The sequence below is a fragment of the Pseudoduganella dura genome (genome assembly GCF_009727155.1).
GTDB classification, from domain to species: Bacteria; Pseudomonadota; Gammaproteobacteria; order Burkholderiales; family Burkholderiaceae_D; genus Rugamonas; species Rugamonas dura.
Map to the genome: position 1 here is coordinate 6086229 of NZ_WNWM01000002.1, position 57671 is coordinate 6143899.

Genomic DNA, 57671 nt, shown 5'->3' on the forward strand with positions numbered 1-57671 from the left:
AGCTGGGCGCCACGCTGGCCCGTCACCTGAACCGCATCGGCCACATCCAGGTGGCGGACAACCCGGGGCGCAACGAACCGGGCACCGGCGAGATCAACTACGCCTGGCTGTTCCGCCACATCGACAAGCTGGGCTACGACGGCTGGATCGGCTGCGAATACAAGCCCGCCGGCGACACCCGCGACGGCCTGCGCTGGCTGGAAGAAGTCAAATAAGCGAACTGCAAGCCGACAACTGAAGAGAACACAGAGGAGAACATCATGGCAAATATCGGATTCATCGGCCTGGGCATCATGGGTGCCCCAATGGCGAAACACCTGGCGGACAACGGCCACAAACTGTTCACGTACTCGCAGACCCCGACCCCGTCGACTCTGATCGAAGCCGGCGCCAGCGTGTGCGCCTGCGGTACCGACGTGGCCAAGGCCGCGGACATCATCATCGTGATGGTGCCGGACACGCCGCACGTGGAAGACGTGCTGTTCGGCGAGCACGGCCTGTCGAAAGGCCTGACCGCCGGCAAGATCGTCGTCGACATGAGCTCGATCTCGCCCGTCGCCACGAAGGACTTCGCCAAGCGCATCAACGCGCTGGGCTGCGAATACCTGGATGCGCCGGTGTCCGGCGGCGAAGTGGGCGCCAAGGCCGCCTCGCTGACCATCATGGTCGGCGGCAGCGAGGAAGCGTTCGAGAAGGTCAAGCCGCTGTTCCAGCTGATGGGCAAGAACATCACGCTGGTGGGCGGCAACGGCGACGGCCAGATCACCAAGGTGGCCAACCAGATCATCGTGGCGCTGACGATCGAAGCGGTCGGCGAGGCGCTGCTGCTGGCCTCCAAGGCCGGCGCCGATCCGGCCCGCGTGCGCGAAGCGCTGATGGGCGGCTTCGCCGCATCGCGCATCCTCGAAGTGCACGGCGAGCGCATGATCAAGCGCACGTTCGATCCGGGCTTCCGCATCGACCTGCACCGCAAGGACCTGAACCTGGCCCTGGCGACCGCGCGCCAGCTGAACATGTCGCTGCCGAACACCGCTACCGCGCAGGAACTGTTCAACGCCTGCGCCGCGCGCGACGGCGGCGGCTGGGATCACTCGGCCATGGTGCGCGCCCTCGAAGTGATGGCGAACTTCGAGATCGGCCAGCAGGCAGGGAACACGAAATGATCGCCGCGCCGCGTGAACTGCTTGGGGCAATGTTTACCGCCGCCGTGAACGCGGCGCAGCCATCGCTGACCATCGCAAAATACCTGCCGGCGGCACCGAAGGGCCGCACGATCGTCATCGGCGCCGGCAAGGCGTCGGCGGCGATGGCCCAGGCGCTGGAACAGCACTGGCCCGGGAAGATCGAAGGCGTGGTCGTCACGCGCTACGGCTATGCCGTGCCGTGCGAACGCATCGAGATCCTCGAGGCTGCCCACCCGGTGCCGGACGCGGCCGGCCGCGTCGCGGCGGAGCGCATCCTGGCGGCGGTGCAGGGGCTCACGGGCGACGACCTGGTGATCTGCCTGATCTCCGGCGGCGGTTCATCGCTGCTGCCGCTGCCGGGCGAGGGCGTCACGCTGGAAGACAAGCAGGCGATCAATCGCGCGCTGCTCTCTTCCGGCGCGACGATCACCGAGATGAATTGCGTGCGCCGCCACCTGTCCGCCATCAAGGGCGGGCGGCTGGCAGCGGCCTGCTATCCGGCGCGCGTGGTCAACCTGCTGATTTCCGACGTGCCGGGCGACCACCCGGCCGACATCGCCTCCGGTCCGACCGTGGGCGATGCCACCACCTGCGCCGATGCGCTGGCCATCGCCCGCCGCTACGGCATCGAACTGCCGGCCGGCGCGCGCCGCCTGCTGGAAAGCGGCGACGGCGAAACCATCAAGCCGGGCGACCGCCGCCTGGAAAACGTGACCACGCACATCATCGCCTCGCCGCAGATGGCGCTGGAAGCGGCCGCCGCCGTTGCCAACGAAGCCGGCGTGATGCCGGTGATCCTGGGCGACAGCATCGAGGGCGAAGCCCGCGAAGTGGCGCGCGTGATGGCCGGCATCGCGCTGCAGGTGCAGCGCCATAGCCAGCCGGTGGCGCCGCCGTGCGTACTGCTGTCCGGCGGCGAAACCACGGTGACAGTGCGCGGCAACGGCCGCGGCGGGCGCAACGTGGAATTCCTGCTGGCCCTCGCCGTGGCGCTCGACGGCGCGCCGAACCTGTACGCGGTGGCGGCCGATACCGACGGCGTCGACGGCGCCGAGGAAGTGGCCGGCGCCTTCATCGGGCCGGACACGCTGGCGCGCGCCTGGGCCAACGGCATCCGCCCACGCGACAGCCTGGACAACAACGACGGGCACGGGTTCTTCGGCGCGCTGGGCGATGCGCTCATTACCGGTCCCACCCTTACCAACGTCAACGACTTCCGGGCGATTTTACTGCTTTGATTTCCGCGGCATGGATCGATGCACATCGATCCATGCCGCGATTTGCCTTGTCTTGACCCCTGCATTTTTGGAGAACGCATGCTGCGCAAGCGCCGCTCACGGATCCTGGCCACCCTTGGCCCATCCAGTTCCACGTACCAATCGATTCACGCGCTGGCCAAGGCCGGCGCCGATGTCTTCCGTCTCAACTTCAGCCACGGCAGCCATGCCGATCACGCCGAGCGCTATCGCACGATCCGCGACGTGGAAAAGGAAATCGGCCGCCCGATCGGCATCCTGATGGACCTGCAAGGTCCGAAACTGCGTATCGGCCGCCTCAACGGCGGCAAGGTGCAGCTCACTGAAGGCAATAAATTCCGGCTCGACCTGAACCCGGCCGAGGGCGATGCGGTACGCGCCTGCCTGCCGCATCCGGAAATCTTCGCCGCGCTCGAACCGGGCACCGACCTGCTGCTCGACGATGGCAAGCTGCGCCTGCGCGTGGATGCCTGCAGCCTCGAACACGCCGAGACCACGGTACTGACCGGCGGCGTGCTGTCGGACCGCAAGGGCGTCAACGTGCCCGGCGTGGTACTGCCTATTTCTCCGCTGACGGAGAAGGACCGCGCCGACCTGGCGTTCGGCCTGGAACTGGGCGTCGACTGGGTGGCCCTGTCGTTCGTGCAGCGCCCTGAAGACATCACCGAGGCCCGCGCGCTGATCGGCGACCGCGCCTGGATCATGGCCAAGCTAGAAAAACCCGCCGCGATCGACGCGCTGGAAGGCATCGTCGCGCTGGCCGACGGCATCATGGTGGCGCGCGGCGACCTCGGCGTCGAATTGCCGGCGCACCAGGTGCCGGTGCTGCAGCGGCGAATCGTGCATGCGTCCCGTGCCGCCGGCAAGCCGGTCGTCGTCGCCACGCAGATGCTCGAATCGATGATCGCATCGCCGGTGCCGACCCGCGCCGAAGTCTCCGACGTGGCCACCGCGATCTACCAGGGCGCCGATGCGGTGATGCTGTCGGCGGAATCGGCTTCCGGCCAGTTCCCGATCGAATCGGTGACGGTGATGGACAACGTGATCACCGAGGTGGAGCAGGACCCGCTGTGGCGCGAAGGTCTCGATGCCAGCCATTCGCCGGCCACCGCGACGACGGCCGATGCGATCTGCTGTGCGCTGCGCCGTGTCGACCGGCTGCTCAAACCCGCCGCCACGGTCACGTACACGCTCAGTGGTGCGAGCTGCCTGCGCGCCAGCCGCGAGCGGCCCAATTCGCCGATTCTTGCGCTGACGCCGCAGCCGGCGATCGCCCGCCGGCTGGCGCTGGCCTGGGGCGTTCACCCACGGTCGTTCGACGAAGCGACCACGCTGAACGGCATGATCGCCGATGCCTCGCACGCCGCCTTGCAGAGCGGTCTGGCCAGGCTGGGGGATGATGTGGTGGTGATCGCCGGGTATCCGTCGGGATCGGCGGGCAAGACCAATCTGCTGCACGTGGTGCGGGTGGAGTAGGGTAGTTTTAGCTGGGAAATGGGGAAAAGGACAGGCGTGGGGCCTGTCCTTTTTTTTTGCGTCGGCAATGATGACAAGCGTCGTTGGAGCTTCTTGTCAGGATCGCATATGTCGTTGCGCCGGCTGACCGCAAAATGGTGAAGTCCGGCGGTTCGTGCAGTCGGGCATCTACCCGGACTCATTCCCACGGTAAGCGATTTGGTTGCTCATTCGCAATCAATCATTCATGTTGCCGCAAAGACCTATCGGCCAGGATTCGTATCCTCGAACCTCCACCAGATAGGGAGCAATCCATGGGAAATTCAGTATCTGTGCGCTTGCAGCCGAGGATTCAGGACAAGGAGCTTAGCGGGCCATCCTGGGCCGGCAAGTTTAAAGGAAGCGACAGTACAAGGGATTTATCGGGCAATTTCCGCCTGGCTGTCGACAAATTTATCCTGGCAATGAAGGAGGCCGGCATGCGGGTGGCAATCAATGCAACGTATCGCCCTGTAAAACGGTCTTACCTGATGCATTGGGCATGGCGTATCGGGAAAGGCAAAGCCCGGCCGGAGGATGCGCCAGCGCTCGGCGGTGTCGATATCGAATGGGTGCATGAAACGGTTGCCCAGTCAGTCAATGCTGCGAAGGAGCTCATGGCCGCGTTTGGCATTGCCACTTTGGGGACCAGCCCGGCATTGCGATCGCAGCATAATCTGGGCTTGGCAATCGACATGTCGATATCATGGAACGGCGCCGTGTCGATCAGGGACGCCGCAGGTGACATGGTAAAGATCGACACGATGCCCCACTCAGGCATGAATCGCCAGCTCATCAAGGTCGGCGAGAGTTATGGGGTCAAGAAATATGGTGGCAGCGGACATGATGCGCCGCATTGGTCCAATAACGGTCGTTAGGAGCCTGAACCATGCGCTTTTACATTCATGTCCTGTCGGTGGCCCTGTGTGCAATTCCCCTGCAGGGCCTGTGCAGTCCGAAGCAACTGCCGCGCGATATCAGGGTTTTCGCCGCGAACGCGCAGGCGTGCGAACACCTCGGCGGGGAGTACGACGGCGAGTTGCCTGTCGAGCGGAAGCGTGAGATCGAGCGGAATGTTCGCAAGTATTGCGGGGCCGCCAGCCGGCAATTGCCGATTCTCCGCACGAAGTACAAACGCGATCCTGCGATGCTCGAAATTATCAGGCAGCACGCCAATGAGGCGGTAACGGATTACCTCTAGTTCGTGGGTGCGGGGGGACTGTTCGAGGAAGCCTTGCGCGCGGCCTCGCTTTGGCCTCAACGAAGTGGGGTGATTGCCGGGTATCCCTACGGCTCGGGCGCAAGACCAACGTAGCGCATCCGGTGTGGCAGTTTCAGCCGCGTTCCATCCAGTCCACCATCCCCGGGCAACGTCCATCCGCTTTCAGCCCGTCGATCACGCCCTGGCGGTCCGCCGGCGCCCGGTTCTGGCTGGCCTTCCATTTTCCCTCGATGGAAAGGACAGGTATCTCGATGCCCGCGATGCCGGCGATGAGTGCCGTGATGAAGTCGTCCGGAGCGTCGGCAACCTGCCACGGATGTTCGCGTCCACTTTCGTGGTTGTCCGTCATTTGCCGGACCTGCGCACGAATCCAGTCGGGGTCGTCGATGACCCGCGGTTCGCCACGCACCTGGACCACCGTGAAATTCCAGGTGGGGACCACCTTTCCATGTTCGGCTTTCGACGGATACCACGACGGCGAAACATAGCTTTCCGGGCCCTGGAAAACCACCAGCGTTTCGGCACCTTCGCGCAACGCGTCGAGCTGCCTGTTTCCCCGGCCGAGGTGAGCGCGCAATATTCCGCGCTCGCCCCCATCGTGCAGCGAAAACGGAACCAGGTTGGCCACCAGGCCGTCGCTGCCGGCGGTGATGAGGGTCGCCAGTGGGTAGGCGCGCATGAGGCCGTGCAGCGCTTCCAGGCGCTCTTCCCTGAACGTGGTCGGGCAGTGCATCGTCGTTCCTTCTGAAAGTTCATGATGACCACATTTTTGCGCACAACTGGCCTATCATGCAGGGCCGGATAGGCAAAATATCACTGGGCCAGTATTGCGCCGGAGGCGAGAGGAGAACAAGTGGCACGCCGTCGGTTGATAGTTGAAATTCCTGCCCTGGGGGCAATCGACGGCACGCGGGGCGGCATTGGGCGCCAGCTGGCCGATGCGCTGCGCAATGCCATCGCCAACGGAGAATTGAAAGCCGGCGAGCGCCTGCCGTCCACGAGGGCCCTGGCCGTGTCCCTGGGATTTTCAAGGGGAACGGTGGCTGAAGCGTACGAGCAATTGATTGCCGAGGGATGCCTGGCGGCGCGGGCCGGCGCCAGCACGCGGGTTGCATCCGGCCCGCATGAACCGCACGTCGCCGGGTTGAAGCTTTCCGGCAAGGCTCCCGGGCGGGTACCGGCGCTTCCTGCATCGGTTTCCCGCTACGCCGCGATGGCGGAAGGACTGGCGCCGTTGCCGATGGTGCCGTTCTCCGTCGCGGTGCCCGAAGGCGATGTGGCGATGGACGATCATTGGCGCCGGCTCGGCAATCGGGTGCGCGCGTCGCAGGCTGCCGTGCCTTCCGGCTATGCGGACCCTCAGGGCCTGCTTGCCCTGAGGGTAGCCATTGCCGACTACCTGCGGCGGGCACGTGCCGTGAGGGCCAGTCCGGAGAATATCGTGATCACCGAGGGAACCCAGCAGGGCCTTTACCTGGCCGCGAAGGTCTTGCTGGCACCGGGCAGTGTGGCGCTGGCCGAAGATCCTGCGTATCCCGGACTGATATCGGTGCTGGAGGATGGCGGCATCCTGGTGCACCGGATACCGGTCGATAGCCAGGGGCTGGACGTGGCGGCCGCGACGGACGACTTTCCCGATGCGGGCGTGGCCTTCGTCACGCCGTCGCACCAATACCCGATGGGAATGCCACTGAGCATGCCCAGGCGGTTGGCACTCGTCGAGTGGGCCCGCCGGCATGGCGGCTGGATCGTCGAGGACGATTACGACAGCGAACTGCGCTATGCGGGCCAGCCGTTTCCAGCGCTGCAAGGATTGGCCGGCGACCGGGTGGTCTACCTGGGAACGTTCAGCAAGGTGATGGCGCCCTCCCTGCGGCTTGGCTACATCGTGGCGCCCGAATGCCTGGCCAAGGCGTTCGCGGGCGCACGCGCGCTGATCGGGCGTGGCTCGCCGTCCGCGGAACAGCACGTCATCGCCGCCTACATGCGCGAAGGCTATTTCGAGGCGCATATCCGGCGGATTCGCGGTATCTACGCGGAGCGCCGCCAGGTATTGATAGACGCCCTGCGAACGGAACTGCCCCGATTGCGCATCGAGCCCGCCGATCAGGGCATGCATGTCGTGGTCCGGCTTCCCGACGGAGTCGACGATGTAGCGGTGGCATCGGCAGCCAGGAACGCTGGCATTGCATTGCGGGCCCTGTCGCCCATGTGCTCCGGCGACCTGCGGCTGTCCGGCCTGATGCTGGGTTTCGGCGGCTTCACTGCCGGGCAATTGAAGGAGGCCGTGCAACGGCTGCGCCGGGTGTTGTCGGCCCTTGCGCCGGGTTGACGCGGGACGCCTCGCCGACCGGCTGTATCCGGAAACTCTGCAGCGCCCGGGCGAGGGTGCGCAGTCAGCCGTTACAATGCCACCGGTTTGATCCGAAACCCCATCGGGCTATTCAACGTATGTCGAACACCATCTCCACGTCTCTGCGACCCGCCGCATGCCGTACGCTCCAGCCGAACGACCTGCCGGCCCTGCTGCACGTGCAACGGGCCTGCTATGGCGACGGTTTTATCGAAAGCGCGGAAGTCTATGCGCGCCGCCTGGCCAGTCCCGTGAACTGCTCGCTCGTGTGCGAGCGCGAGGGCCTGGTGGTGGCCTACCTGGCCGCCTACCGCTCCCTGGATGGAAAAATCACGCCGCTGCATGGCGACTTCGAAACTCCGCAACGCCCGCCGGACACGCTGTATCTGCATGACATGGCAGTGCTGCCGGCGCATGCCGGGCAGGGAATGGCGCAGGCGCTGCTCGACCTGCTGTGGGCACAGGGGAGGGCGGCGGGACTGCGCCGCACCGCCCTGGTGTCGGTGCAGGGTTCCCAAGGTTACTGGGCACGTCACGGTTATAGCCCGCAGCCATTGCACGACATGGAGGAACGCGCGCGGCTGACCGGTTACGGCGCCGGCGCCATCTACATGGTGCGCTCCCTCGATCCCGTGTTATCGGCGGATGGCGCGCAGTCAATGTGATTCACGCGCCGTGCATTGGCGTCGACCGTCGCCTCGTCGCGCCGGTCAGCTGTTCGGTGACCGCAACCTGGCGGAGATGCCGCGCCACACCGCGCCAAGCGCCTGGCCCGCCGGCAGCGCCGGATGCAACTGCGCCAGCGCCGCTTTCAGCGCGCGGTCGCCTGCCGTGCCAAACGTCTTGCTGTCTTCGGCCACGGGCCGCTGCGAAGCGTCGGCCTCCGGTGCACCCGAGCTGGCGGGCAGGTGGTTCGCCATGTCGGCTTCGCGGAACAGCAGGGTGTCGTCGTCGCCCTTCGCAGCGGCCGGCGCCACCGGCACGTCCGGCACGATGCCTTGTGCCTGCACCTCGCGCCCGTTCGGCGTGTAGTAGCGCGCGATCGTCAGCTTGATGGCCGATTCGTCGGTCAATGGAAACACGGTCTGGATCGAACCCTTGCCATACGTGCGCGAGCCGACGATCTTGCCGCGCCCGTGGTCCTGGATGGCGCCGGCCACCACTTCGGCCGCCGATGCCGACGAGCCGTTGACGAGTACGGCCAGCGGGACAGTCTGGGCATAGGCCGGCAACTGGTCGTAGGCGTCGCCGGTGCCCGGCTTGCCGAACACGCCTGGCGACACGGCGACCTTGGTGTTGATCGCCGGGATCTTGCCGGCGGAGGAGAACACGACGGCGCCTTGCGGCAGGAACGCGCCGGCCACCGCCACCGCCGCCGGCAGCAGGCCGCCCGGATTGTTGCGCAGGTCCAGCACGATCGCTTCCACGGGGCGGGGCCCGTCCAGTTGCCGCAATGCCTTGATCAGTTCGGCCGCGGTACCGCCGCCGAACTCGGAAATGCGGATGCGCACGATATTGCCTTCCAGGCGCTGCACGCTGACGGTGTCTTCCCGCATGGTGGCGCGCGCGACGCTGATGGTGCGCAGCGGCGTGTCGCCGCGTTTGGCCATGGTCAGCTCCACCATCGAGCCCGGTTCGCCATGCATGCGGCTGGCGATCTGGCTGTCGCGCAGTCCGAACAGCGGCGCGCCGTCGATCGCCACGATCGAGTCGCCGGCACGGATGCCCGCCTTGTCGGCCGGGCCGTTTTCGAACACGTCCCGGACCAGGATCTGGCCGTTCTGCATGTCCACGCCGACGCCGATGCCCACGTACTGCCCGGAGTGGATGCGCTCCAGGTCTTCCAGGTCGCTCTTGTCCAGGTAGCGCGAGTGCGGGTCCAGCGACGACATCATGCCGCGGATCGCTTCGGTAAGCAGTTTCTTGCTGTCGGCGGGGCCGACGTAATCCTTCAGCACGAGCTGGTAGCTGTCGAGCATCTGCTCGAACTCTTCCTTCGGCAAGGTCAGCGGTTCTTCCGCATGGCACGGCAGGCTTGCCGCGCAATATCCCATCATGACACTCAATATCCAGCGCTTCATCGTATTCCTCTTCATCTGCTCCTCTATGAAGCGCCGATTGTGCAATGGGGTGGTGTCAGCTGCCGTCAAGGCACGTAAGTTCGCGTAAATGACGGATTGGCGCGGGATGCGCCGTCGTTCACACGCTTGCGCGTTCGCACTCCCGCCCGTTTTCATCCCATCGGCTGCCGCGCACCGGGCAGCAGCCGGTTGCTATTTGCAGGCCCGTTTGCCGTCTCCTGGAGCAGCACTGTCTTCATCGATGGGTAGCGTCAGTGGCATTTCATGTATCGGAAGACCGTCGTGCCCGATCCGTACCGGCTGCGGAGGCACTTCGCCGGGGCAGGCCGGCACCGAAGCCGGGAGCGACGCAGCCAGCGCGAACAATTGCGCTCGCGCCGGCGTGTTCGCCACGCTGGTATCGATCCACAGCTGGTAATCGCGCCGCCCCTCGACCCACGACAGCAGCGAAAGCGCCTTGCCGGCAGGCGTGTGGAAGACGTCGAGCCGCGCCGGCAAGCCGTTGATGCGCTCGGGCTCATCCTTCGGATCGCGCCACCTGCTGATGCCGTCGACCGACATGTCCTGTTCGAAGAGAGTCACCTTGTGGCCATCGGTCGTCCGGAAGCCGCGGTACACGCCGGTATGACGACCATTGCTGCGCTCGGGCAGCGCCCCAAGGCTCCTGAACCGGGCGAAGGGCGTTCGCGACAGATCCACCGGCTGAAACGCCAGGTTTTCCAGGGTGGCGGCCAGTGGCTGGAACCGGATGCGGTAGCGCTCCAGGTTGGCATCGCACACCTGCTGGTAGCCTTTCTGTTTCGACTCGAGCGCAATTCTTGCCTCGGCTTCGGCGAATCCGGGAGCGTCCGGCGGCAGGCCGAGTCCACAGGATGGCGTGCCGCCTGGCGATTCACGAGCGTAATTGATACCTGCCAGCAGTGCGAGGGCGAATGCGGCAACGCCAAGGCGCAACGATAGCTTCAGGGCCATTTTATTCATGATGCAGCAGGCACTTTCCAGATCGCGGCAATACGTTGCCGCATCGGTTGATACTTGAACAATCCGGTTCGTCTATTTAACGGTACGGAAACGAAGTGCGGTGGGGTAGATCGAGCCCACAGCGCCCTGACACGCGTCATAAAGGGGAACAATTGTTGCGCCTCGTATCGGTGCCGCCAGAATGGCGAGAGATCGGGCACGTCGGGAATCGATGGTCATAATGGGAAAATGGAAGAAACGATATCCTTGCCGACCGGCGCGTGAAACAGGCCTGGCCACCCCTTGAGCGGCCGGTCGACCTGCTCGAACTTCGCGTCCGGCCGGGCGAAACACCGCCTGCTCAGGTTGGAGAAGTCGCCCATGCCCCGCGGGTAATTGGTGAAAAATGCCACCTTGTCGGCATCGCCGGCGTTATCGACGAACGCCAGCAGCACGATGCCGTCGTTCGTTGCCACATCGGAGACCTTGTCACTGTCCCACTTGAACCCGAGCGTCGCATGGGTCGCCGCCTTGTCGGAATAGGGGCCGAGGATGCACACCCGGTTCCACGATTGTGGAACCGCGGTGTGCAGATCGACCGAGTGCCTGCCGGTCTGCTTGAACTGGCGGGATATCGATTCGGTGATCGTGTCGTGTTCCGAACACGACACGGTGGTTGCTGCCAGCAGGGCAAGAAGAGAGAGTTTTGTCACTGGTCGTAAATCAATGGTCGTAACACGGCGCGGTGCATGAGTCCGCCCATCCTGGCGGGAAGCGTCGTGCGTGGCGGGTGAACCCGCCCCCGCCATCGGCGTATTCAGTTGTGGATGTACTTCGCGAACACATCGCTGAAATCGCGCTTGGTATGCGTATCGAACATGGCCGTGTTCAATGCGGTCAGCAACTGGCCATACTGGCTGACGAGGCCGCCCGCATCTGGGGCGATATTGAGCTTGTGTACGGAAGCCGTGGCATCGAGTGCGCGCAGCGCATTGGCGCGGCACGCTTCGTCGCGCACCTGCTGCTTGCCGATGGTGATCAGCGCCTTGTAGATGTCCTTGAGCTGCTCGATGAACGTCTTCTTGACGTCGATCGAGAACTTCGTGGCGTCCACGTTGAACTTGAGTTCGATATCCATGTCCAGCGTGCCGGCGGTCTCGATGGTCACGTCGGTAATCTGGTGCGACGCGTAGTCATAGCGCTTGATGGACCGCTTCGACGACACAGCCGAGTCGCCGTCCACGTGAATCAGCGCGAGGTTGGTGAAGCAATACTCGTCCTTCTTGCTCTTGATGAGAAAGAAGATCTGCTCGCCGTCTTCGCTGAACAGGTAATCGTCCGCATCGACCTTGCTGTAGTCGGCAGGCCCGACGATAACACCGATATCGCTGATGCCCAGCGCTTCCGCCGCGAATTTCTTGAACATGGTTGCCTCGCAATAAAAAGGCGACATTAGCATTTTTTGATTGCGATAAATATCTCGAATAGTCACATTCCGGCTTTGCAATGAAAAAAGCCTGCCCTCGGGAGAGGGCAGGCTTTGCGGTGAGCTCGAAGTAAATCAGTCCAGCAGATCGAACAGCGAGCGTGCCACCACTTTCGTGGCACGGCGCAGGTCTTCCAGCGAGATGTGCTCGTCGCCGCGCTTGGCGTTGCTTTCCGAGACCGTGCGCGGGCCGGTGCCGTACAGCACGGCCGGAATGCCGGCTTCGCCGAACAGGCGGGCATCGGTGTACAGCGGCGTGCCGGCGGCGCCGATCGGTTCGTCGAACACGGCCGTGGCGTGGCGCGACAGCGCGTCCACCAGCGGCTTGTTGCCCGGCAGCGGCTGCAGTGCCTTGGACAGCAGCATCTGGCGGATCTCGACCGTCACGCCCTGCAGGTCGGCCACGGCGTCCTTGATCACGCGGTGCAGCGCGGCTTCCACTTCGGCCGGATTCTCTTCCGGGATCATGCGGCGGTCGACCTTCATGACGACCTTGCCCGGCACCACGTTGGTGTTGGTGCCGCCTTCGATCAGGCCGATGTTCACGTACGGGTGGTTAATGCCCGGCACCTTGCTGCGCACTTCCTTGTACTGGCGGTTCTGGTCGTACAGCGCCGTGAGGATCTTCGTGGCGGCCTGCAGCGCGTCGACGCCGGTTTCCGGCACGGCCGCGTGGCCCGACTTGCCGTGCACCGTCACTTCCATCTGCAGGCAGCCGTTGTGCGCGGTCACGACCTGGTAGCTGAAGCCGGCGGCGATCAGCAGGTCCGGTTTCACCAGATTGTTTTCCAGCAGGAAGCCGGGGCCCAGTTCGCCGCCGAATTCCTCGTCGTACGTGAAGTACAGTTCCACGCCCCCTTTCAGCGGCTGGCCCAGCGCTTCCAGCGCACGGGTGGCGAACGTGAACGTCGCGAAGTCGCACTTCGACACGGCCGCGGCGCGGCCATACAGCTTGCCGTCGACCACGTTGCCGCCGTACGGTTCCTGCGTCCAGCCTTCGCCCGGCGGCACCACGTCGCCGTGCGCGTTCAGGCCGACGGTGCGGCCTTCGCCATACTTGCGGCGCACGACCAGGTTGGTGATCGTCTCCAGGCCGGCCGCGCGGGTGCGCTCAGCGGGCACGGCGTGCTGCTCGGCTTCGAAGCCGAATTCCTTCAGCAGTTCGGCGGTGCGCTCGGCGTGCGGCGCGTTGTTGCCCGGCGGCGTGTCGGTCGGCACGCGCACCAGTTCCTGCAGGAAGCGTACTTCCTCGTCGAAATGCGCGTCGATCCAGGCGTCGAGGGAAGCGTAAGGGGAAGAAGTCGTCATGTCAGGTCCGTGGCAAGTTGGTTGAGAAGGTTCTGGAATGCGCGCACGCACAGTTCCGTATCGTCGTTGGTAATGGATTCCAGCGGGTTGTGGCTGATGCCGGCGTTCAGGCCGCGCAGGAACAGCATCGCCTGCGGCATCACGCGGTGCAGCATCATCGCGTCGTGCCCGGCGCCGCTCGGCAGCCGGAACACCGGCAGGCCCAGCGAGTCGACCGCGCGTTCCCAGCGCATGCGCCATTCCGGCGCGCACGGCGCGGCATCGGCCTGCATCGTTTCTTCCAGCGTGAACTGCAGACCGCGGCGTTCGCAGATCGCCTGCAGTTCGTTGCGGATGTCCTCGGCGGCGGCGTCGCGCACTTCGTTCGTCGTGGCGCGCACGTCGAGGCTGAAGCGGCAGCGGCCGGGCACCACGTTGATCGAGCCGTTCGGCACTTCCAGCATGCCGACGGTGGCCACCAGGTCTTCCACGGCGCCGCCGCGTTTTTCGGCATACAGCACCAGTTCGGCCGCGGCGGCCGCGGCATCGCGGCGCATCGTCATCGGCGTGGTGCCGGCGTGGCTGGCCATGCCGGTGATCTGGCCCACGTAGCGCACGCTGCCGTTGATCGACGTGACGATGCCCAGCGGCAGATCGAGGTCGTTCAGCACCGGGCCCTGCTCGATGTGGGTCTCGACGAAGCCGAGGTAGCGCGACGGGTCGCGTTTCAGGTCGGGGATCGTGGCGATGTGCAGGTCGGCATTGGCCATCGCATCGCGCATCGCCACGCCGTTGGCATCGAGCTGGTCGAGCCAGGTGTTGTCGAACTGGCCGGTCAGCGCGCCGGAGCCGAGGAAGGTGGCCTTGTAGCGCTGGCCTTCCTCCTCGGCGAAACCGACCACCTCGAAGCCGTACGGCAGGCGGCGGCCCTGGCGGTGCAGTTCGCGCACGCACGCCATCGGCACCAGGATGCCCAGGCGGCCGTCGTACTTGCCGCCGTTGCGCACGGTATCGTAATGGGAGCCGGTCAGCAGGCGCTTCGCCTGCGGATCGGTGCCATGCTCGTTGCCGCCGTAATAGACACCGACCACGTTGCCGACGGCGTCGATACCCACTTCATCGAAGCCGCATTCGTTGCGCATGCGATCGGCCAGTTCGCGGGCCGCGGCGCGGTGCGCATCGGTGAGATACGTCACGCACAGTTCGCCCCGCTCCGCGTAGCCGGGTTCCGTGTGCTTCGCCAGTTCCTCGTGCCAGTCCCATACCAGGTTGCCCAGCGTGGGCTCGACGGCGAACTTGTCGTTCAGGCGGATCTCGGCGATGCGGTGGATGTTGCGCAGCGCTTCGCCGAACTCGAAGTCCGGCGAGTTGTTCAGGCGGCGGGCGAACGTGGCGATGATCTCGTGCCGGTCCAGGCCCAGGCCGCGCGGGCCGCGCACGGCCAGGATGAACGGGAAGCCGAAGCGGGCGTTGTAATCCGCGTTCAGTTTCTGGATGCGCGCGAATTCCTCCGGCGTGCAATCGGTCAGCCCGGCCTTGCTTTGCTCGTTGGTGGATTCGGCGGTCAGCGATTTCGTGACCATCGCCTTGCCGGCCAGCTCCGGGTGGACACGGATCAGGCCCAGCTGGGCTTCGCGCGGCGCGTTGCGCAGCGTTTCGATCAGCGCGCGCTTCAGGTGCGCCAGGCTGGCGAACGGGCGGGCGAGCCACGCCTGTTCCGCGATCCACGGCGAATGTTCGTAGACGCCATCGAGCAGGGCGGTGAATTCGGCCTGCGTGGCGGCGTTCAGTTGTTCCAAAGTGAGCATGTTACTCCCAGGCGAAAGCGGTGTCGGGGTTGAACGGATGCGCCTCTTTCCAGTGGCGCGCGATATCGATGCGGCGGGCGACCCATACGCGGTCGTGCTGGCCGATGTAGTCGAGGAAGCGCTGCAGCGCCTTCAGGCGGCCGGGGCGGCCCAGCAGGCGGCAGTGCAGGCCGATGCTCATCATCGTCGGCTGGTCCGCACCTTCCTCGTAGTGCACGTCGAACGCATCCTTCAGGTACTGGAAGAACGGGTCGCCGTGCGAAAAGCCTTGCGGCAGGGCGAAGCGCATGTCGTTGCAGTCCAGCGTGTACGGCACCACCAGGTGCGGCGCCTGCGTGCCGTCGGTCTTGCGCACCTTCAGCCAGAACGGCAGGTCGTCGCCGTAATAGTCGCTGTCGTATTCGAAGCCGCCGTAGTCGGCCACCAGGCGGCGCGTGTTCGGGCTGTCGCGGCCCGTGTACCAGCCCAGCGGCAGGCTGCCCGTCAGGCGCGCGATCGCTTCCATGCCGCGCGCCATGTGTTCGCGCTCGACCGCTTCATCCACGTTCTGGTAGTTGATCCAGCGCCAGCCGTGGCAGGCGATCTCGTGGCCCAGTTCCACGAAGGCGGCCGTCACGTCGGGGCAGCGCTCGAGCGCCATGCCCACGCCGAACACCGTCAGCGGCAGGCCGCGCTTCTCGAACTCCTTCAGGATGCGCCATACGCCGACCCGCGAGCCGTATTCGTAGATACCGTCCATCGTCAGGTGGCGGGCCGGGAACGAGGCGGGATTGAACATCTCGGACAGGAACTGTTCGCTGCCCGGATCGCCGTGCAGCACGTTGTTCTCGCCGCCTTCTTCGAAATTGAGGACGAACTGCACGGCGACGCGCGCGCCGCCCGGCCAGTGCGGGTGCGGCCGGTCGCGGCCGTATCCGCGCAGGTCGCGTGGGTAAGCTGGTGTATTCATTCTTCTTCTACCGGTTGAGGATTTCAGCCAGGTCCACCTGCTGTGGATCCAGGTTCAGGTTGTGCTGCACGTTGACCAGATGCTTGCCGACCAGCCGCACCGCCGCCTTCACGTCGCGCCGCTCGAACGCATCCACGATCGCCACGTGCTCGCTGTGCGATTCGCCGGCCGAGTGGGACGACTGGTGCATCAGCGCGATCAGCGACGAGCGCGTGAGCAGTTCGCTCAGCATCTGCGTCAGCACCTCGTTGCCCAGCATGCGCGCCAGCACGAGGTGGAAGTCCGCCAGGAGGCGCGTGCGCCCCGGCACCACGGCATCGTTGACCGCCGCGCCTTCGAGCGCCAGGTGCGCGCGCAGCTGGCGGATCTGCTCGTCCGTGATCGTGGCGCACAGCCGCTTGGTGACGGCGGTCTCCAGGATGCTGCGCATCTCGAACACGTCGCGCGCCTCCTCGGCGGTGGGGGTGGCGACGAACGCGCCGCGCGCCGGCTCCAGCAGCACGAGCCGGTCACGGCTCAGCTGGTTGAAGGCTTGCCGCACGACGGTGCGCGACACTTCGAAGATGTCGCCGATCTTTTGCTCGGACAGTTTCGTGCCCGGCATCAGCCGGCGTTCGGCGATCGCGGCGGTGATCGAATCGACGATGCGCTGCGTGGCACCGGCCGCCGGCGCATGGGCATCCGGCATCAGCGTGGCGGGAACGATCTTCAGTTGGGTAAGCGTTTTCGACATGACTTTGCTTTGGTTCGGCAATAAAACAAGTTGACATCGGAACCAGAGTGTATACACTTTTCAAAAAAAGAAAAGCAGAAAGTGTATGCAATCCAGTTGGTTCATGCCTGCACCGGCTTGTACAATAATCATCGCCGGCAATCCTGCCGGCCAATTCTGTAGAAAAGGAGCCCCATGGGACATTTGAGCACCCACGTACTGGACACGATGCACGGCAGCCCCGCCGCCGGCATGCGCGTGCAGCTGCAACGCATCGACGGCGACACCGTCACCACCATCAAGAGCCTGACGCTGAACGCCGACGGCCGCAACGACGGCGGCCCGCTGCTGGACGCGACCACGATGGCGGTCGGCCGCTACCGCCTGGTATTCTCGGTGGCCGAATACTTCCGCAGTCGCGACGTGCGCCTGCCGGAACCGGCCTTCCTCGACGAGGTGCCGCTCGACTTCGGCATCGCCGACGCGGCCGGCCACTACCACGTGCCGCTGCTGGTCAGCCCGTGGTCGTATTCGACTTACCGTGGTTCCTGAACCACAAGCATCAATGCGTTAAACGACGTATATCCAGATTCAACTGGATCGTATACAGTTACAAGTGTCGCCGCGGAGCACACCGGTATCTCCACCTTGGGGTTGCCGATGGTTGCGATGATTTGCCCCACACAGAGCCCGCTGTGGTGAGGGGACAGTACGGTTTCGATACCGTGCTTCTCTGATTGTTTGAGGCTCTATGGATATGTACTTGATGGACTGGGTCAACCTGCTGCTGCGCTGGACCCACGTCATTACCGCGATCGCCTGGATCGGCGCATCGTTCTACTTTGTGTTCCTCGATAACAGCCTCGAGAAGCCCACCGCGCCGGACCTGGTGGGCAAGGGCGTCGACGGCGAGTTGTGGGCCGTCCACGGCGGCGGCTTCTACCACCCGCAGAAATACCTGGTGGCGCCGAAATCCATGCCGGATCACCTGCATTGGTTCTATTGGGAAAGTTACGCCACCTGGCTGTCCGGCTTCGGGCTGTTCACGGTGCTGTACCTGTTCAACGCCGGCACCTTCATGGTCGACAAGACCGTGCACGACTGGCCCGCGCAGGCGGCCGTCATCGGCGCGCTGGCGTTCCTGGTCGTGTTCTGGCTGATCTACGACACGATCTGCCGTTCGCTCGGCCGCAAGAAGAATGGCGACCTGATGGTGGGCGTGATCGTGTTCGGCTTCGTGGTGTTCGCCTCGTGGCTGGCCTGCCAGCTGTTCGCCGGCCGCGCAGCGTTCCTGCTGGTGGGCGCGATGATGGCTACCGCGATGAGCGCCAACGTGTTCTTCTGGATCATTCCCGGCCAGCGCAAGGTGGTCAAGCAGCTCAAGGCGGGCGAACCGGTCGACCCGATCTACGGCTGGCGTGCCAAGCAGCGCAGCGTGCACAACACGTACTTCACGCTGCCGGTGCTGTTCGCGATGCTGTCGAATCACTATGGTTTCCTGTACGCCGGTGAACACAACTGGATCGTGCTGGTGCTGATGATGCTGACCGGCGCGCTGATCCGTCACAGCTTCGTGGCCCGCCACAAGGCGCTGGTCCACGGCAAGCGCGTTCCATGGGAACACGCATTCGGCGGCACAGCGGTGATGCTGGCGCTGATCGTCTGGCTGGTGCCGGCACCGCAGGCCGATGTGCCGGCGGTGGTGGAAGCGGCACCGGCCGCTGCCGGTACCGATGGCGTGTCTGCCGCGGCACCCGCCGCGACGGGCGCGTTCGCCAAGGTGAAAGCCGTGGTCGACCAGCGCTGCGTGATGTGCCACTCGGCGGCGATGCAGAGCAAGGGCATCAGGCTCGACTCGACTGAGGAGATCAAGCGCCACGCGCAGGCCCTGTACCAGCAGGCCGTGGTGATGAAGCTGATGCCGTTGAATAACGCCACGCAGATCACCCAGGGCGAGCGCGACCTGCTCAAGCGCTGGTATGAGGACGGTGCCAAGGTCGACTGAAGATCGGGGCAGCAAACGCAGTAAATGCAGCAAACGCAGTACATGCAGCCAATGCAGTAAAGCCTTTCAGGCAAGCCAACCCCAGGTGCGAACGGCCGGGATCAGACCCGTCTGATCGCGGCCGTTCGCCGTTGGGGGTAGGTGAATGGCATCAAAAGCACCAGCAATCGAAGGGGGCGGCGCGGTCGGCCGGCCAGCAACATGCATTCTGTAGTGTTCATATAACAATCAGGAGACAAGCATGACGCAACAAACGTTGGACCCGGTCGACGAACGCCTGCCGCTCGGGCGCCTGACCGCCCTGGGGCTGCAGCACGTGCTCGTGATGTATGCGGGCGCGATCGCCGTGCCGTTGATCGTCGGCCGTGCGCTGCACCTGTCGCCCGAACAGGTGACGATGCTGATCTCGGCCGACCTGTTCTGCTGCGGGCTCGTGACGCTGATCCAGTCCCTCGGGCTGGGCAGGCATTTCGGCATCAGGCTGCCCGTGATGATGGGGGTGACGTTCGCCGCCGTCGGCCCGATGGTGGCGATCGCCAACAGCGTGCCGGGCGTCGACGGCGCCCGCGCCATCTTCGGTGCCGGCATCGGCGCCGGCGCCATCGCGCTGCTGCTGGCGCCGGCGATGAGCCGCATGCTGCGGTTCTTCCCGCCGGTGGTCACCGGCACCATCATCCTCGTCATCGGCATCACGCTGATGCGCGTGGGGGTGGGCTGGGCCATGGGCGGCCCCGATTCGGCCGCGCGTGCCGTGGACGTGCCGACGCTGGTCTCGATGGTCGACCAGATGAAGGCGGAAGCGGCAACGGCGGCGGCGCCGCTGGCGTCGAAGCTGCCGGGGCCGATCCCCACGCTCGCCAACCCGAACTACGGCGCGCTGGACAACCTGGGCATCGCCGCATTCGTGCTGGTGTTCATCGTCTGCCTGGTGCGCTACGGGAAGGGCTTCATCTGCAACATCTCCGTGCTGATCGGCATCGTGGCCGGCTGTGGCGTGGCCTTCGGGCTCGGCAAGATGAACTTCAGTAAAGTGAACAGCGCTGAGTGGTTCGAACTCGTCACGCCGTTCGCATTCGGCATGCCCACGTTCGATATCGTGATGATCCTCACGCTCACCGTGGTGATGATCGTCGTGATGATCGAATCGGCCGGCATGTTCCTCGCGCTGTCGGACATGACGGGCAAGAAGATCGGCCAGCAGCAGATGGCGGCCGGCCTGCGCACCGACGGCCTGGGCACGCTGATCGGCGGCATCTTCAACACGTTCCCGCACACCAGTTTTTCCCAGAACGTGGGGCTGGTGGCGGTGACCGGAGTGAAGAGCCGCTGGGTGTGCGTGGCCGGCGGCATCATCATGATCGTGCTGGGCATGCTGCCGAAGCTGGCCGCGCTGGTCGAGGCGATTCCCCAGTTCGTGCTGGGCGGTGCCGGCCTGGTGATGTTCGGCATGGTGGCCGCGGCGGGCATCCGCATCCTGAATCGCGTCGACTTCCGCGCCAACCGCTTCAATCTGTACATCGTGGCGCTGTCGATCGGCTTCGGCCTGATTCCGCTCGTGGCGCCGCACTGGGCGCAGCAGATGGCGCACAGCCTGCACCCGCTGCTGGAATCGGGCATCCTGCTCACCGCCGTGGCGGCCGTGGTGCTGAACCTGTTCTTCAACGGTTCGCGGGGACAGGAGGAGTCGCACGAAGGGCAGGGGCTGTCGCACGCCTGACAGGCTTCAGAACCTGTGCTGTATCCCCGCCAGCACGCTTTTCTGGCGGTTGCCGTACCCGGCCTCGTCCCGCGCGAGACCGGCCAGTGCACCGTGCTTCGCCTTCGCGTACGCGGCGGTGACGTACAGGTCGGTGCGGCGGGACAGCGCATAGCGCACCCGCCCGACGACCATCACCGGATCGGCCTCCTGCGCGCCGTGCCGGACATCCTGGTAGTACACGACGCCGGCCAGCGTGACGGCCGGCGTCACCTTGTAGTTCGATCCCGCCCAGTACAGCGTTCCCCGCAGGTCGGGCGACCCGGGCACCTCCTGCCGGAAGTCGCGCATCGCCGCCTGCAGCTTCAGCTTTCCTTCGCTATACATCGCACCGAGATGCCATGCCGTGGTGGCGCCGCGCGCGCCGGTCGCCGCGTCGGGCAAGCCGTTGATGCGCTCGTACGTCGCCACCGCCGACCAGGGACCGGCCGCGTAGTTGACCGCCACCGCGCCTTTCGCGCCATCGCCGCCCGACGATCCTTCGCCGGCGCCATAGCTGGCCCCATAACTGAGGTTGCCGGTCTTGCCGGCGTACTTGACCAGGTTGTCGAACGCGAACGTCATGCCGTATTTGCTGGCGCCGGTCGCGCTGCCGGCCGGCGCCCACGAGTACTGCGGCGCATAGCCCATCGGGTCGTACGGCAGCACGAAGTCGTACACGGTGGTGAATGCCCGGCCCAGCAGCAAGGTGCCGTAGCGGCCTTCCAGCCCGACGGTGGCCTGGCGCTTGAACAACGGCGTGTCGGCCACGCCGGTATCGGCGGCGATGCCCATCTCGAGCTGGAACAGCGCCTTCAGGCCGCCGCCCAGGTCTTCGCTGCCCGTGAAGCCGAGGCGCGAGGTATTCATGCCGCCGGAATTGACGCGCACCGTGTTGCCGCCGGCGGCGCCGGCATTGTCGCTCAGTTTATCGATTATGCCGAGGTTCATGTCGACCAGTCCATACACATTGACATTCGATTGCGCGGCCGCGCTGCCGCAGGCGAGGGCCGCCAGGCCCCACGCGAGATTGCGTTTCATGTTGTCTCCGTATTTTTATGGACGCACCGATCCCTTGCCGGCCGGGCGTCATGGGTGATGCATGGGGAAGCGCCGGTTCCGGCCGTGCCGGAACCGGCAGGCGCTCAGCGGTCGACGACCTGCTTCGGCAGGAGGGTCACCAGGCAGGCGCCGATCAGCAGCATCGCGGAGGTGAGCATCACGCCCGCGCCCTGCTTGCCGGTGAAGTCGTTCAGCCAGCCGACCAGCGCCGGGGAGAAGAAGCCGGCCAGGTTGGCGATGCAGTTGATGGTGGCGATGCCGGCCGCTGCCGCCATGCCGCCCAGGAAGGCCGTGGGCAGCGCCCAGAACTGCGAGGTGCCGCAGATCGCGCCGGCCGCCGCCACGCTCAGCAAAGCCAGCGCGGTACCCACGCCGTCGGTGAAGGGCAGGGCGAACAGCGCTGCTGCCGCCGCCAGCATCGGCACGCCGCAATGCAGCCGGCGGGCGCGGGTGCGGTCCGAGTTGCGGCCGACCAGCGGCAGGCATACCAGGGCCACCGTGTACGGGATCGCCGCCAGCAGGCCGACCATTTCCACGCCATTGACGCCGGCATTGCGCACGATGGTGGGCAGCCAGAACGTGAGGCCGTACTGGCCCATCACGATGCAGAAGTAGATCGCCGTCAGCAGCCACAGGCGCCGGTCGGCCAAAAAGTCGCGGATCGTCTGGTGCGCCACCTTGCCGTCGTTCTCGCTGGCGATGTTACGCTCCAGGACGGCTTTCTCTTCCGGCGACAGCCACTTCGCGGCGGCGATGCTGTCGTCGAGGTAGAACAGGATCGTGACGCCCAGGATCAGCGACGGAACCGCTTCGAGCGCGAACAGCCACTGCCAGCCGCGCAGGCCCTGCACGCCGGCGAACGCCTCCATGATCCAGCCCGACAGCGGCGCGCCGACGATGCTGGCCAGTGGAATGGCCATGAAGAACAGTCCCATCACCTTGGCGCGGCGCGCCGACGGGAACCAGTAGGTGATGTACAGGATCACGCCCGGCGCGAAGCCCGCCTCGGCGATGCCCAGCAGGAAGCGCAGCACGTAGAACATCGTCGGCGAACTGACGAAGGCGAAGCTGGCCGAGATCATCGCCCAGGTGATCATGATCCGCGCCAGCCAGCGGCGCGCGCCGAAGCGGTGCAGGATCATGTTGCTCGGCACTTCGAAGATGAAATAGCCGATGAAGAAGATGCCGGCGCCGAGGCCGTAGACGGTGTCGCTCCACTGCAGGTCGCTGAGCATCTGCAGCTTGGCGAAGCCCACGTTGACGCGGTCCAGGTAGGCGCCGAGGTAGCACAGCATCAGGAAGGGCACGAGCCGGCGCGTGACTTTCGCGTAGGCCCGCGTTTCGAGGTCGGTGGCGCCGGAATGGTATGCGGCGCCCGCCGCTGGTGTAACGGTAGGGGTTTTCATGCGTGTCTCCAAATTGTTCTGTCTTCGCGCCGAAGGTCTTGCCGCCTTCGTATACATCCCGCGCATCCGGATCGTGCCGCGCTCCGCGCGGCCGGTTCAATGCAGCCCGCTCACCTCAGCCAGGACCTGATGCTGGCGGCCATCGCCTCCGTCGAGATGCCGTAGCGGTCGTGCAGCGTGGGCAGCGCGCCGGCATCGAGGAATGCGTCGGGCAGCGCGACCTGGCGGAACGCCGGCGCCACGCCCGCGCGCAGCAGCGTACCGGCCACCGCTTCGCCCAGGCCGCCGACCACGGAATGGTTCTCCGCCACCACCACCAGCCGGCCGCCGCGCGACGCTTCGCGCACGATCGTTTCCGTGTCGAGCGGCTTGATCGTGGGCGCATGCAGCACGGCCACGTCGATATTGTCGCCCTTGAGCGCCTGCGCCACTTCCAGCGCGCGCATCGTCATGATGCCGCTGGAGATCACCAGCACGTCGCGCCCGTCGCGCAGCAGCTTGGCCTTGCCCAGCTCGAACCTGTAATCGTACTCGTCGAGCACCAGCGGCACTTTCCCGCGCAGCAGGCGCATGTACACCGGACCCTTGTGCTCGGCGATGGCCAGCGTCGCCTGTTCGGTATCGAGCGCATCGCACGGATCGACGATCGTCAGGCCCGGCACGCCGCGGAAGATGGCGATATCCTCGGTGGCCTGGTGGCTGGGGCCGTAGCCGGTGGTCAGGCCCGGCAGTGCGCAGACGATCTTCACGTTCAGGTTTTCCTCGGCGATCACCTGGTGGATGAAATCGTAGGCGCGGCGCGCGGCGAACACGGCATACGTGGTGACGAAGGGCGTAAATCCCTCCTTGGCCATGCCGCCGGCGGCGCCCATCAGCAGCTGCTCGGCCATGCCCATCTGGAAGAAGCGCTCGGGGAACTCCTTCGCGAACAGGTGCAGGTCGGTGTATTTTGCCAGGTCGGCGCTCATGCCCACGATGTCGGGCCGGCGGCCGGCCAGTTCCACCAGCGCGTTGCCGAACGGCGCGGCGACCGTGCGCTGGCCTTCGGTGGCGATCGAGGCGATCATCGCCGAGGTGGTGAGGCGGGGTTTGTTGATGACGGCGCTCATTGCTTGTCTCCGGCGTGTTGTGCATCGAGGATCGCGATGGCCTGTTGCCATTCGTCGGCCTCGACGCGAATGAAATGGTTCTTGTCGCGCTGTTCGAGGAACGGCACGCCGGAACCCATCAGCGTGTCGAACAGGATCACGCGCGGTTGCGCTGCCGCGTGATTGCGGGCGGCTTCGAACGCGGCGAAGACCCCGGCGATATCGTTGCCCTGCGCGCGCTGTACGTGCCAGCCGAACGCTTCCCATTTTTGCGCCAGCGGTTCGAAGCCGAGGATTTTCGTCGACGGGCCGTCGGCCTGCTGGTTGTTGACGTCGACCAGCGCGATCAGGTTGCCGAGCCCGAAGTGGGCGGCCGACAGCGCCGCTTCCCACGTCGAGCCTTCGTCCAGTTCGCCGTCCGACATCGAGTTGTAGACGAACGCCGGATTACTCTTCTGCCGCAGGCCGAGCGCCATGCCGACGGCGATCGTCAGGCCCTGGCCGAGCGAGCCGCCGGACATTTCCATGCCGGGTGTGTACGTGGCCATGCCGGACATCGGCAGGCGGCTGTCGTCGCTGCCGTACGTTTCCAGCTCTTCTTCCGGCAGGATGCCCGCCTCGAGCAGCGCGGCGTACAGCGCGATCGCATAATGGCCGTGCGACAGCAGGAAGCGGTCACGGCCTTCCCATTCGGGCTCGTCCGCACGATAATGCAGCGCGTGGCGGTAGGCCACGGCGAGGATGTCGGCCATGCCGAGCGCCTGGCCCACGTAGCCCTGGCCCTGCACTTCGCCCATCCGCAGCGCGTAGCGGCGGATGCGGTAGGCCGCGCTCTTCAACGCGGGCAGTTTGTCATGCGGTTCGTTCATTGTTGTCTCCTGTGGCGATTCGTGGAACGGAATTGAAGCGAATCATTGGTGTTGTCAGTGAAACCAGTGTAAGAATCGGGACATGAACCGTATAGCGAGTAATTCTTGGCGATAGATGAAACCAGTTCAGCGATACCGCGCGTTGCGCAAGGCATCCCTCAAGGGCTTGCAGGCTTTCGAGGCCGCCTACATGCACCGTTCCTTCGCCGCCGCGGCGCAGGAGCTGTCGATCACGGCCTCGGCCGTCAGTCATTCGATCCAGACGCTGGAGGAAGCGCTCGGCACGCTGCTGTTCGAGCGCGCGCGGCGCGGCGTGGTGCCGACCGAGGAGGGCGCCCGGCTGTATGAGGTGATCCGCCGCTCGTTCGGCGACATCGACGACGAGCTGCGCACGATCCTCGACCGGGGTAGCAAGCAGCAGGTGGTGACGATCCAGTGCGCGCCCAGCTTCGCGGCGATCTGGGTGATGCCGCAGCTGCCGGCCTTTCTGCGCGCCCATCCGGATATCGACGTGCGGCTGTGGGCCGTGCACCAGGCGCCGGATTTTTCCAGCGGCGGCGTCGACGTGGCCGTGCTGTACGGCCGCCCGCCGGCCTCGGCCGGCGTGCACGTGGAGCCGATCTCGCAGCGCGAACGCTATCTGCCGGTGTGCAGCCCGAAGCTGGTCGACGGCTGGACGTTGCCGCTGCCGCCGGAAGATATCGAGAATTTCTACCTGATCCAGAACGACGTGTCGCTGACGTCGTGGGACGAATGGATCGCCCGCTTCGCGCCCGAGTGCCGGCACCCGGTGCGGGGGTTGCGGCTCGACCGCGCGTTCATGACGCTGGGCGCGGCCGAAAACGGCCTGGGGATGTGCATCGAGAGCTCGGTGCTGGTGCAGGAGTACCTGCGCGACGGGCGCCTGGTGTGCCCCTTCGGCGAACTGGCCATCGAGGCGACCGGGCATTACCTGGCAGTGCCGAAGAGCCGCGAGGGCCTGCAGGCGGTGCGTACGGTGGCGGACTGGATCAGGGGCTTCGTTGCCGACGGCGGAGAAACCGCCGCGGCATGATGGCGCAGTGGAGGGGGAACGTCAGTGGATCAGCATGCCGCCGTTGACGTCCAGCGTGACGCCGGTGCAGTAGGCGGACAGGTCGCTGGCCAGGAACACCACGGCGCCGGCGATGTCGTCGGCCTTGCCCAGCCGCGCCAGCGGGATGTCCCGGGCGATTTCGGCCTTGCGCTCGTCGGTCAGCTTGCCCTTGATGATGTCGGTGGCGATCAGGCCCGGCGTGATCGCATTGACGCGGATGCCGCTCGGTCCGAATTCGCGCGCCATCGCGCGCATCAGCCCCAGCACGCCGGCCTTGGCGGCCGAGTAGTGCGGTCCGCCGAGGATGCCGCCGCCGCGCTGCGCCGAGACGGACGAGGTGCAGACGATGCTGCCGCCTTGCTGGCGCTCCATGGCCGGCAGCACCGCCTGCGCCATCAGCAGCGTGCCGCGCAGGCTCACGTCGAGCACGGCGTCGTAGTCGGCCGCCGAGATGTCGAGCGTCTTGCGCGGCTGCGTGATGCCGGCGTTGGCGAACAGCACGTCGATACGGCCGTAGCGCTCCACCGCAGCCTTCGCCGCCGCTTCGCACTGTTCCTTGTTCGTGACGTCGGCCACCACGCCGAGGTGCTGCGGCCCCAGCTCGGCCGCCGCGCCGGCCGGATTCGCGCCGGCCAGGTCGAGGATCACCACGTTCGCGCCGTGCGCCGCCAGCATGCGCGCCGTTGCAAAGCCCAGTCCGTTGATGCCGGCGCCGCCGGTCACGATTGCCACCTTGTCTTTCAATAACATTGGAGTCTCCGGTTGTTCATGTCGTGCCGTCATGGTGGCCGACGGCGGCGATGCGGACAAACGAGGAAAACTCAGCGCAGGGCGAATTGGATTCAGGTCTGGCGGCGACTACTTCGGCGCGAGCGGTACCTGCCGGATGCCGCCCTGTTCGTCGTACTCCAGTGGCGCCACCGCGATCGAGCGCCGGTGGCTGCCACCGCCAGGCAACAGGCTGTCGTGATAGAACAGCCAGCTCTTGCCGCCATGTTCGAGGATCGCCTGGTGATTCGTCGAGATCTCCAGGTAATCCAGTACGACGCCGCGATACGCGAACGGCCCCGCCGGCGAACCGCCCGTGGCGTACACGATCTGGCCCGGCCAGCCGGTGGAGAACGTGAAGTAATACGTGCCGTTGCGCTCGTGCAGGAACGGCGCCTCGCCGTACACTTTTTTCGGGTCGCCGGCGGGCAGGCCGGTGATCGCCACGTCCAGGATCGGGCCGTCCAGCGTGGTCATGTCGGCCTTCAGCTTTACGACCTTCGGCACGCGGGTGCCGAAGTACAGCCAGGCCTGGCCATTCCTGTCGATGAACACGGCGGGGTCGATCGGCTCGTCGCCGGCATTGGCGTCGCGTGCCTTGTCCACCAGCGGCGTGGTGCGGGCGTCCGCGAAGCCGCCGTCCGGCCGGTTCGATACGGCCACGCCGATCCTGTCGCCGCCCACCGGCGCATAGAAGTAGAACCTGCCGTTGCGCTGTACCGCGTCCGGCGCCCAGGCCTTGGCATCAGGGCGCGCCCATTTGAACACTTTGACATCGAGCGGGATGCCGGCATCCTGCCACGTTTTCATGTCCGACGACGTGTAAAGGCGCCAGGTCGTGGAATCCCAGTACTTGCCGGAGTTGCTGGCGTCGTCGGTGGCGTACAGGTAGAACTTGCCACCGGCTTGCGTCGTGAAGTAATGGGGCGATGGATCGGCGTTGAAGCGCTGCGCGATCGGCTGGCCGATGCCGGCAGCGGCGGGAATGGCAAGCGCGAGCAGCGCGGCAGCAAGGTAGTGCATCGGGTCTCCGGTAAGGGGGGTGCTGGCTGCACTGGGCAGACTTGACGCTCAGGCGTGGCCAAACATATGATTGCGGCGGTTTTGCACTTGTGTCAACATGCCAATAATCAGTTTTCCGAGAGATTGGCCAACATGCGTAGCTTGCCGATTGCCCTGTTCGCTATTGCAGCCTTGCCGCACGTGCCGGCCCATGCGCAGGCCACGCCGGCATTCGGGCCCGCGCCCACCTACGATGCGGCGCTGGCCAAATCGCTGGGCGCCAGCGACCAGGGCATGCGCGCCTACGTGCTGGTGTTGCTGAAGACCGGCCCGAAGCCCGTGCCGAAGGGGGCGGAACGCGACAAAATGTTCGCTGGCCACTTCGCCAACATGGAACGCCTGGCCAGGGATAAAAAGCTGGTGGTGGCGGGGCCGCTCGATGGCGTCGATGGCCTGCGCGGCATGTTCGTGTTCGCCGCCGCCGACATCGACGAAGCGAAATCGCTGGTCGCCACCGATCCCGTCATCGTCAACGGCGAAATGGTGGCCGAGTACCACAAGTTCTTTTCCACGGCCGCGCTGATGGCCGTGAACGATATCCATAATCGCATCATCAGGAAATAACGGAGACGTTTTGGTGAGCAAGACCATACTTTTCATCGCCCTCGCATTCGGCCTGGCCGGCTGCAAATACCTGCCGCGGGACGCGGATCAATCCTGCGACAAGCTGGTGGACTGGAACGACCGCAAGGCGTGCAAGGAAAAGCAGTCGACCGAGCAGAGGGAGTGGGAGAAACGCAGTGCGAAATAGTCCGGTCGGAGAATGGCGCCAATTTCAAGCCTCTTCAGAGGCGCCAGCGTGAGAAACGACGAAATATCAGACCGTTCGGAAGATAAGGGCTTTTGAATCAGCATAGGGAACAGTTTTATGACCAGTAAAGCAGGGAACGACATTCGGTTTCGACTCGGCACCGAAAACAATCGCAGTGCGCGTCAAGCAGCTTATTTGTTTCTGATGTGCAGCCTCGGCGCAGTCTCGATGAATGCCGCGCAAGGAGCGCCTTCTGCTCCAATCACGGAAGCACAAGTGGGCCGCATCGACACTGCGCTGCAACTGCAAGGGCCGGAAACGTCGCTTACCAAAGCCGTAGGGGAAGCCAGAAACACGATTGCCCAATTTCTCAAGGTTCACTCCTGTATCACTTATAACGCCAGCAGCCTGAATAACTTTGCGGCGCCTGGCAAGCTCTATCCCAACAATAATTACACGCAGAGCCCGAAACCGCAGATGCGCCGGCATGACAAGGGCTCGTGTGTCACTGTTCAGCGCGTGCAAGGCTGGGCAATGCCTGCGGACAATGCGCTTCGGTTTGAAGTCGTCTATACCTCCGATACCAGCGGAGAGAGTGCAAAAAGCATGCATGAAATGCAGAAGCAGCCGAACGGTGAATGGCTGTTCTCTCGATAACGCCACATTGAAGAATCCAGGGCGGCCATGGCCGCCTTTTTGAATTCCAGGGCTGCATCCTTTCAGCGGCGGGTTTTGACTGCCTGCCACCCGGCTCGCAGAGAAGTATCGGAGCCTGCCGATTCAGCCGATGTTCGCAACCATTCAGAACCGCCCGCGCAGCGTCACCGTCGCCTTGCGCGGCTCGCCCCGGAACACGCCGTCATAAAAGCCCACGTTGCGGTAGTAATGGCGGTCCAGCAGGTTCGATACGTTTCCGGTGTCTGCCACCGGGTTACGCATCTTGATTCACGGATCTTCCGGATAAATGGGAATCATTCGCGTTGATTGTATGCGTCAAATGTCTGATTGGCAACGCGTCATGCACTGCGATGGTGCTTCCATGCCTTACAATCACGGGCCGGCACGGATCGGCCCCATCAACCACACTCCGAGACGAATGACTCCCGAATGACGCTAATTCGCACCCTGATCACCGCCCCGCGCCACCTGGCGCGAACCACCCTGGCCATCGCGCTGGTATCGACGCTGGCGCTGGCCGGCGCCGCGCAGGCCGCAACGACAAGCCTGAACGATGCCTGGCAATTCCATCGCGCCGACAACGCCGCGCTGGCCAGCGCCGACAAGGCGCCGGCCGGCGCCTGGTCCACTGTCAGCCTGCCGCACGCGGCGCACATCGAGCCGCGCGTGCCGACAGCGCCCTGGCAGGGCACGGTGTTCTACAAGAAAACGTTCGACGCGCCGCTCAAGCCGGGCGAACGGGCGATCCTGCGTTTCGAGGCGGTGATGAACGTGGCCGACGTGTGGCTGAACGGCAAGCACCTGGGCCGGCACCTGGGCGGCTACCTGCCGTTCGCGTTCGACGTGACGAACCTGCTGAAGGCGGGCGGCAAGAACGAAGTCATCGTTCGCGCGAACAACGAAGATAACGCTATCACCGGCCCCAAGCCACTGAAGGAACTCGATTACATCCAGCACGGCGGCATGTACCGCGGCGTGAGCCTGGTCACCAAGCCGGCCGTTCACATTACCGATGAAATCCTGGCCGCCACGCCGGCCGGCGGCGGCGTGTTCGTCACGTTCCCGCAGGCCGACCGGGTCGCGGCGACCGTGCAGGTCAAGACCGAAGTGAGCAACACGTCGAAAACGGCGCGCACCGTCACCTTGCGCAACACGCTGGCCTGGCAGGGCAGGGAAGTCGCCCGCGCCGAGCAGCAGGTGACGCTGAAGGCCGGCGAGCGCCGCCACGTGACGATGCCGCTGCGGGTCGGCCAGCCGAACCTGTGGTCGCCGCAGCAGCCGAACCTGCACGTGCTCGACACCACGGTGTCCGGCGAGGGAGCCGAAGACAGCGTGCAAACCCGCATCGGCATCCGCCGGCTGGCGTTCGACAAGAACCGGCTGCTGCTGAACGGCGAGCCGCTGCAGCTGCGCGGCGTGAACCGCCACCAGGAATATCCGCACGTGGGCTATGCGCTGTCGCCGCAGGCCGAGTACCGCGATGCGCTGCTGGTGAAGAAATACGGTTTCGACTACATCCGCCTGTCGCACTATCCGCAGTCGCCGGCCTTCATGGCGGCGGCGGACGAGCTGGGCCTGCTGGTGATCCCGGGCGTGCCGGGCTGGCAGTACTTCAACAAGGACCCGGCGTTCAGCAAGCAGGTGCTGCGCACCTGCGAGGACATGATCCGCCGCGACCGCAACCACGCCAGCGTGCTGGCCTGGGAATGCTCGCTGAACGAGACCGACATGCCGGACGCGTTCGTGGACATGCTGCACAAGACCGTGCACACCGAATACCCGGGCGACCAGGCCTTCTCGGTGGGCTGGGTGCCGCGCGCCTACGACATCTACATGCAGGCGCGCCAGCATCGCCTCGATTCGAAACACGCGCTGCCGGACAAGCCGCTGATCGTTTCCGAATACGGCGACTGGGAGTACTACGCGATGAACGCGGGTTTCAACCAGACCGCGTGGGGCGACCTGAAGCCGGCCGACCGCTCCAGCCGCCAGCTGCTGGGCCAGGGTGAAAAACACCTGCTGCAGCAGGCCGCCAACGTGGCCGAGGCGCACGACGACAATTTCGGCACGCCCGCCTTCGCCGACGGATACTGGGTCATGTTCGACTATGCGCGCGGCTATGCGCCCGACCTGGAAGCTTCCGGCGTGATGAGCATCGACCGGCTGCCGAAGTTCGCCGCCGAATTCTTCCGTTCGCAGCGCGATCCCGAGCAGGTGCCGCAGCCTGGCGCACAGCCGGCCGCGCAAAACTGGGGCGGCGGCCCGATGGTGTTCATCGCCAGCTACTGGACGCCGGCATCGTCGCCGCGCGTGCGCGTGTTCACGAACGCCGAGGAAGTGGAGCTGCGCCTCAACGGCAAGACCGTGGCGCGGCAGAAGGCGGCGCCGTCCGCCACGCATCCGAAGCTGAAGCATCCGCCGGTGGAATTCGACACCGGCGCCTTCCAGGCCGGCGAACTGGTGGCCGTCGCCTACACCGCCGGCAAGGCCGTGGCCGAGCACAAGGTGCGCACGCCGGGCGCCGCGGTGAAGCTCGACGTGGCGCTGGACGACATGGGCGTGCCGGTGGGGGCGGGCGACCTGGTCTTCGCCCGCGCGCGCCTGGTGGATGCCGACGGCACCACGGTGCCAGACAATGGCCAGGCCGTCACGTTCACCGCCGGTCCGGGCTATGAACTGGTCGCGGGCCCGCAGGCGACGACCGAAGCGGGCATCGCCAGCGTGCTGGTGCGCGTGATGCAGCCGAACGGCACGCTGGGCGCGGCCGCCGGCAAGCTGCAGGGCGCGCTCGCGCCGAAGTAAGCATCGACGGCGCCGGTGAACTGGCGCCAGGCTCCCTGCGGCGTGCCTGGCGGAGGGCGCATGTGGCAACTTACGCTGCAAAGCCCCCGTCGATCAGCAGGTCGGCCCCGGTCACGAACGCGCTTTCCGGGCCGGCCAGGTAGGCGATCATCGCGGCCACCTCGTCGGGGCGGCCGTGGCGCGGCAAGGCCATCAGGCCGTGCATCAGGTCGGCGAATTCCCCTTCGGCCGGGTTCATCTCGGTATCGACGGGGCCCGGCTGCACATTGTTGACGGTGATGCCGCGCGGCCCCAGGTCGCGCGCCAGGCCCTTGGCCAGGCCGGTCAGCGCCGATTTGCTCATCGCGTACACCGCGCCGCCCGCGAACGGCATGCGCAGCGCGTTGGTGCTGCTCACGTTGATGATCCGGCCCCCTTCCTTCATGTGGGCGGCTGCCGCCTTGGCGGCCACGAACACCGAGCGGACATTCACCGCCACCGTCGCATCGAAATCCTCCAGTGTGAATTCGGCCACGTTGGCCAGCCGCAGCACGCCGGCGTTGTTGACGAGGATGTCGAGGCGCCCGAAACGGTCGGCCACCGTATCGATCGCCCGTGTCAGCGCGGCGGCGTCCGCCGCGTCCGCGCGGATCGCCAGCGCGGTACCGCCGGCGGCTTCGATTTCCGCCGCCAGCGCCTCGGCCGCGGCGGCGGAGGCGCCATAGCCGATGGCGACGGTCGCGCCATCGCGCGCCAGCCGCCGCGCCGTGGCCGCGCCGATGCCGCGCGAGCCGCCGTTAATAAATGCAACCTTGCCGTTCAGAGTCGTGTTCATGGTGTTTCCTTTCAGGGTGGGATGTCGATGAACACAGTATGGCTACCCTGATTCGATCGCGGTAGTACGTGAATCGGTGGTTCAGTTTCAACCGGCGGTATAAGATGTGTCGATGGACACTGAACTGAGCAGCTACCTCGATGCCTTCATCGCCGCCGCCGATGAACACAGCTTTTCCGCCGCCGCGCGGCGCCTCGGCGTGACGCCGGCCGCTGTCAGCAAGAGCGTGGCCCGCCTGGAGGCGAGGCTCGGCGTGCGGCTGTTCCGGCGCAGTACGCGCAGCCTCGCGCTGACGACCGACGGCGCGCGCCTGTATGGCCAGGTGCGCCTGCCGTGGAGCGAGATCGGCGACGCGCTGACCGAGCTGCGCGAGGGCGCCGGCAAGCCGGCCGGCACGCTGAAGGTGTCGCTGGCCTACGCGGTGGGCCACCGGTACGTGGTGCCCCTGGTGGAGCGGTTCGTGCGGCGCTATCCGGCCGTGGTGCCCGACCTGTATTTCGACAACCGGGGTGTCGACGTGGTCGCCGAAGGATTCGACGCGGCGATCGGCGGCGGCATCGAGCTGACCGAAGGGCTGGTCGCGCGCGAGCTGGCGCAGGTGGGCATGGTGCTGGCCGCGGCGCCGGCCTACCTGCGCGATCATCCGGCACCCGCGACGCCGGACGACCTGGCCCGGCACGGCGGGGTGCTGCGCCGCTCGCTGGCATCGGGCCGGTTGCTGCCCTGGCGGCTGCGCAACGGCGCCGGCGAAGAGGTCGTGGTCACCGTGCGGGCCGTCGCGGTGCTCGACGATCCGGACGCGATGGCCCGCGCCGCCGCCTGCGGCATGGGCATCGCGCTGCTGCCGCTGCCGCACGCGTTGCCGTTGCTCGATAGCGGCGAGCTGGTGCGCGTGCTGTCCGGCTGGCACGGCGAAACCCGCCCGCTGTCGATCTATTATTCGAGCCGCAAGCTGGTACCGGCCAGGGTGCGCGTCTTCGTCGATTTCATCGTCGACGAATTTCGCACCGGCGGAGTGCGGCAGCGGTTCGCGACGGTTTGACAGCGCGGCAAGCTTGGCAGGCCGCACATACCTGTCCAGGACGTTTTGTGACTATTGGAGAGAATCTTTGCACATGACCGGTCAGTTACAGCCCGAATGTAACTTGCACGCTACACATTGTTAAAAGCCCTAGCTCAAGAAACTTTACGCGGGGCAATTGCGGCGGGATAATCCCCTTGCCGACCCTTTCAGTGTCGCGTTCGTCCGCCGCCTGGTGGATCTCACCAACCGACACGAGGACCAGCAATGACCATCCGAGCCGCTTCCGCCACCACCGCCGCCGAGGAGGATTTCCAGGCCGTGAGCAGTGCCCTGAACCGGGTGCAGGCCATCATCGAATTCAACCTGGATGGCACGATCATCCACGCGAACGATAATTTCCTCGATACGCTGGGCTATACGCTGGCCGAGGTGGCGGGCCGCCATCATTCGATGTTCTGCGATCCCGGCTACGTCCGCTCCGCCGACTACGAAATGTTCTGGGCCAAGCTGCGCCGCGGCGAATTCGAGCGCGCACAGTACCGCCGCATCGGCAAAGGCGGGCGCGACGTATGGATCGAGGCGTCGTACAACCCGATCCTCGATGACGAAGGCAAACCGTACAAGGTCATCAAGTTCGCCTGCGACATCACGGACCACAAGGTACGCGCCAACGAACACGCCGGCCTCGTCAATGCGATCGCGAAGTCGCAGGCGGTCGTCGAATTCGACATGCACGGCATGCTGCTGGCCGCCAACGACAACTTCCTGGCCGTGATGGGCTACCAGCTCGAGGATGTGAAGGGCGAACATCACCGCGTGTTCTGCGACGACGAGTACGCCGGCAGCCTGGAATACCGCAAGTTCTGGCAAAAGCTCAACCGCGGCGAGTTCGACGCCGGCCGCTACAAGCGCATCGGCGCCGACGGCCGCCCGGTGTGGATCCAGGCGACGTACACCCCCATCTTCGACCTGGACGGCAAGCCGTACAAGGTTGTCAAGTTCGCCGCCGACATCAGCGTGCAGGTCGCGCTGGAGGCGGAGGTCGAGCGCAGGAACGAGGACGACCGCCGCAAGGTGGCGCTGCTGCTCGAACACGTGGAACGCGCCGCGCGAGGCGACCTCACCGGTGTCATCGACATGCCGGGCGGCGAGCCCATCGACCAGCTCGGCGCCGGCGTCGGCAAGATGATCGGCGACCTGCGCGGCGTGATCGGCCACGTGGTCTCGGAAGTGGCGCGCCTGTCGTCGTCTGCCGGCGCGATCGCCGAGCGCTCGAGCATCGTCGCCGGCGGCGCCCAGGCGCTGGGCGCTACGGTGGAGGAAATGAACGCGTCGGTCGACGGCCTGACCGCGTCGATCACCACGATCGCCCGTGGCGCGGAAGAAGCGAACACCCTGGCGCAGGGCACGAAGGAAGCGGCGGAGACGGGCGCCAGGGCGGTGGCGCGGTCGATCGAGGCAATGGCGCTGATCAACCAGTCGTCGGAAGACATCAGCGAGATCGTCAAGGTCATCGGCGAGATCGCCAGCCAGACCAACATGCTGGCGTTCAACGCGGCCATCGAGGCGGCGCGCGCCGGCGAGCACGGCCTGGGCTTCTCGGTCGTGGCCGACGAGGTGCGCAAGCTGGCCGAGCGCTCGTCGCAGGCGACCAAGGAAATCTCGAAGCTGATCACGGAATCGGTCAAGCGCGTGGCACAGGGCAGCGAGATCTCGCGCCAGGCCAGCGACGCGTTCGACCGCATCGTCGCCGGCGTGGAGAATACCTCGCTGGCGATCGGCGACATCTCGGCCTCGGTCACCGAACAGTCCATTACCACGCGCGAAGTGGCGGTGGCGATCGCCCACATCGCCGAGGAATCGGAAAAGTCGGCCGGCTCCTGCGACAGCATCGCGGTGCAGACCGACGACCTGAACCGCACTGCGGCGGACCTGAACCAGACCGTTTCCGGTTTCTCGGTTTAAGCCGGCGCGACGGAGACGATCATGCAGATGCCCGAATTGACGGCGGCCGGCGTGCCGCCGGACCCGGCCGCGCAGGCCGCCGCCGCGGCGATGGAGGCTGCGCGCGCGGCCGCGGCAAAGGCCCTGGCCGGCGCGGCCGGCCTGGAACTGTTCGGCTCCTTCCTGCTGGGCGGCGAGGAATTCGCGCTGCCGGCGCTGGCGATCCGCGAAGTGGTGTCGTACCCGGAACGGGTCACGCGCATGCCGCTGTCGCCACCGTGCCTGGAAGGCATCTTCACGCTGCGCGGCACCGCGATCCCGGTCGTCAACCTGGCGCGCATCTTCGATCCGGCCGCCCCGGGCGCCGATGCCCGGCAGAAGATCGCGATCCTCGATCACGATGACGTGCTGGTCGGCCTTGTGTTCGACGCCACTGGCGAAGTGCTGCGGGTGCGCCCGGAACAGCGCAGCACCGTCAGCTACGGCGCCGGGCGGCCATCGGTCGTCGGCGGCACGATCATGCTGGGGGATGGGGCACGCCTGCTGCAGGTGCTGGTGCCGGAGGCGCTGGTGCGCATCGACAACGTGCCGCAGGTGCGCTCGTTGTCCGCCGCCACGAAGGCCGCCGAGCGCGCACGCTTCCTGCGCTACGCCGAGGCGCGCAAGTGCCTGTGCTTTTCCGCCGGCGGCACGTCGTTCGCGTTCACGATGGCGGCGGTGCAGGAAATCATCCCGGTGCCGGAACTGCGCACGTCGGTGATGACGGGGCCATTGTGCAAGGGCTGGATCAACTTCCGCGGCCGCGCGGTCGGCGTCGTCGACTTCGCCGCGCTGGTGGGGTGCGCGGCCGCCGATGCGGCCGGGGCGGATCGCCGCGTCCTGATCGCCCGCGTCGGCGAGGAGTTGCTCGGTTTCCTGGTCGACTCGGTGGACACGATCATCCCGTACTTCGACGGCGACGTGCTGCCGATCCCCCTGATGGGCACCCGGCGCGGCGCGATGTTCCGCGGCTGCCTGCCGCGCCAGGACGGTCCGGACACGCTGTTCCTCGACCACGCCAACGTGCTCAGCGACGCCGAGCTGGCCGAGGTGTGCGCGGGCCATCGCCGCATCCACCAGGATGAAGCAACGGCCGAAACGGGACGGGGCGCCAACGCCGCCGCCACGCGCAAGCAGGTCTACCTCGCGTTCGCGCTGGGCAGCCCGTGGGCGACGGACATCGCGCAGGTGCGCGAGATCATCCCTTGCGCGGATGGCATGACACGCCCGCCCGGCACGCCCGATTGCGTGCACGGCATGCTGAACCTGCGCCAGCAGATGATCTCGGTCATCGACCTGCGCAAGCTGTACGACATGCCGCCGCTGGACGACCGGAGCGATTGCCGCATCCTCGTGCTGGAGCGGGGCGACGAACGCTACGGCGTGATCGTCGACCGGGTGGACAGCATCGTCAACCTGCCGGCCAGCGCGAGGCGCCCGTCGCCGAGGCTGCTGCGTGCGGGCGGCGGCATCGTCGACATGCGCGCCGATGTCAGCGAAGTGCTGGAACTGGCCGACGGCACCGTGAAGAGCCTGTTCGATCGCGAAGTGTTCTTCGGCAAGCTGGAGGCCGTGCTGGCGGCGTGACCCTGCTGCCTGGCCGGGCTGCCCGGGCGGAGGTCATGCCGCCGTCACAAATCTGGTTTAACGTCGCTGGTTATTCCGATAACCCGACTTTTCCCGGAGCCCCGCCGATGTCCCTGCCAACTTCCCCGTTCCTGTGCCGCCGCACCGGCCTGCGATTCAACATGCTGGTGCTGGCCGTCGCGCTGGCCGGCCCGGCGCTGGCCAATGCCGCGTCGTTCAATATCGCCACCGGCAGCACCACGGCGCAGTCGCTCGGCAACGGGCAGACCGGCACCGTGGCGGCCGGCGCCGCGCTGACCGTGGGCGGGTCCGCCGTGGCGGTGGCCGTCACCGGCGACAATGCCACGCTGAACAACCAGGGCACGATCGCGCAGACCGGCAGCGGCCGCGCGATCCGCGCCAACGCCGCCAGCGGCTTCGTCATCAACAACGGCAGTGCCACGAATGCCGCCGCCCTGATCCGCACCGCGGATGCGGACGTGATCCAGATGAACGTGCCGGCATCGTCCGTCACGCTGAACAACTACGGCTCGCTGGTGTCGCTGAACGGCAGCGGCGGCGGCGCCCAGGCGGTGGACTTCAATGCGGTGACCGGCGCGAACACGGTGAACAATCATGCCGGCGGCCTGTTGCTGGCGAACGAAGCCGACGCGGTGCGGCCGGGCGCGAACGGCGTGGTGTTCAACGCCGGCACGATCCGCTCGGTGACGGCCACCGGCAGCAGCAGCGACGGCATCGACGGCCAGGAAAATTCCGGCCTGCGCGTGACGAACACGGCGACCGGCCTGGTGGACGCCGCCCGCCACGGCATCACATTCGGGCAAAAGAACGCCGCCGCCACGTCGACGCTGGACCTGACGAACCTGGCCGGCGGCGTCATCCGCGGCAACGACGGTTCCGGCATCAACGTCGACGGCTTCAACGGCAAACAGCTCGTGACGATCGCCAACGGCGGCCTCATTGCCGGCAACGGCGTGACGGGCGACGGCGACGGCATCGACATCGACGGCCTGGTCCACCTCACCAATACGGGCGTCGTTCGCTCGGTGAATGCCGTGGAAGCAGGCGGCCTCGCGTTCAGCGAAGGCATCTCGGTCGGCGGCGGTTCGATCGTCAACAGCGGCACGATCGAAGGGCTGGTCGCCGCCGGCAATGGGGGCGCGGTGGGCCGCGGCATCACGCTGGCCGGCAACGACATCGCAACCGGCCCGCTGGCCGGCACGCGCGAGGGCCTGTACGGCAATGCGTCGATCGTCAACGGGGCCGGCGGCGTGATCCGCGGGCAGAGCGATTCGGCCATCGCCGTCACCGGCGCGGCAAGCGGCTTCACGGTTGCCATCGACAACCGGGCCGGCGGCACCATCCGCGGCGGCGGCCTGTCCACCGCGGCGATCGTGACGAATGCCGACAACGCATTCATCACGAACGCCGGCACCATCGACGGCAGCAGCAGCGGCAAGGCGATCCGCTTCGGCAGCGGCAACGATACGCTGGTGGTCCAGGGCGGTGGCGCCGCCGTGCTGGGCAGCATCGACGGCGGCCTGGGAACCAACACGCTGGTGGTCGATGCCGGTGCCGGCAAGGCGTTTTCGTATGCGGGGTCGATCGTCAACTTCGCCGGCGTGGAAGTACGCAGCGGCACACTGGCGCTGGCCGGTGCCGACGTCGTCGCCGCCGGCAGCGCGCTGCTGCTCAGCGGCGGCACGCTGGACCTGACGGCCGCCGCGTCGCAGACCTTCGCCAGCCTGGCGCTGGCCGACGGCTCGTTCATCGTGCTCGGCGATACCGTGCTGACCTTCAACGGGCTGGGCGCGATCGCGGCCGGCGAATCGCTGGCGCTGGCGCATGACGGCGCCGGCTATACGCTGCGCTTCCTCGGCGACTACGCGGGCAATGCCGCATTCCTGCAACTGATGGGCGCGACCACGATCGACAGCCTGGCCGTCACGTACAGCTTCGACGGCACTTACACCAATGTCAGCGCGGTGCCGGAACCGGCCGGCATCGGCATGCTGGTCGGCGGGCTGGGTATTCTGGCCGCCGCGGCCCGGCGGCGCAAGGGTGTTGCAGGGGCGTCCCGTTAATTGAAGGGCCGCTGGTGTCGGACACCCTGCGGGTGTCGGACACCGGGTTCCGGTGCAAACCCCAACGAATATGTTGGCGAAGACCGGTGTCCGACACCGAGAGACCGGTGTCCGACACCAGCGCGCCTAGGAAATATCCACGTCCTGGTTTTCCTCGCCGTACGGATACAGCGTGACGATCCGGCCGTCCCCGTCATAGTGCAGCTCGGCGACCTTTACCGAACGCAGGTGCGTGACGCCTTCGGACAGGCTGCTGTCGTGGTAGAACAGGAACCAGCGGCCATCGACTTCGACGATCGAATGATGGGTGGTCCAGCCGATCACCGGGGTCAGGATCCTGCCCTGGTAGGTGAACGGCCCGTAGGGGTTGTCGGCCGTGGCGTAGCACAGGAAGTGCGTGTCGCCGGTGGAATAGGAGAAGTAATACTTGCCGCGGTACTTGTGCATCCACGGCCCTTCGAAGTAGCGGCGGTCATGGTCGCCCGCCAGCAGTTCGTTGCCGTGCTCGTCGAGGATCACGACGGCCCGCGGCGCCTCGGCGAACGCCTTCATGTCGGCCGACAGGCGGGCGACGCGGGGGGGCAGCGCCGGTTCGTCATCGGCCGGTTCCTCATGGGAGGCGTCGTACGCATTATCGCGGTACTTCTGCAGCTGGCCGCCCCAGATGCCGCCGAAATAGATGTAGTGTTCGCCGCCGTCCTCGAACACGGCCGGGTCGATCGAATAACTGCCTTCGATCGGCGCCGCTTCCGGCGCGAACGGCCCGGTCGGGCTGCCTGACGTCGCCACGCCGATCTGGAAGATGCCGTCGGCCCGCTTGGCGGGGAAGTACAGGTAGTATCGGCCATCCTTGCGGGCCACGTCCGGCGCCCACATCTGGCGCGCCGCCCACGGCACATCCTTCACGTGCAGCGCCACGCCGTGGTCGGTCACTTCGCCGTCCGGACGGTCCATCGAGAACACGTGGTAATCCTCCATCGCGAAGTGGTCGCCGTTGTCGTTGAACGGGATGCCGGCTTCGATGTCGTGCGATGGATAGATGTAGATGCGGCCGTCGAACACGTGGGCCGACGGATCGGCCGTGTACAGGTGCGTGACGAGCGGCTGCGACAGTGCGCGTGCCTTGAGTTCCGCTACCCGTGCCCCGGTGTCCTGCGTATTCTGCTGATCATCCTGCTGATCGTCTTGCTGATTGGCTGCCATGTGATTGCTCTGTTTGTTTGGTTGGATCATTGCTGGGCGGCGCGGCGCAGGCCCAGTTCCTGTTCGATCGTGCGCTCGGTCGACTTCCTGATTTCATAGAAGCCCAGGCTGCCGACGGCGAGCAGGAACGGGATCGCCGCATACAGGCTGACCGACAGGCGGATGCCGTCCGCCACGGCGGGCGCCTGCGTGGCCAGCGTGGCGTCGTAACCGACCACCGACAGCAGCGCCGCCACCATCGCGCCGCCGATCGACAGGCCGGCCTTCAGGCCGAAGATCATCGCGGAAAACAGCAGCGCGGTGGCGCGGCGGTTGTTCTTCCATTCGGAATAGTCGGCCACGTCGGCGATCATCGCCCACAGCAGCGGAATCGTGATGCCGTAGAAGAAGCCGTGCAGCAGCTGCGACAGGAACACGATGCCGATCGACGTGGGCGCGTAGAAGTAGAACGCCAGCATGAACAGCGTGGAAATGAACAGCGCGATGCCGAACACTACACGCTTGCCGAAGCGGTCGGCCAGCGGCCGCGAGAAGCCGATGCCGATGATCATCATCACGATACCGATCGCGTTGAACACGCTGAAGGCGGACGTGGGCGCATCCTCCGGCCACTGGAACGCGGTCAGGCCCACGCCCGCCAGCACGGCGTTCAGGCCGGCGATGAAGCCGTTGAAGCCCACGTCCTGCAGGAAGGCCGCCAGGTGCGGCGCGGACAGGTAGCTGCGGAAGTAATAGATGTACATGCCGCCCTTCAGCGCCAGCGTGACGAACACGAGGATCGTCACCGCCAGCATCACCATCCACGGGCGGTTGCGCAGCAGGTCGGCGATGTCCTGGCCGATGCTGGAGCGTTGCGCCGCGGTGGGCACGATGCGCTCGCGCGTGGTGAAGAAGGTGATCAGGAAGCAGATCGTGCCGGCGATGGCGAAGATGATCATCGTGTTGCGGAAGCCGGCCACCTTGTCGCCGTCGCCCAGGATCAGCACCAGCGGCAGCAGCAGCACCTGGATGATGAACTGCGCCACCATCACGGCCACGAAGCGGTAGGCCGACAGGCTGTTGCGCTCGCTCATGCTGCCGGTCAGCACGCCCGACAACGCGGAATAGGGCAGGTTGTTGGCCGAGTACACCAGCATCAGCAGCACATAGGTCAGCGACGCGTAGATGATCTTGCCGTCCGGACCCAGGTCGGGCGTGCTGAACGCGAGGATCGCGATCAGGCCGAACGGCACCGATGTCCACAGGATCCACGGGCGGAACTTGCCCCAGCGGGTCACGGTCCGGTCGGCGATCAGGCCCATCAACGGGTTGAAGCAGGCACCCACGAGGCCGCCGGCGAAGATGATCGTCGCCGCCGCATTGGGCGACACCTTGAACACGTCGGTATAGAAGAAGGCGATGAAGGTCAGCAGGGTCTGGAAGATCAGGTTCGCCGCCAGGTCGCCCAGGCAGTAGCCGATCTTCTCCGTCACCCCCAGGCGGCTGGTAGCGCCCGGTGCCAGCCCGGGCTGTTGCGTGTTGGTCATGATGTCTCGCTTTATCGTTATGAGGAGCGGTCGCGCCATTTCCCGCGGTTCCCGCAGTTTCGCTCCAGGTGCTTCTGCGTGTTCTAACACCTGCACGATGGCAAATGAATAGCGCAACCATTCAGGTATGTTAGCCGATTTGTCAGGCCGTTTGGAATTTTTCTGGTTGCGCTACCCCTGAAGTGGGGCAGGACGCTCAACAGTTATTCACAAACCTTATCTGTGTCATTGGGGAAATAAAGTGGCGGACGGGTGATGCACGTGGGATGATGCTCCTGTCTCCTCCAACTCTCCCAGAGAATTGGAATTCGCCGGCCCCGAGCCGGCATTTTTTTTGCCCGGATATTCACGGCGCGATGCCGCAAGGTCGTCAGCGCAGCGCCGGATAGGTGAACATCAGGAAGTGCACCGCATTGAGCGCGAAGTGCGTGGCGATCGCCGCCTCGATCCGGCCGGTGCGCTGGTAGGCCAGGCCATAGCCGAAGCCGGCGAACGTGGCGAGCACGATCAGCGCCGCGCCGCCATGCGCGTGGGCCACGCCGAACAGCACAGCCGCCGCGGCCAGCGCGATGCGGGGGCCGTCCTGCCGCTTCGACAGTGCCTCGGTCAGTTGGCCCTGGACCAGCGCGCGGAAGAACGCTTCTTCCGCCAGGCAGGTCGTGAACAGGTTCGTCAGCAGGAACAGCGGCGCGTAGTGGAACCAGCCGGCGAACCACTTCGGGTCGATGGCGATCACGCCGGCCCCATACCCGGCCAGCAGCACGATCACCGGCGTCAGCACGATCACCGGCCATGCCGCGGCGGCGGAGCGCCATGCCGCGCAATTGCGCGCCGGGGCGGCGAACGTCGCGCACAGCACGATGCCGACCGCAGTCTTGTCGAGGTTCAGGTACAGCGACACGGCGGCGGCGCCGGCGCTGACCTGCAGCTTGTCCAGCAGCAGCGGGTTGGCGAACCCCGGTACCACGTGCATTGCGAGCCCCAGCGACAGCAGTACGACCGCCGTCAGCAGCAGGCCTTTCGCCACGCTGTGCGTGGCGCGACGCCAGCCGGCGCAGAGAAGCGCCAGCACCAGCACGGCAAGCACGCCGGCCGGCTGCATCGCGCCGTGCCACACGGCGGTGGCGACGGCGATCGCCAGGCCGGCCGTCCAGGCGGGAACGCGCCCGAGCGGTGGCACCCACAGCGACAATACGGCAAGCAGCCACGTGGCGGCCAGCGGCCAGAAAGAGGGCGGAAGTGAATTCATGGTCGGAACCGATGGTTGAGGGGGCAGCCGGGATGGAAACATTGGCGAACCCGTCATTATAGACAGGCTTGCAAGGGCAGCGGCTGCCGTAGAATGGCGGCTCGATAGCGAGGAACCACACCGATGTTCGAGATCAGCCAGCTCCGCTGCTTTGTCGCCGTGGCGGAGGAATTGCACTTCAGCCGCGCGGCGGAGCGCCTGAACATGACGCAGCCGCCGCTGAGCCGGCAGATCCGCCTGCTCGAGCACCATGTCGGCGTCCAGCTGCTCGAGCGGAGCAGCCGCGTCGTGCGACTCACGGCGGCCGGCCGGGCGTTCTTCCCCGAAGCGGCGCGCATCCTGCGCTTGGCCGAGGAGGCCGCGTTCACCGCGCGCCGCGCGGCCAAGGGCGAGCAGGGCACACTGGCGATCGGATTCACGTCCGCATCCGGCTACAGCCTGCTGCCGGAAGTGGTGCGCCGCCTGCGCGACCGTTCGCCCGGCATCTCGCTGACCTTGAAAGAACTGGTCAGCACGGCGCAGGTGGAAGCCCTGAATTCCGGCCAGCTGGACCTGGGCCTGATGCGGCCGCATCCACTCAATGCGGAACTGCAAAGCACGCTGATCGCCCGCGAAGCGCTGATGCTGGCGATTCCGGCGAACGAGGCCGGCCAGTGGCCGCTGGAACCGGGGCTGGAATGCCTGCACGGCAAGCCGTTCGTCATGTACTCGCCCTACGAGGCGCGGCCCTTCCACCAGATGCTCAGCGAGCGTTTCGAGCGGGCCGGCGTGGTGCCCGATATCGTCGAGCACATCGGCCAGGTGCACACGATGCTGGCGCTGGTGCGCGCTGGCATCGGCGCCGCGCTGATCGCCGAAGGCGCGTCGCGGCTGCAGTTCGACGGCATCGTGACGCGCAGGATGGCGACCGAGCCGGTCGAGATGGTGTGCACCAGCCGCCGCGACAATGACAATCCGGTGCTCGCACTGTTCATGCGCGACGTCCTGCCCACCTTCCGCACCCCTTGACGGCTGCCTGCCGGCACACCTGTCCGTCGCTCACGGCTTGTGCGCCAATCTGCCGGGTTCAGGCCGCAACAATGCGCGTGGCGTATTGATCAGGCTGCTGACCCGTGGGCTAACTCCTTGTTGGGATTACAGAAAGCCCTGTGCGCGACGACGCCTCTTGATCAGCAGTAATTCAATTATTGAATGCATGGCGTCACTTATTGGTTTGTTGCCACCCGAAGGGAAGCATATGATTCCCTGCACGTACAAGACCAGACAGGAGACCCCCATGCAGCACGCACCACCGATCCATGCGGCCACCTCGGCCGCGACCCGCACCCGCACCCGCTGGACCATCCTGGCGATGCTGTTCGCCGTTACCACCATCAACTATGCCGACCGCGCGACAATCTCGATCGCCGGGCCCGCGCTGAAGGCGGACCTCGGCCTGTCTTCCGTGCAGATGGGTTTCGTGTTTTCGGCGTTTGCCTGGTCGTACGTGCTGGCCCAGTTGCCGGGCGGCTGGCTGCTCGACCGGTTCGGTTCCCGCATCACGTATTTCTTCAGCATCTTCCTGTGGTCGCTGTTCACGATGCTGACGGGCGCGATCGGCTTCTTCACCGGTGGCGCCGCGGTGGCGCTGCTGTTCGCGCTGCGGCTGCTGGTCGGTGCGGCCGAGGCGCCCTCGTTCCCCGGCAACAGCCGCATCGCCTCGTCGTGGTTTCCCACGCACGAGCGGGGCCTGGCGGCCGCCGTGTTCAACTCGGCGCAATATTTCGCCACCGTGCTGTTCGCGCCGATCATGGGCTGGCTGGTGCACACCTATGACTGGCACAGCGTGTTCTACGTGATGGGCGGCCTCGGCATCCTGATCGCGTTCGTGTGGCTGAAAGTGATCCACGGCCCGCGCCAGCACCCGTCCATCAACGCGGCGGAACTGCAGTACATCAAGGAAGGCGGCGCGCTCGTCGACCTGGAAAGCACCCGGCACGGCACGGAACCGAGCAAGGTCGACGTGTTCGCCTGCATCAAGGAACTGCTGTCGAACCGCATGCTGCTGGGCGTGTACGTGGCGCAGTACTGCATCACCACGCTGACGTATTTCTTCCTGACCTGGTTCCCCGTGTACCTGGTGCAGGAGCGCGGCATGACGATCCTGAAGGCGGGCTTCGTGGCCTCGCTGCCGGCCATCGCCGGTTTCCTCGGCGGCATCGCCGGCGGCTGGCTGTCGGATCGCCTCAGCAAGGCCGGCTATTCGCTGTCCATCTCGCGCAAGGTGCCGATCGTGATCGGCATGCTGCTGTCGATGAGCATGATCGGCTGTAACTACATCGAGACCGACATGCTGGTGGTGGCGATGATGTCGCTGGCCTTCTTCGGCAAGGGCGTCGGCGCGCTGGGCTGGGCCGTCGTGTCGGACACGTCGCCGAAGGAAGCGGGCGGCCTGTCCGGCGCGCTGTTCAACACCTTCGGCAATACCGCCGGCATCACCACGCCGATCGTCATCGGCTACATCGTGCAGAACACCGGTTCGTTCGCCGGCGCGCTGGTCTATGTCGGCGCCAACGCCGCGGTGGCCGTGTTCTGCTACCTGTTCATCGTGGGCGACATCAAGCGTGTCGTGCTGACGAAGTCCCTGGTCAAATAAATACAATCAATGGAAAACGCAATGAAAACCAACGTCTCCGGCGCACCCGTCGTCACCGACATGCGCATCGTCCCGGTCGCGGGGCAGGACAGCATGCTGATGAACCTCTCCGGCGCCCATGGCCCGTGGTTCACGCGGAACATCGTGATCATCACCGACAGTGCCGGCAACACTGGCCTGGGCGAAGTGCCCGGCGGCGAAAAGATCCGGCAGACGCTGGAAGACGCCCGCCAGCTGGTAATCGGCAAGAGCCTGGGCGAATACAACAACGTCCTGAACACGATGCGCGCCACGTTCGCGGAACGCGATTCCGCCGGCCGCGGCCTGCAGACCTTCGACCTGCGCATCACGATCCATGCGGTGACGGCGGTGGAATCGGCGCTGCTCGACCTGCTGGGCCAGTTCATGAACGTGCCGGTGGCGGCCCTGCTGGGCGAAGGCCAGCAGCGCGACAAGGTCGAGATGCTGGGCTACCTGTTCTACATCGGCGACCGCAACAGGACCACGCTGGACTACCGCGCCGAACCCGACGCGGGCGACGCGTGGTTCCGCCTGCGGAACGAAGAAGCGCTGACACCGGAAAGCGTGGTGCGCCTGGCCGAGGCCACGCGCGAGCGCTACGGCTTCAACGACTTCAAGCTCAAGGGCGGCGTGCTCAGCGCCGACGCGGAAATGGAAGCGATCGTCGCGCTGCACGAACGGTTCCCCGAAGCGCGCGTGACGCTCGATCCGAACGGCGCCTGGTCGCTGCAGGAAGCGATCCGCGTATGCCGCGACAAGCACGGCATCCTGGCGTATGCGGAAGACCCGTGCGGCGCCGAGAACGGCTTCTCCGGCCGCGAAGTGATGGCCGAGTTCCGCCGCGCCACCGGCCTGCCGACGGCGACCAACATGATCGCCACCGACTGGCGCCAGATGGCCCATTCGATCCAGCTGCAATCGGTGGACATTCCGCTGGCCGACCCGCACTTCTGGACCATGCAGGGTTCGGTGCGCGTGGCGCAGCTGTGCCAGATGTTCGGCCTCACGTGGGGTTCGCATTCGAATAACCACTTCGACATCTCGCTGGCGATGTTCACGCACGTGGGCGCCGCCGCGCCGGGCAAGGTGACGGCGATCGACACGCACTGGATCTGGCAGGACGGCCAGCGCCTGACGAAGGACCCGCTGAAGATCGAAGGCGGCTTCATCCGCATTCCGCAAAAGCCGGGCCTGGGCATCGAGCTCGATCCGGCGGAACTGGACAAGGCGCACCAGGCCTACAGGAACATGGGCCTGGGCGCGCGCGACGACGCCGCCGCGATGCAGTTCCTGGTGCCGAACTGGCAGTTCGACAACAAGAAGCCGTGCCTGGTCCGCTGACGGTAAGAATGGCCGTCCCGCATGGCTGCCTGTCATTCATGAAGCTGATGGGGGTCATGCGGGAAATAAAGTAGCGCAATGGTTGCGTGGATGAGATGATGCACCTGTCTCCTCCAGCTCTCCCAGAGAATTGGAATTTGCCGGCCTCGAGCCGGCATTTTTTTTGTGCGCTGCGAGCCATGGCGTCATGGTTGACAGGAAGTCTAGCCAGTTCGATAATGAGAAGCATTCTCAATATCCCCCATCCCCAGCCAGCCAGACCCATACCGGTGTTCATTGCCAGCCACGTCGTGCCCATGCACGCTTTCTGGAGTGATCACCGTGAGCCGTACCGTTTCATCGATCCGCCATCCTGACCCGCATCCATTGCACCGGGCCATTCGCCTGGCCCTGGCCTCCGCCGTGCTGGCCGCGCCGCTGGGTCATATGCAACATGCGGTTGCCCGAAGCGCCGGCACGCAAGCCGCCGATGCGCAGTCCACTGTTGCCGCAGCGGCCGAAACCACCATGATCGCCGTAACGGTCGAAGGCAGGCGCGATGCCGCCACCGAGGACACCGGTTCCTATACCACCGGCGCGATGCGCACCGCAACGCGCCTGGGCCTGACCGCGCGCGAAACGCCGCAGTCGACCACCGTCGTCACGCACCAGCGCATCGAAGACCAGGCCATGACGAGCGTGACCGACATCGTCCGCTACACGCCCGGCCTCTACCTGAGCAGTGCGGACGGCCCCGGGCGCCAGACATTCCGCTCGCGCGGCTTCGATATCGACAAGATCATGTACGACGGCCTGCCGACGCACTACCAGGGGTGGGGCATCGGCACGCAGGCCAACCTGGCCATGTTCGACAGGGTGGAAGTGGTGCGTGGCGCCACCGGCCTCGTATCGGGCAGCGGCAACCCGTCGGCGGCGATCAACATGGTGCGCAAGCGCCCGACCCGCGATCCGCGTGTGACGCTGACGGCCGGCGCCGCGAGCTGGGACGATTATCGTGGCGAGATCGACGCGTCCGGCCGGCTCGACGAAAGCGGCCGCCTGCGCGGCCGGGTGGTGGCCTCCTACCAGAACGGCGGCACCTTCCGCACCGACGAAAAGTTTTACCACGGGATGCTGTACGGCGCGCTGGAGGCCGACCTGGGCGCGCGCACCACGCTGTTCGCCGGGGTGTCGTACCAGGACGACTACACCAACAGCTTCTGGGGCGGCTTGCCGCTGGCGGCGGACGGCACGCACATGAACCTGCCGCGTTCCACCATGCCGAGCAACGAATGGGAGCGCAAGGACCAGGAGCTGGCCACCGTGTTCGCCGACCTCGAACATCGCTTCGGCGGCGGCTGGATGCTGCGCCTGGCCGCGACGAGGTCGCGGCAGGACGCAACGTTCTTCGGCACCTACCTGCAGCGCGGCGCTGCCCGGGAGCTCCGGCACACCGGGTATCGTGCCGACTACGAGGAAGACCACGCCGGGCTGGACGCGTTCGTCAGCGGGCCGCTGGCGCTGCTCGGCCGCCGGCATGAGGTGGCCGTGGGCGTGAGCCGGCGCTCGACCGCGACCGACCGGCAGAATTACGCCGCCCTGGGAACCCTCGGCAGCAATATCGACCTGTGGACCTGGAATCCATCGGGCATTCCGGCACCGCGGCCCGCCAGGACGGGCATCACCACCACGGTAACCACGGAGCGGGGCGTCAATGCGATGACGCGCCTGGACGTGGCGGAGCAGGTCAAGGTGATCCTGGGCGGCCGGCTGGACTGGTATGAATACGAGAACCGCTCCGGCAGCGGCAGCTACAAGGTGTCGCGCAACGTCACGCGCTACGCCGGCGCGATCTATGACATGGACCCGCGGCACGCGCTGTACGCCAGCTTCACCGATGTGTTCCAGCCGCAAACCGCCACCGATGTCCGCGGCAATATCCTGGCGCCGGTGAAGGGCAGGAACTACGAAGCCGGCATCAAGGGCGAGTACTTCAACGGCGCGCTGAACGCCAGCGCCGCGCTGTTCCGGGTGGACCAGGCCAACCGCGCCAGGCTGCTGGCCGACCAAGGCGGCTGCGCGACCTTCCCGGCGACCGCGTGCTCCGAAGCTTCCGGCCTGGTGCGCAGCAAGGGCATCGATCTCGAACTGCAGGGCAGCCTCACGCCGTCGTGGGATGTCGGCGCCGGCTATACCTACGCCAGCACGAAGTACGTGCGCGACAGCGATGCGGCCAATGCCGGCCGGCCGTTCTCGACCGACGTACCCAGGAGCCTGATCAAGGTGAGCACGCAGTACCGCTTGCCTGGCGAGTATGCGCAGTGGCGCGTCGGCGGCAGTGTCTACCGCCAGGGCACCGTTTACCAGGACGTGCCGGTCGGCGACACGTTCTCGCGCAACGAACAGAAGGCCTATGCGTTGCTGGACCTGATGGCCACGTACCGGGTCAGCAGCCGGCTGGACCTGCAGCTCAATGTCGGCAACGTGTTCGACAAGACCTACTATCGCGGCATCGGCTATGACGTCGCATGGGGCTCGACCGATACCTACGGCGACCCGCGCAGGTTCCAGCTGACGGCGAAGTATCAATTCTGATCCAGTCTTCGATCCTCGCTTCCGATCGTTCGCTTCTGACCGCTGCCGTCACCGATCGCATGCGATCCGGCCGGACCATCATTCACAAACCTGATGGATGGTATGCGGGAAATAAAGTGGCGCAATACCGGAGTGGATGAGATGATGCACCTGTCTCCTCCAGCTCTCCCAGAGAATTGGAATTCGCCGGCCTCGCGCCGGCTTTTTTTTTGGCTGTTCCCGATGATGCACGCGCCTGTCGGCGGTCCGCTGGCAGGCGGGCATGGTGGGGCCGCGGCGCCACCGGCCGTTACGGCGAACGGGTAAGATGCGGCATGAGCATACCGCCGATCCTGATCCGCAACCACCTCCATCCAACGCCCGGGGCCAGGCCGCTTCTGCTGGTGCGCGGCGACCTTGTGCATGTTCCCCATCCGGCGCTGCTGGACCTGATGGGCGCTTTCGTCGATGACCTGCATGGCGGCTGGATCGCCGCCGCCCGCTCGGAGTCGGGCTTTGGCTATATCAGCGGCGAGGGCGAATGGGTGGTCGCACCGACGTTGCAGGACGCACGCAGCTTCACTGAGGACGGTCTGGCACGGTTCCGGGCCGATGACCGGTGGGGCTACCGCGACCTGCGCGGCGCGGTGGCCATCGCGCCGCGATTCGACGACGCCGCAGTATTCCGCCACGGCCTGGCCGCGGTGAAGGACGGCGCGCAATGGCGTTACATCGACCCGAAGGGCGAACCGGCCTTCGACGGCACCTTCGTACAGGCCGGCGAGTTCGGCAACGTCGGGCTGGCGCTTGCCAGGGCCACGCGGCTCGGAAAATTCGGCTTCATCGACCGGGCCGGAAACTGGGCGATCGCACCCCGGTTTCGCCGCGCGGCGGCGTTCGCCGATTTCGCACTGGCGCCGGCGTCGGTCGATGAGGAACGGTTCGGCCTGATCGATGCGAGCGGCCAGTGGGCCGTGCCGCCCACCTATGGACTGATCGGGCAGTTCAACGCAGAAGGCTATGCCTACTGTCGTCCGCTCGCCTGGCACCGGGGCGTGCCCGGCGGCTACCTTGACAGTGCCGGCCGTGAAGTCATCCCTTTCCAGGAAGATCTCGCCGACTGCATGGAAGCCGGGCTGGCGAGGGTCGGATGCCACAGGTATGCCGGCGTGCAGGGCGCACTCGCCACCTCGATCCCCCTGGCCTGGGGGGCGGACTTCACGAGCGACGGTTTCACGGTGGCCCGTGCGCGCATCGGGCGCGAAGGCGATCCCCGCGCCTTCGACGAGCCGTGGGGCATACTGCGTGCCGACGGCCGGTTCCACCCCGTGCCGGACGGCGTGCTGGAACCGCTGACGGACAGCGAACGCGACATCGTGCTGCCCGAACCGGGAACCGCGCTCGCGGCCTTCGCGACGCAGGACGGGAACGTGGCGCTGCTCGACAGGAACGGCACCGTCGTTTACCGCCTGGAACGTGAGACGGACGCCACGCTGGAAAGGGTCGTCCTGCGTGACGCGCAGGGTTGCGCACTCTGGGCCGGCGAGCCCTGTACGGCGGCGCGTATCGCGCCGTTCTTCGATCCACGGCCAAATGAACTGCTGGAAGGCCTGCAAGACTGCGCTCAGATCGCCGGACTTGCCAGGTCATTGCTGGCAGAAACCCGGTGCAAGCTGGCGGCCCTGGCTGCCGGGGAGCCGGTTCCCGCCCGCACCGGCGACGATGCGAACGCGCCCGACGGGTGGCCCGATGAAGACGACGAGGCGTCGAACCGGGAGGACTTCGACGGCGACCCGCCCGGCCCGGCCGCGCAGGTACGAACTTCCCGGCGGGTGTTCCGCGCTTTCGGCGACGAGTCCACCTGGTTTCGTTACGAGTTCCTGGTCGATCAACGTTGCCAGGCGATGGAGCGGGTTCACGCGGAAATGCTGGCGGTGCTGACCCGCGAATTCGGTGCGGCGTCGCAGAATCCAGATTATGCCGGCAGGCCGGCGGAGGACGGCACTTCAGCCTGGGCGATCGGTGAAGAAGCGGAACGCCTGTGGCTGGGGCTGCGCGCGTCGCTGCATACCGGCGACGGCACGTTCTGGTGCCACGTCTGGCTGCACTGCGCACCGGGCAGCGCCACCCTGCAACGGGCATTGGAGGCGTTGCCGGTGCCTTGCCCTACACCGGGGAGATGAGTGAATTCCTGCCGGTGGCGAGCCGATGACCGGGAATGAGCCGGCGCATCGCGCACCGGTTCAAGGCACCTGCGCGATCCGCAGCAGGTTCGTCGTACCCGGCGTGCCGAACGGCATGCCGGCCGAGATGACGATCGTGTCGCCGGATTGTGCCGCTTCCTCGCGCCGCGCCATGGCGCAGGCCTGGTCGCTCATTTCCGCCACGTCGGCCACCTCGGGGCACTGCACCGGATGCACCCCCCATGCCAGTGCCAGCCGCCGGGCCGTGCCGGCATGCGGCGTCATGCCGATGATCGGCGCGCGCGGCCGTTCGCGGGCCATCCGCAGCGCCGAGTACCCCGAGCACGTGTAGGCGACGACGGCGGCGATGCGCAGCGCTTCGGTCACGCTGCGCACGGCGATGCCGATGCCGTCCGATGCCAGCGTGGCGGCGGCGCCGCCGGCGATCGCCAGCTCCTCGCGGTAATACGGATCGGCTTCGGTCTGCGCGATGATCGAGTTCATGATGCGCACCGCGTCCAGCGGGTACTGGCCGGAGGCCGATTCGGCCGACAGCATCACCGCATCGGCACCGTCGTAGATCGCGGTGGCCACGTCGCTGGCCTCGGCGCGCGTCGGTACCGGCGCCGTCACCATCGATTCGAGCATCTGCGTGGCCACGATCACCGGCCTGCCGGCCTTGCGGCAGGCGCGCACGATGCGTTTCTGGATCGCCGGCACCTGTTCCGGCGGCATCTCCACGCCCAGGTCGCCGCGGGCCACCATCACGGCGTCGCTTTCGGCGACGATCGCTTCCAGGCTGTGGATGGCGGCCGGCTTTTCCAGCTTGGCGACGATGCCGGCGCGTCCGCGCACGATGTCCTTGACCTCGACGATGTCTTCCGGCCGCTGCACGAACGACAGCGCCACCCAGTCCACGCCCATCGCCAGGCCGAATTCCAGGTCTTGCCGGTCCTTGTCGGTCAGCGCGGACAGCGGCAGCACCACGCCCGGCACGTTGACGCCCTTGCGGTCCGACACGCGGCCGCCGACGGCGACGCGCGTCTCGGCGAATGCCGGCCCGCAGGTCTCGACGCGCAGCCGCACCCGGCCATCGTCGACCAGCAGGTCCGTGCCCGGCACCAGCGCGCTGAAGATCTCCGGGTGCGGCATCGGCGCGCGGTGCCGGTCGCCCGGGGTGTCGCGGTCCAGGTCGAGGCGGAACGAATCGCCGGCGGCGAGCGTGACGCCGCCGTCGGCGAAGGTGCCCAGCCGCAGCTTCGGTCCCTGCAGGTCGAGCAGCACGCCGATCGGCCGGCCCGTTTCCCCTTCGATGGCGCGGATCGTCTCGAAGCGCTGGCGGTGGTCGGCATGGCTGCCGTGGCTGAAGTTCAGGCGGAACACGTCGGCGCCGGCGTCGAACAGCGCGCGGATGGTATCCGGTTCCGAACTGGCCGGGCCGAGCGTGGCGACGATCTTGGCATTGCGTTTGCGGTGCATGGGGGTTCCGTATCAGTTGGCTTGGTTGGCACGGTCCGGACCCTGTGGCAGGACCAGCAGCGCGCGGAAATCGTTGACATTGGTGAGCGTGGGGCCGGTGACGACGCTGTCGCCCAAGGCAGAGAAAAAGCCATGGCCGTCGTTGTTGTCGAGGCTGTCGTTCGGGCGCAGGCCGGCGGCCCAGGCGCGTTCGAGCGTATCCGGGCCGATCAGGGCCCCGGCGATTTCCTCCTGGCCATCGACGCCATCGGTGTCGGCCGCCAGGCCGTGAATGCCGGCCTGGCCCCGCAGTGCCAGCGCGCAGGACAGCAGGAATTCCACGTTGCGCCCGCCGCGGCCGTTGCCGCGCACGGTGACGGTGGTTTCGCCGCCGGAAAGCAGCACGCAGGGCGCCGCGAACGGTTGCCCGCGCTGTGCCACCTGCAGCGCGATCCCTGCCAGCACCTTGCCCACGTCGCGCGCTTCGCCTTCCAGGCTGTCGCCCAGGATGTACGGCGTGATGCCGGCATCGCGCGCCACGCCGGCCGCAGCCTCCAGCGCCATCTGCGGCGTGGCGATCATGCGCACCGCCGAGCGGGCCAGCCGCGGGTCGCCGGGCTTGACGGATTCGCCACGGCCGCTGCGCAGCACATCGAGCACGCGTTCCGGCAGCTCGATGCCATAGCGGCGGACGATCGCCAGCGCATCGCCGCAGGTACTCGCGTCCGGCACGGTGGGACCGGAGGCGATGTCGCGGGGATCGTCGCCCGGCACGTCCGAAATCAGCAGCGTGACCACCCGGGCCGGGTGGCAGGCCGCGCCCAGCCGGCCGCCCTTGATGCCGGAGAGATGCCGGCGCACGCAGTTCATTTCGCCGATCGTCGCGCCCGATTTCAGCAGCGCGCCGTTGACGAGCTGCTTGTCCTCCAGCGTGATGCCGTCCAAAGGCAACGGCAGCAGCGAGGAGCCGCCGCCCGAGACCAGGCACAGCACCGTGTCGTCCCAGGTCAGGCCCTGCACCAGTTCCAGCATTCGTTGCGCCGCGGCGTGGCCGGCGGCATCGGGTACCGGGTGGGCTGCCTCGACGATCTCGATCCGCTCGCACGGTGCCGCGTAGCCGTAGCGGGTAACGACGAGCCCGCTCAGCGGTCCGGTCCAGTTGCGCTCGACGGCTCGGGCCATCTCGGCGGACGCCTTGCCGGCGCCGATCACGATCAGCCGGCCCCTTGCCGGGTTTCCGGTCGCTGCCTGCACCTCGCGCAGCGCCGCCGGAATGCACAGCGCCGGCTGGGAGGCGGCGATGGCCGCGTCGAGCATGCGCCGCAGCAGCACGCGCGCTTCGGTATCGTCCAGGTTCGCAGGCATGGGCTTATGCATGGGCATATCCGTGGGCATGTTCATGGCTGTATGGTACATGTCAGGCCGACACCTTGTGCATCTGGACGAGCTCCGGTGCACTCTTTTCGGCGTCATCTTCCTCTTCGTACAGCGCGCGCAGCTCTTCGGGCGACGACTGGCCGTCCAGCACGCGGTGCATCTGCTTGCGGTCCAGCGCGCCCACCCACTGGGCGATGGCCATCGTGCCGACCGCGTTGCCGATCGTGTTCGTGATGGCCCGCGCCTCGGACATGAAGCGGTCCACGCCCAGCAGCAGCACCATGCCTTCCACGGGAATCTTGCCCATCGAGGCCAGCGTTGCCGCCAGCGTGATGAAGCCGGAGCCGGTCACGCCGGCCGACCCCTTCGATGTCACCATCAGCACGCCGAGCACCACCAGCTGGTCGGTCAGGGTCAGGGGGTGTTGGTGGCCTGGGCGATGAAGATCGCCGCCATCGTGTAGTAGATGCACTGGCCGTCCGGGTTGAACGTGACGCCGGACGGGATCACCAGGCCGACCACCGGCTTGGACACGCCCACGTGCTCCAGCTTGCGCATCAGTTGCGGCACCACCGATTCGGACGAGCTGGTGCCCAGCACGGTGAAGATTTCATCCTTGATGTAGCGCAGGAACTTCCACAGCGAAAAGCCGGAGATGCGCGCCACCATGCCCAGCACCGCGACCACGAATACCGCGCAGGTGATATACATGCAGGCCATCAGGTAGCCCAGCGATACCAGCGAACCCAGGCCGTACTTGCCGACCGTAAAGCCGATCGCGCCGAACGCGGCCAGCGGGGCCACGCGCATGATCATGCCGACGACGATGAACATGCTGTTGCTGAACGCTTCCAGGAAGTCGACCACCGGCTTGGCGCGGCGGCCCATGTGCGACAGCGCAATGCCGAACATCGTGGCGAACACGAGGATCTGCAGGATGTCGTTCTTCGCCAGCGCTTCGACCACGCTGGTGGGGATCATGTGCAGCAGGAAGTCGACGAAGCCGCCGGAGTGGCCGGCGGCGGCGGTGTAGTTCTTGATGCCGGTGGTATCCAGGGTCGCGACATCGACATTCATGCCCACGCCGGGCTTGGCGAGATTGACGACGACGAGGCCCAGGGCCAGCGCGAACGTCGACATCACCTCGAAGTAGATGAGCGCGCGGGAACCCACGCGCCCCAGTTCCTTCATGCTGTCCATCTTGGCGATGCCCAGCACCACCATCGCGAAGATCACCGGCGCGAACACCATCTTGATCAGCCGGATGAACGCGTCGCCCAGCGGCTTCAGGTCCGCCGCGAAATGGGGGTAGAGAACGCCCAGGATGCCGCCGGCGAGCACGCCGATCAGCACCTGGACATACAGCTTTCCAAAGAATCGTTTTGACATGATTGTCTCCTTTATGAGGTCCCGCGATGGGGTGCTGCTGCGCCTGTTCCGCCATGCTCTTGGCGGCGGGTCGGAACCGGCGTAAAACGACTGTATCAAGCCGATGGCATCACGCCATCAGGCTGCCTTGCGATCCTGGTCCTTGCCTTGCGCGAGGAATTCGCACACGGCCCGGGTGACGTCGGCAGTGGTGGCCTTGCCGCCCAGGTCACCCGTGTGCAGCGCCGGGTTCGCCGTGACGTGCTCGATCGCTGCCATCACGCGCGCCGCCGCTTCGTGCTCGCCCAGGTGTTCCAGCAGCATCACGGCCGACCAGAACGTGCCGACCGGGTTGGCCAGGCCCTTGCCCATGATGTCGAACGCGGAGCCGTGGATCGGCTCGAACATCGACGGGTAGCGGCGTTCCGGGTCGATGTTGCCGGTCGGTGCGATGCCCAGGCTGCCCGCCAGCGCGGCGGCCAGGTCGGAGAGGATGTCGGCGTGCAGGTTGGTGGCGACGATCGTATCGAGCGTGGCGGGGCGGTTGACCATGCGCGCGGTGGCGGCGTCGACCAGTTCCTTGTCCCATTTCACGTCCGGGAATTCCTTCGACACTTCCAGCGCGATCTCGTCCCACATCACCATCGCATGGCGCTGCGCGTTGCTCTTCGTGACCACGGTCAGCAGCTTGCGCGGGCGGGACTGGGCCAGCCTGAATGCGTAGCGCAGGATGCGCTCGACGCCCACCCGAGTCATCATCGATACGTCGGTGGCCGCTTCGATCGGGTGGCCCTGGTGCACGCGGCCGCCCACGCCGGAGTATTCGCCTTCCGAGTTTTCCCGCACGATGACCCAGTTCAGGTCCTGCGGCGCGCAGCGCTTGAGCGGACCGTCGATGCCGGGCAGGATGCGGGTCGGCCGCACGTTGGCGTACTGGTCGAAGCCCTGGCAGATCTTCAGGCGCAGGCCCCACAGCGTGATGTGGTCGGGAATGTCCGGGTCGCCGGCGGAACCGAACAGGATGGCGTCCTTGCCGCGCAGCGCGTCCAGGCCGTCGGCCGGCATCATCACGCCATGCTCGCGGTAGTAATCGCCGCCCCAGTCGAAATCCTCGAATTCGAACTTGAAGGTATTGCTGCCCGCGGCCAGCGCCGCCAGCACTTCGCGGCCGG

The 57671-nt window shown here is 66.2% G+C and carries 48 protein-coding genes and 1 pseudogene (2 of these 49 cut by a window edge); 25 read left to right on the top strand and 24 right to left on the bottom strand.

Features of this window, described 5'->3' with window-relative positions; translation table 11 throughout:
- From hyi to GJV26_RS26495, 6 genes are all read left to right on the top strand, one after another.
- Window positions 1-215 carry the final stretch of a hydroxypyruvate isomerase gene (hyi, locus tag GJV26_RS26470; protein ID WP_155711599.1) on the top strand. The gene continues 562 nt to the left of window position 1, outside the view, so 215 of the gene's 777 nt are visible here — the last part of the coding sequence; the start codon falls outside the window, past its left edge; the stop codon is at window positions 213-215.
- 45 nt (window positions 216-260) lie between these two features.
- On the top strand, window positions 261-1163 hold the full coding sequence (locus GJV26_RS26475) for a 2-hydroxy-3-oxopropionate reductase (RefSeq protein ID WP_155711600.1): 903 nt from the start codon (window positions 261-263) through the stop codon (window positions 1161-1163).
- Window positions 1160-2422, top strand: a complete 1263-nt coding sequence (locus GJV26_RS26480) for a glycerate kinase type-2 family protein (RefSeq protein WP_155711601.1) — start codon at window positions 1160-1162, stop codon at window positions 2420-2422. The genes GJV26_RS26475 and GJV26_RS26480 overlap by 4 nt, the downstream gene beginning before the upstream one ends.
- Before the next feature lie 78 nt (window positions 2423-2500).
- Entirely contained in the window at window positions 2501-3916 is a 1416-nt protein-coding gene (gene pyk / locus GJV26_RS26485) for a pyruvate kinase (protein WP_155711602.1), read from the top strand.
- Between the two features lie 293 nt (window positions 3917-4209).
- On the top strand, window positions 4210-4812 hold the full coding sequence (locus tag GJV26_RS26490; protein ID WP_155711603.1) for a peptidoglycan-binding domain-containing protein: 603 nt from the start codon (window positions 4210-4212) through the stop codon (window positions 4810-4812).
- An 11-nt stretch (window positions 4813-4823) separates the two neighbouring features.
- A complete protein-coding gene (locus tag GJV26_RS26495; protein WP_155711604.1) occupies window positions 4824-5135 on the top strand; it encodes a hypothetical protein in 312 nt (103 codons plus the stop codon).
- A 133-nt stretch (window positions 5136-5268) separates the two neighbouring features.
- Here GJV26_RS26495 and GJV26_RS26500 read toward each other — a convergent pair whose 3' ends face one another.
- On the bottom strand, window positions 5269-5889 hold the full coding sequence (locus GJV26_RS26500; RefSeq protein WP_155711605.1) for an FMN-binding negative transcriptional regulator: 621 nt from the start codon (window positions 5887-5889) through the stop codon (window positions 5269-5271).
- Between the two features lie 120 nt (window positions 5890-6009).
- Between GJV26_RS26500 and pdxR the strand changes: the two genes are divergently transcribed.
- Window positions 6010-7488, top strand: coding sequence for a MocR-like pyridoxine biosynthesis transcription factor PdxR (gene pdxR / locus GJV26_RS26505; protein ID WP_189441892.1), 1479 nt, complete (start codon window positions 6010-6012; stop codon window positions 7486-7488).
- Window positions 7489-7607: 119 nt separating this feature from the next.
- Window positions 7608-8174 carry a GNAT family N-acetyltransferase gene (locus GJV26_RS26510; protein WP_155711606.1) on the top strand — a complete coding sequence of 189 codons (567 nt, stop codon included), beginning with the start codon at window positions 7608-7610 and terminating at the stop codon, window positions 8172-8174.
- 45 nt (window positions 8175-8219) lie between these two features.
- On the opposite strand, the gene GJV26_RS26515 is transcribed toward GJV26_RS26510, so the two are convergent.
- The 8 genes from GJV26_RS26515 to GJV26_RS26550 all read right to left on the bottom strand — a co-directional run bounded on the left by GJV26_RS26515 (window position 8220) and on the right by GJV26_RS26550 (window position 16813).
- Entirely contained in the window at window positions 8220-9605 is a 1386-nt protein-coding gene (locus GJV26_RS26515) for a S41 family peptidase (protein WP_173346281.1), read from the bottom strand.
- A gap of 177 nt (window positions 9606-9782) precedes the next feature.
- Entirely contained in the window at window positions 9783-10571 is a 789-nt protein-coding gene (locus tag GJV26_RS26520) for a hypothetical protein (protein ID WP_155711608.1), read from the bottom strand.
- 215 nt (window positions 10572-10786) lie between these two features.
- Window positions 10787-11359 (bottom strand): hypothetical protein, encoded by a 573-nt coding sequence (locus tag GJV26_RS26525; protein WP_155711609.1) that lies wholly within the window; start codon window positions 11357-11359, stop codon window positions 10787-10789.
- A gap of 8 nt (window positions 11360-11367) precedes the next feature.
- Window positions 11368-11976: a PH domain-containing protein gene (locus GJV26_RS26530; RefSeq protein WP_155711610.1), complete on the bottom strand. Its 609-nt coding sequence runs from the start codon at window positions 11974-11976 to the stop codon at window positions 11368-11370.
- Window positions 11977-12111: 135 nt separating this feature from the next.
- Complete coding sequence (locus tag GJV26_RS26535; protein WP_155711611.1) at window positions 12112-13344, bottom strand: ArgE/DapE family deacylase; 1233 nt, start codon at window positions 13342-13344, stop codon at window positions 12112-12114.
- Window positions 13341-15131 (bottom strand): 2-oxo-4-hydroxy-4-carboxy-5-ureidoimidazoline decarboxylase, encoded by a 1791-nt coding sequence (gene uraD / locus GJV26_RS26540; protein WP_155711612.1) that lies wholly within the window; start codon window positions 15129-15131, stop codon window positions 13341-13343. The genes GJV26_RS26535 and uraD overlap by 4 nt, the downstream gene beginning before the upstream one ends.
- Before the next feature lies 1 nt (window position 15132).
- Window positions 15133-16080 (bottom strand): allantoinase PuuE, encoded by a 948-nt coding sequence (puuE, locus tag GJV26_RS26545; protein WP_155711613.1) that lies wholly within the window; start codon window positions 16078-16080, stop codon window positions 15133-15135.
- Window positions 16081-16087: 7 nt separating this feature from the next.
- Window positions 16088-16813: a GntR family transcriptional regulator gene (locus GJV26_RS26550; protein ID WP_173346282.1), complete on the bottom strand. Its 726-nt coding sequence runs from the start codon at window positions 16811-16813 to the stop codon at window positions 16088-16090.
- 174 nt (window positions 16814-16987) lie between these two features.
- On the opposite strand from GJV26_RS26550, the gene uraH reads away from it, so the two are divergent.
- From uraH to GJV26_RS26565, 3 genes are all read left to right on the top strand, one after another.
- On the top strand, window positions 16988-17344 hold the full coding sequence (gene uraH, locus GJV26_RS26555; protein WP_155711614.1) for a hydroxyisourate hydrolase: 357 nt from the start codon (window positions 16988-16990) through the stop codon (window positions 17342-17344).
- A gap of 199 nt (window positions 17345-17543) precedes the next feature.
- Complete coding sequence (locus GJV26_RS26560; RefSeq protein WP_155711615.1) at window positions 17544-18797, top strand: urate hydroxylase PuuD; 1254 nt, start codon at window positions 17544-17546, stop codon at window positions 18795-18797.
- A gap of 241 nt (window positions 18798-19038) precedes the next feature.
- Window positions 19039-20514: a nucleobase:cation symporter-2 family protein gene (locus GJV26_RS26565; RefSeq protein WP_155711616.1), complete on the top strand. Its 1476-nt coding sequence runs from the start codon at window positions 19039-19041 to the stop codon at window positions 20512-20514.
- Between the two features lie 6 nt (window positions 20515-20520).
- On the opposite strand, the gene GJV26_RS26570 is transcribed toward GJV26_RS26565, so the two are convergent.
- The 4 genes from GJV26_RS26570 to GJV26_RS26585 form a co-directional block, all read right to left on the bottom strand.
- The gene (locus GJV26_RS26570) at window positions 20521-21573 is read right to left on the bottom strand and encodes a porin (RefSeq protein WP_155711617.1); all 1053 of its coding nucleotides are present in this window, start codon (window positions 21571-21573) and stop codon (window positions 20521-20523) included.
- A gap of 104 nt (window positions 21574-21677) precedes the next feature.
- Window positions 21678-23000, bottom strand: coding sequence for an MFS transporter (locus GJV26_RS26575; protein ID WP_155711618.1), 1323 nt, complete (start codon window positions 22998-23000; stop codon window positions 21678-21680).
- 110 nt (window positions 23001-23110) lie between these two features.
- Window positions 23111-24109: a transketolase family protein gene (locus GJV26_RS26580; RefSeq protein WP_155711619.1), complete on the bottom strand. Its 999-nt coding sequence runs from the start codon at window positions 24107-24109 to the stop codon at window positions 23111-23113.
- Window positions 24106-24957 (bottom strand): transketolase, encoded by an 852-nt coding sequence (locus GJV26_RS26585; protein ID WP_155711620.1) that lies wholly within the window; start codon window positions 24955-24957, stop codon window positions 24106-24108. Before GJV26_RS26585 ends, GJV26_RS26580 begins: the two co-directional genes overlap by 4 nt.
- A gap of 115 nt (window positions 24958-25072) precedes the next feature.
- Between GJV26_RS26585 and GJV26_RS26590 the strand changes: the two genes are divergently transcribed.
- Window positions 25073-26011 (top strand): LysR substrate-binding domain-containing protein, encoded by a 939-nt coding sequence (locus GJV26_RS26590; protein ID WP_155711621.1) that lies wholly within the window; start codon window positions 25073-25075, stop codon window positions 26009-26011.
- 21 nt (window positions 26012-26032) lie between these two features.
- Here the strand turns inward: GJV26_RS26590 and GJV26_RS26595 are convergent, their stop codons facing one another.
- Together GJV26_RS26595 and GJV26_RS26600 are read right to left on the bottom strand one after the other, a co-directional pair.
- Complete coding sequence (locus GJV26_RS26595) at window positions 26033-26782, bottom strand: SDR family NAD(P)-dependent oxidoreductase (RefSeq protein WP_155711622.1); 750 nt, start codon at window positions 26780-26782, stop codon at window positions 26033-26035.
- A gap of 108 nt (window positions 26783-26890) precedes the next feature.
- Entirely contained in the window at window positions 26891-27823 is a 933-nt protein-coding gene (locus GJV26_RS26600; protein ID WP_155711623.1) for a family 43 glycosylhydrolase, read from the bottom strand.
- Window positions 27824-27955: 132 nt separating this feature from the next.
- On the opposite strand from GJV26_RS26600, the gene GJV26_RS26605 reads away from it, so the two are divergent.
- The 3 genes from GJV26_RS26605 to GJV26_RS26615 all read left to right on the top strand — a co-directional run bounded on the left by GJV26_RS26605 (window position 27956) and on the right by GJV26_RS26615 (window position 29270).
- The gene (locus GJV26_RS26605) at window positions 27956-28426 is read left to right on the top strand and encodes a YciI family protein (RefSeq protein ID WP_173346283.1); all 471 of its coding nucleotides are present in this window, start codon (window positions 27956-27958) and stop codon (window positions 28424-28426) included.
- Between the two features lie 13 nt (window positions 28427-28439).
- Window positions 28440-28613 (top strand): hypothetical protein, encoded by a 174-nt coding sequence (locus GJV26_RS26610; protein ID WP_155711625.1) that lies wholly within the window; start codon window positions 28440-28442, stop codon window positions 28611-28613.
- A gap of 117 nt (window positions 28614-28730) precedes the next feature.
- A complete protein-coding gene (locus tag GJV26_RS26615; protein ID WP_155711626.1) occupies window positions 28731-29270 on the top strand; it encodes a hypothetical protein in 540 nt (179 codons plus the stop codon).
- Window positions 29271-29414: 144 nt separating this feature from the next.
- On the opposite strand, the gene GJV26_RS30505 is transcribed toward GJV26_RS26615, so the two are convergent.
- Window positions 29415-29540, bottom strand: a complete 126-nt coding sequence (locus tag GJV26_RS30505) for a hypothetical protein (RefSeq protein ID WP_260114810.1) — start codon at window positions 29538-29540, stop codon at window positions 29415-29417.
- Window positions 29541-29720: 180 nt separating this feature from the next.
- Here GJV26_RS30505 and GJV26_RS26620 point away from each other — a divergent pair, with 180 nt between their 5' ends.
- Entirely contained in the window at window positions 29721-32093 is a 2373-nt protein-coding gene (locus GJV26_RS26620; protein WP_155711627.1) for a glycoside hydrolase family 2 protein, read from the top strand.
- 70 nt (window positions 32094-32163) lie between these two features.
- Here the strand turns inward: GJV26_RS26620 and GJV26_RS26625 are convergent, their stop codons facing one another.
- On the bottom strand, window positions 32164-32907 hold the full coding sequence (locus GJV26_RS26625) for an SDR family oxidoreductase (protein ID WP_155711628.1): 744 nt from the start codon (window positions 32905-32907) through the stop codon (window positions 32164-32166).
- A gap of 112 nt (window positions 32908-33019) precedes the next feature.
- Here GJV26_RS26625 and GJV26_RS26630 point away from each other — a divergent pair, with 112 nt between their 5' ends.
- The 4 genes from GJV26_RS26630 (at window position 33020) to GJV26_RS26645 (ending at window position 39585) form a co-directional block, all read left to right on the top strand.
- On the top strand, window positions 33020-33949 hold the full coding sequence (locus GJV26_RS26630; RefSeq protein ID WP_155711629.1) for a LysR family transcriptional regulator: 930 nt from the start codon (window positions 33020-33022) through the stop codon (window positions 33947-33949).
- 246 nt (window positions 33950-34195) lie between these two features.
- Window positions 34196-35896 carry a methyl-accepting chemotaxis protein gene (locus GJV26_RS26635; protein WP_155711630.1) on the top strand — a complete coding sequence of 567 codons (1701 nt, stop codon included), beginning with the start codon at window positions 34196-34198 and terminating at the stop codon, window positions 35894-35896.
- 21 nt (window positions 35897-35917) lie between these two features.
- On the top strand, window positions 35918-37501 hold the full coding sequence (locus tag GJV26_RS26640) for a chemotaxis protein CheW (protein WP_229419462.1): 1584 nt from the start codon (window positions 35918-35920) through the stop codon (window positions 37499-37501).
- Window positions 37502-37608: 107 nt separating this feature from the next.
- A complete protein-coding gene (locus tag GJV26_RS26645) occupies window positions 37609-39585 on the top strand; it encodes a beta strand repeat-containing protein (protein WP_229419463.1) in 1977 nt (658 codons plus the stop codon).
- Window positions 39586-39711: 126 nt separating this feature from the next.
- On the opposite strand, the gene GJV26_RS26650 is transcribed toward GJV26_RS26645, so the two are convergent.
- The 3 genes from GJV26_RS26650 to GJV26_RS26660 form a co-directional block, all read right to left on the bottom strand.
- Window positions 39712-40788, bottom strand: a complete 1077-nt coding sequence (locus GJV26_RS26650; RefSeq protein WP_155711631.1) for a glycoside hydrolase family 43 protein — start codon at window positions 40786-40788, stop codon at window positions 39712-39714.
- A 26-nt stretch (window positions 40789-40814) separates the two neighbouring features.
- On the bottom strand, window positions 40815-42314 hold the full coding sequence (locus GJV26_RS26655; protein ID WP_155711632.1) for an MFS transporter: 1500 nt from the start codon (window positions 42312-42314) through the stop codon (window positions 40815-40817).
- A 370-nt stretch (window positions 42315-42684) separates the two neighbouring features.
- Window positions 42685-43563, bottom strand: a complete 879-nt coding sequence (locus GJV26_RS26660) for a CPBP family intramembrane glutamic endopeptidase (protein ID WP_173346284.1) — start codon at window positions 43561-43563, stop codon at window positions 42685-42687.
- Window positions 43564-43686: 123 nt separating this feature from the next.
- Between GJV26_RS26660 and GJV26_RS26665 the strand changes: the two genes are divergently transcribed.
- The 5 genes from GJV26_RS26665 to GJV26_RS26685 all read left to right on the top strand — a co-directional run bounded on the left by GJV26_RS26665 (window position 43687) and on the right by GJV26_RS26685 (window position 52296).
- Entirely contained in the window at window positions 43687-44571 is an 885-nt protein-coding gene (locus tag GJV26_RS26665; protein ID WP_155711634.1) for a LysR substrate-binding domain-containing protein, read from the top strand.
- Window positions 44572-44839: 268 nt separating this feature from the next.
- On the top strand, window positions 44840-46198 hold the full coding sequence (locus tag GJV26_RS26670; RefSeq protein WP_155711635.1) for an MFS transporter: 1359 nt from the start codon (window positions 44840-44842) through the stop codon (window positions 46196-46198).
- A 21-nt stretch (window positions 46199-46219) separates the two neighbouring features.
- A complete protein-coding gene (gene gudD / locus GJV26_RS26675; protein ID WP_173346285.1) occupies window positions 46220-47560 on the top strand; it encodes a glucarate dehydratase in 1341 nt (446 codons plus the stop codon).
- Window positions 47561-47881: 321 nt separating this feature from the next.
- Complete coding sequence (locus tag GJV26_RS26680; protein ID WP_216643170.1) at window positions 47882-50134, top strand: TonB-dependent siderophore receptor; 2253 nt, start codon at window positions 47882-47884, stop codon at window positions 50132-50134.
- Between the two features lie 314 nt (window positions 50135-50448).
- Entirely contained in the window at window positions 50449-52296 is a 1848-nt protein-coding gene (locus tag GJV26_RS26685) for a WG repeat-containing protein (RefSeq protein WP_155711637.1), read from the top strand.
- 60 nt (window positions 52297-52356) lie between these two features.
- Here the strand turns inward: GJV26_RS26685 and pyk (GJV26_RS26690) are convergent, their stop codons facing one another.
- From pyk (GJV26_RS26690) to GJV26_RS26705, 4 genes and pseudogenes are all read right to left on the bottom strand, one after another.
- On the bottom strand, window positions 52357-53775 hold the full coding sequence (gene pyk, locus GJV26_RS26690; RefSeq protein ID WP_155711638.1) for a pyruvate kinase: 1419 nt from the start codon (window positions 53773-53775) through the stop codon (window positions 52357-52359).
- 12 nt (window positions 53776-53787) lie between these two features.
- Entirely contained in the window at window positions 53788-55131 is a 1344-nt protein-coding gene (locus GJV26_RS26695; RefSeq protein ID WP_229419464.1) for a glycerate kinase type-2 family protein, read from the bottom strand.
- Between the two features lie 40 nt (window positions 55132-55171).
- Window positions 55172-56520: pseudogene (locus GJV26_RS26700) on the bottom strand (dicarboxylate/amino acid:cation symporter).
- A gap of 117 nt (window positions 56521-56637) precedes the next feature.
- Window positions 56638-57671, bottom strand: partial view of a tartrate dehydrogenase gene (locus GJV26_RS26705; protein WP_155711639.1) — the 3' portion only. Its footprint extends 61 nt past the window's final position; only the last 1034 of its 1095 coding nucleotides appear in the window; its start codon lies off the right edge, out of view; its stop codon occupies window positions 56638-56640.

What these genes read in the sequence shown, in the direction of transcription:
- GJV26_RS26475 (WP_155711600.1), top strand. Translation starts at nt 261, where the DNA reads ATGGCAAATATCGGATTCATCGGCCTGGGCATCATGGGTGCCCCAATG.
- GJV26_RS26480 (WP_155711601.1), top strand. Translation starts at nt 1,160, where the DNA reads ATGATCGCCGCGCCGCGTGAACTGCTTGGGGCAATGTTTACCGCCGCC.
- pyk (WP_155711602.1), top strand. Translation starts at nt 2,501, where the DNA reads ATGCTGCGCAAGCGCCGCTCACGGATCCTGGCCACCCTTGGCCCATCC.
- GJV26_RS26490 (WP_155711603.1), top strand. Translation starts at nt 4,210, where the DNA reads ATGGGAAATTCAGTATCTGTGCGCTTGCAGCCGAGGATTCAGGACAAG.
- GJV26_RS26495 (WP_155711604.1), top strand. Translation starts at nt 4,824, where the DNA reads ATGCGCTTTTACATTCATGTCCTGTCGGTGGCCCTGTGTGCAATTCCC.
- GJV26_RS26500 (WP_155711605.1), bottom strand. Translation starts at nt 5,889, where the DNA reads ATGCACTGCCCGACCACGTTCAGGGAAGAGCGCCTGGAAGCGCTGCAC.
- GJV26_RS26510 (WP_155711606.1), top strand. Translation starts at nt 7,608, where the DNA reads ATGTCGAACACCATCTCCACGTCTCTGCGACCCGCCGCATGCCGTACG.
- GJV26_RS26515 (WP_173346281.1), bottom strand. Translation starts at nt 9,605, where the DNA reads ATGAAGAGGAATACGATGAAGCGCTGGATATTGAGTGTCATGATGGGA.
- GJV26_RS26520 (WP_155711608.1), bottom strand. Translation starts at nt 10,571, where the DNA reads ATGAATAAAATGGCCCTGAAGCTATCGTTGCGCCTTGGCGTTGCCGCA.
- GJV26_RS26525 (WP_155711609.1), bottom strand. Translation starts at nt 11,359, where the DNA reads ATGGCGGGGGCGGGTTCACCCGCCACGCACGACGCTTCCCGCCAGGAT.
- GJV26_RS26530 (WP_155711610.1), bottom strand. Translation starts at nt 11,976, where the DNA reads ATGTTCAAGAAATTCGCGGCGGAAGCGCTGGGCATCAGCGATATCGGT.
- GJV26_RS26535 (WP_155711611.1), bottom strand. Translation starts at nt 13,344, where the DNA reads ATGACGACTTCTTCCCCTTACGCTTCCCTCGACGCCTGGATCGACGCG.
- uraD (WP_155711612.1), bottom strand. Translation starts at nt 15,131, where the DNA reads ATGCTCACTTTGGAACAACTGAACGCCGCCACGCAGGCCGAATTCACC.
- puuE (WP_155711613.1), bottom strand. Translation starts at nt 16,080, where the DNA reads ATGAATACACCAGCTTACCCACGCGACCTGCGCGGATACGGCCGCGAC.
- GJV26_RS26550 (WP_173346282.1), bottom strand. Translation starts at nt 16,813, where the DNA reads ATGTCGAAAACGCTTACCCAACTGAAGATCGTTCCCGCCACGCTGATG.
- uraH (WP_155711614.1), top strand. Translation starts at nt 16,988, where the DNA reads ATGGGACATTTGAGCACCCACGTACTGGACACGATGCACGGCAGCCCC.
- GJV26_RS26560 (WP_155711615.1), top strand. Translation starts at nt 17,544, where the DNA reads ATGGATATGTACTTGATGGACTGGGTCAACCTGCTGCTGCGCTGGACC.
- GJV26_RS26565 (WP_155711616.1), top strand. Translation starts at nt 19,039, where the DNA reads ATGACGCAACAAACGTTGGACCCGGTCGACGAACGCCTGCCGCTCGGG.
- GJV26_RS26570 (WP_155711617.1), bottom strand. Translation starts at nt 21,573, where the DNA reads ATGAAACGCAATCTCGCGTGGGGCCTGGCGGCCCTCGCCTGCGGCAGC.
- GJV26_RS26575 (WP_155711618.1), bottom strand. Translation starts at nt 23,000, where the DNA reads ATGAAAACCCCTACCGTTACACCAGCGGCGGGCGCCGCATACCATTCC.
- GJV26_RS26580 (WP_155711619.1), bottom strand. Translation starts at nt 24,109, where the DNA reads ATGAGCGCCGTCATCAACAAACCCCGCCTCACCACCTCGGCGATGATC.
- GJV26_RS26585 (WP_155711620.1), bottom strand. Translation starts at nt 24,957, where the DNA reads ATGAACGAACCGCATGACAAACTGCCCGCGTTGAAGAGCGCGGCCTAC.
- GJV26_RS26590 (WP_155711621.1), top strand. Translation starts at nt 25,073, where the DNA reads ATGAAACCAGTTCAGCGATACCGCGCGTTGCGCAAGGCATCCCTCAAG.
- GJV26_RS26595 (WP_155711622.1), bottom strand. Translation starts at nt 26,782, where the DNA reads ATGTTATTGAAAGACAAGGTGGCAATCGTGACCGGCGGCGCCGGCATC.
- GJV26_RS26600 (WP_155711623.1), bottom strand. Translation starts at nt 27,823, where the DNA reads ATGCACTACCTTGCTGCCGCGCTGCTCGCGCTTGCCATTCCCGCCGCT.
- GJV26_RS26605 (WP_173346283.1), top strand. Translation starts at nt 27,956, where the DNA reads ATGCGTAGCTTGCCGATTGCCCTGTTCGCTATTGCAGCCTTGCCGCAC.
- GJV26_RS26615 (WP_155711626.1), top strand. Translation starts at nt 28,731, where the DNA reads ATGACCAGTAAAGCAGGGAACGACATTCGGTTTCGACTCGGCACCGAA.
- GJV26_RS26620 (WP_155711627.1), top strand. Translation starts at nt 29,721, where the DNA reads ATGACGCTAATTCGCACCCTGATCACCGCCCCGCGCCACCTGGCGCGA.
- GJV26_RS26625 (WP_155711628.1), bottom strand. Translation starts at nt 32,907, where the DNA reads ATGAACACGACTCTGAACGGCAAGGTTGCATTTATTAACGGCGGCTCG.
- GJV26_RS26630 (WP_155711629.1), top strand. Translation starts at nt 33,020, where the DNA reads ATGGACACTGAACTGAGCAGCTACCTCGATGCCTTCATCGCCGCCGCC.
- GJV26_RS26635 (WP_155711630.1), top strand. Translation starts at nt 34,196, where the DNA reads ATGACCATCCGAGCCGCTTCCGCCACCACCGCCGCCGAGGAGGATTTC.
- GJV26_RS26640 (WP_229419462.1), top strand. Translation starts at nt 35,918, where the DNA reads ATGCAGATGCCCGAATTGACGGCGGCCGGCGTGCCGCCGGACCCGGCC.
- GJV26_RS26645 (WP_229419463.1), top strand. Translation starts at nt 37,609, where the DNA reads ATGTCCCTGCCAACTTCCCCGTTCCTGTGCCGCCGCACCGGCCTGCGA.
- GJV26_RS26650 (WP_155711631.1), bottom strand. Translation starts at nt 40,788, where the DNA reads ATGGCAGCCAATCAGCAAGACGATCAGCAGGATGATCAGCAGAATACG.
- GJV26_RS26655 (WP_155711632.1), bottom strand. Translation starts at nt 42,314, where the DNA reads ATGACCAACACGCAACAGCCCGGGCTGGCACCGGGCGCTACCAGCCGC.
- GJV26_RS26660 (WP_173346284.1), bottom strand. Translation starts at nt 43,563, where the DNA reads ATGAATTCACTTCCGCCCTCTTTCTGGCCGCTGGCCGCCACGTGGCTG.
- GJV26_RS26665 (WP_155711634.1), top strand. Translation starts at nt 43,687, where the DNA reads ATGTTCGAGATCAGCCAGCTCCGCTGCTTTGTCGCCGTGGCGGAGGAA.
- GJV26_RS26670 (WP_155711635.1), top strand. Translation starts at nt 44,840, where the DNA reads ATGCAGCACGCACCACCGATCCATGCGGCCACCTCGGCCGCGACCCGC.
- gudD (WP_173346285.1), top strand. Translation starts at nt 46,220, where the DNA reads ATGAAAACCAACGTCTCCGGCGCACCCGTCGTCACCGACATGCGCATC.
- GJV26_RS26685 (WP_155711637.1), top strand. Translation starts at nt 50,449, where the DNA reads ATGAGCATACCGCCGATCCTGATCCGCAACCACCTCCATCCAACGCCC.
- pyk (WP_155711638.1), bottom strand. Translation starts at nt 53,775, where the DNA reads ATGCACCGCAAACGCAATGCCAAGATCGTCGCCACGCTCGGCCCGGCC.
- GJV26_RS26695 (WP_229419464.1), bottom strand. Translation starts at nt 55,131, where the DNA reads ATGCATAAGCCCATGCCTGCGAACCTGGACGATACCGAAGCGCGCGTG.